The sequence below is a fragment of the Lutibacter sp. A64 genome (assembly GCF_022429565.1).
Classification (GTDB): Bacteria; Bacteroidota; Bacteroidia; order Flavobacteriales; family Flavobacteriaceae; genus Lutibacter.
Map to the genome: position 1 here is coordinate 57,672 of NZ_CP092487.1, position 57,671 is coordinate 115,342.

The following is a 57,671-nucleotide window of genomic DNA, read 5'->3' on the forward strand; positions in this document are numbered from 1 at the left end:
AGAAGAATTTCATAGGATACCTGCGTATAAAACTGAGAATGTTTCTAAAATTGGTTCAGGAGATGTCTTTACTACGTCATTCGCGTATTATTGGTTTAAAAAAAATGATTTGAGTCTTAAAGAATGTGCTAAAATGGCTTCAAAAGCTACATCAATTTTTTGTAATACTGAATCATTAAAAACTTTTACCTCGGAAACTAATCCTTCTAAATTTGATGAGTTTAAATCAGAAGCTTTAGATAGTAAACAAGTATATCTTGCCGCACCAATTTTTTCACTTTCAGATGTTATACTAATTGATAAAATTAGGAGTTCATTTTTGGGTTTTGGGCTTAAAGTTTTTTCCCCCTATCATGATGTGGGTTATGGAGATGAGCAAACAATAGCTGAAAAGGATATTAAAGGTCTTGATGATTCTGATATTGTTTTTTCTGTTTTGGATGGTTTGGATTCAGGAACTTTAGTTGAATTAGGCTATGCTATGTCAAAAGGTAAAAAAATTATTGGTTATCACAGAACGGTAAATATAGATTCACTTCTTATGTTGAAATTAGCGAATATTAAATATTATAATGATTTAACAACATCTATATATCAGACAGTATGGAGTCTATAAAAAAAAGTATTCTATTATCTGGAGGAATAGACTCAATATGTTTAGCATATCACTTAAAACCAGAAGTAGCATATACAATTGATTATGGTCAAAATTCGGCAGAAAGAGAAATTTACGTTTCGAAATTGATATGTCATATTTTGAAAATCAGACATGAAGTTATTAGAGTAAATTGTAAATCTTTAGGTTCTGGAAATTTAATAAATGAAAATTCGATTGAAGAATCTCCCTCTGAAGAGTGGTGGCCATATAGAAATCAGTTACTGATAACGTTATGTTTAATGAAAGCTATAAATGATAAGGTTGGAGAAATTCATTTGGCTTCTGTAAAAAGTGACTCATTTCACAAGGACGGAACTGAGGAATTCTACAAAATGTGCAATGATTTGTCTATGTATCAGGAAGGTGGAATAAAAATAATTTCCAATACAGTAAAATATTTTAGTCATGAGTTAGCAGTACAATATAACGTTCCTAAAGAATTAATTCTATTAGCTCATTCATGTCATATGTCAAATATTGCCTGTGGTAAATGTTCTGGATGCCTGAAACAAATGAGAGTAAGGCAAGAATTAAATATTGAATAATTACTTGAAAATAATAAAAAATCTAAAGCATCTATTTTTTAGTCTAACAATTTACATTAGTTTTAATTTAAAGCTCAAACAGTTTGTATAACCAAAACAGGATAAAAATATCACACAACAAGTTGTAGATATTTGAAATATTCAAAAAAAGAAATTACATTAGAAAAAGCAAAATTATTAAAATACCAAACTTGTTCTGTTTGTACGCCTACTTCCTCAAAAATTAATTCCTTAACTAAAACCACCAAATCAACAAATACAAGAAAAAATACTACAACTTCAAAGAGAGCTGTTGCTGTGCTGTATTCTGGTAAAACAAAATTAGGAGCGAGAAGTAAAAGAAATCGAAATAACAAGTGGTAGATACTATCAGCATTAAATAATAATTGTATTTTTTAATGAAGGCTGTTTTTAAATAATTTTTAGGAGTAAAAATCTATTTATACCTTTTCACGACTTTCAATAAATAAATCACAATAATCATGAACTAACAAACCAATATGAACTGTGTTAGGTTTTTGCCCTTGCTCGTTTTTAAATTCAGCTAAGTAATTATTAATTTCCTCAGACAGTTTGTAAATATCTTTTTTCATTTTGTGAGTTTTAGTTAGTTAAAGTTAAAACAGTTTTTGGAGATAAAATTACGGTTTTACCGTACTTACAATGTCTTTATTTTTAGCATTATTTTATTTGTACTCAATTACATAAAACTTTAATTTTATTGTAGTAAGAGCATTAAAAAAAGCACTTACTATTTGCCTTTGTTCTTTCTGAAATTCGTTAACTATACTAACAACAACCAACATAGCAAGTAGCTTAATGTTTGGTCACAGTTAACAATTATGGAGAGTTTTCCCTCGATATAAAGTTACTCATTACAAGTACTTACTATCATAAAAAATTCTCTATATAAGCGTGATTGCTAAACTAAGGGGGGAAAAGCAAGAGGGTAACACGCTGCGCGATGTTACTTATTTATAGTTCTATGATTTTCAGTAAATTAAACTGTTTTTAAATTTGATTAATTCCTGAATTTGCACTAAATTTAACATTAAGGTCAGTAAAATCAAGGTTTCATTGTAACAATATCATAAAATATGGATAGTTTTAATACAATTCGGTTAAAGAAAAAAACTATAAAAAAATTCAAGGAATATTCTAAAAAATTAAGTTCAAGTTATTCGGAAACATTGGACTTTATGATTGCTTTTTTTGAAGATAATAATATATCACCTTATGATACTTTAAAGATGAGTAATGAAGCTTTTTTAAATCAAATTAATAAACGTATGGATGCCGTAGTTTCGATATTTAGAAATATTGAAGAGGCACAGCTCAAGCCAACGAAAAAAATATTGGAATCTCTATTTGAAGAAATTGAAGAAAAAAAACCTTTGTTAGTTGAAAAAACAAAGTTTATAGAACCTGTTTTAACAACCGAAAATGAGGAATTGACCTATTACAGAAATGAATACTATAAAAAGCAAACTGAAGTCAATGACCTTAAGTATAAACTCAAAGAGACTTTTGGGGAATTTAAACTTGTTAAGAATACTTTTAGTGCTAATCATTATTTATTAAAATTAACTAAAGATGAGCATACGTTATTAAAGGATATATTAGAGAGTAGTTCATAATGGGGAATCTTTTCAAACTACCGCACTCGCTTTTGGCGAGTTTGGTTCATTTTTAAACTTTTGGATTCTCATCCGCAAATACCAGCCTCTAAATCCAAAAGTTTAAAAACGGATAATTTTGAGTGATTTAGTTGATTGTTTATTTTCAAATAAGGATGCCAAAAATCAATGCTATATCCCTTTATTTATAAGGGTAGTTTCTAATAATTTTGTTCTCTTACTTATTCTTTCTTCTTTTTCTCTTCCTTTTCTCCTCCTCTTTTACCTCCAAGAATTCAAAAATTTCATTTTTTTCTTTACTCAAAACTCTTTTAAAGAAATCTATAGTTGATATCTCAAAATAATCACAGAGGTATAGTAGCTTCGTCATATGAAAGTTAGGCTTAGACTCCATTCGTCCCATATTAATTGAGACTTCGTATTTCTGAGCAAATTCTATATTCACGTCAGATTGAGACAAACCACTAATTTTTCCTTGATTCATACCTTTCTCTTTCCTTAATTCTTTGAGAACCATCTCAATGGAAGTAGTATAATATAATATATCTTTTTCATCAATCATATATCCAAATGACGGTAATAAAATAAGATTTTTCAACGACATTTGTGTCGTTGAAAAAAATATCTATATTTGATTAATCTTTCTTTTAGAAGGGTTAATTTTGCGATACTTCTTTAAATAAAATATTAGAAGCATTCGCTTTGAATCTCGCATTAGAAAACTGGTAATTTTTATGTGTACGAGAGAATAAGCAAGGATGTTCACGACCCGGGGCGTGGACTCTCTTATTTGTACACAGGGTATACCAGTACCTCTAATGCAGTAAGTTGAGTATCCACGCCTTTTTGTTTGTAGAAAAAGGGAATTCTTCTCAACCTTTTTCAAAGCTAGCTTTTCTTTATAAACTGTAAGAACTCGTATCATCAATTTAAACGCGATTTCTTATGTTACAAAGTAATTTTGAATTATTAAAAAAAGGAGACCCTTCTGCTTTGGTACACATTCATGCCAGGTATAGCAGAAGTATCTTTTGGGTGGGTAAGCAACTAATTAATGATCATTTTGTAATAGAATCCTTGGTTCAAGATACTTTTTTAAAATTATGGGTTCATAAGGACAGAATAGAATCACCTAGGCATATTTTCTATTTCTTAAGATTTGTAATGAAAAGAGAATGTATTTCATATTATAGCAAACCTAAAAATAAGTTTTCTAGGAATATACATTCGTTAGAAAATTACGACAATTACCAAGACTATATGGTGGGGTACGACCCCGTAAATGCATCTGAAAATCTGAAAGACCAGGAATCACAGCAAAAAGCCTTCAACCGAATCAAAAGTGTATTACCCCTGTTGAGTGTTGAAAGAAGGCATTTGATTGAGCTCTGTTTGAAATACGGTTTTCAATATAAAGCTATTGCCAAGGTTATGGGAAAGGGTATTACCGAAACCAGTAATGAAGTGAGACGAGCTATTGACGATGTTAAAACGATTATTAATCAAGGAAGAGCGCTTGAAACTGAACAAAAGCCCGCTGTCGAAATTAAGGTTCAAGGTATTATGACTAAGGAACAATCAGAAGTATTAAAACTCCGATGTGAAAAGAAATATTCCTTTGCTTTGATTGCCCAAACACTTAACATATCCCAAAAGGAAGTCCACAATGAGTTTATGATAGCGTATAAACTCATGCAGCAGAAACATGAGCAGCAATTAGAATCCGCTTGATATGGAAGAGTCAACACTCAAACTCACACGAAAGGTTCAACTATTAGTCGACCTCCCTACCCAAGAAGAAAGAAAGGAGGCATTGGATACCCTTTATAGGTGGCAAAACCGATGTTTTAGAGCTGCTAATCTAATTGTTTCCCATTTGTATGTACAGGAAAATATCAAGGAATTCTTTTACCTGTCAGAGGGCATAAAATATAAATTGGCTGATGAAAAAAAAGATGAATACGGAATCTTGCAACGCTCACGAATGAATACAACTTACCGCGTGGTATCAGATCGTTTTAAAGGTGAAATCCCTACAAACATATTATCTAATCTGAACAACACTTTAATCACTTCTTTTAATAAAAATCGACCTGAATACTGGAAAGGCGAACGCTCCCTTAAAAACTTTAGGAGGGATATGGCTTTTCCATTTGGTTTGGAGGGCATCAGCAGATTATCTTATAATGACGAGAAAAGAGCTTTTTGCTTCCGTTTATTTCAAATACCCTTTAAGACCTACTTAGGAAAGGATTATACCGACAAAAGAGTACTATTGGAACGCGTACTAAAAGGAGAAACCAAGCTTTGTACTTCTCACATTAAATTAAAAGATGGTAAAATTTTCTGGCTAGCGGTTTTTGAAATTAAAAAAGAAAAGCAATCCTTAAGACCAGAAGTGATAGCAGAGGCATCCTTGTCTCTTGAATATCCCATTGTAGTGAAAACCGTTAATACCCGACTTACCATTGGCACTAGGGAAGAGTTTCTATATAGAAGGTTAGCAATACAAGCAGCCGTTAAAAGGGCACAGATAGGGGCTACTTACTCTAAATCAGGCAAAGGAGTTAAAAGAAAATTAAAAGCAATGGACAGGCTTCGTAAAACGGAAAGTAATTATGTATCCCATCGTATTCACCTATACAGCAGAAAGCTAATCGATTTTTGTATAAAACAACAAGCAGGAACATTAATTCTATTAAATCAAAAAGACAAGATGGGGATTGTTAAGCAAGAGGAGTTTGTATTAAGAAACTGGAGCTATTATGAGTTAATGACCAAAATAAAATACAAGGCTGAGAAAGCAGGCATTGAAATTATTATAGATTAACCGATTCGGTTATGAGGGTGCTTGTACACCCGCAAGGTGAGGTGGATATTCACACTCACTAAATGTGAACAGCATATACAACGCGTGGGCTCTCTTATTTTTGTCGCTGAAAAAATACCAAAGTCTTCATTTATGGCAATTCCCTTTCAATACACTTCCGTAACTTTTTGAGAAGCATATTGAAAGGAAATTCTTTTTTTAAGGCTAAAAACAATTTGTTTTATGCACTCTTACTTTTTTCTTTTTGTTTAAAGCGTTCTAATAGATTACTTATATCCTCACTAATTTTTGTTTCTACAACCCTAGCATATATTTGAGTTGTGGATAATTTAGTATGTCCTAATAGTTTAGATACTGTTTCTATGGGTACACCATTAGATAACATAACTGTTGTTGCAAAAGTGTGTCTAGCTACGTGAAATGAAATATTTTTATGAATACCACAATCTTTTATAATTTCCTTCAAATAAGCATTGGTCTTTTGATTGGAACTTATGGGTAACAAATTTGTTTTAACATCCAGTTCCTCCTTAGCTTTATACTTTTCTAATATAGCCCAAGCTTTTGGGAGTATGGGTATTTTTACTTGTTCGTCTGTTTTTTCTCGTTTGGTGTAAATCCAATTAGTATTATCTAACCCTTTTACAATATTATTTTCTGTGAGTTCTTTTACGTCTATATATGAAAGTCCAGTATAACAAGAGAACACAAAACAATCTTTTATTTTTTGTAAGCGGTTACTTGTAAATTCTGTAGTTTCTAACAGCTTTAATTCTCTTTCATTCAAATATGCTCTATCATATTTATCATATTTTAGTTGAAATTGACTAAATGGGTTTTTGTTCATCCATTCTAGTTTTATAGCTAGGTTTATCATTTTTTTGAAACGCTCCAAATGTTTCATAACTCCATTATTGGATAGCATCAATTGTTTTTTTGAATCTTTATAGGTTCTTAGGAAGTGTTCAAAGTCTGTAATGAATCTAAAATTCAATTGTTTTAAATAGATGTCCTTTACTCTTTTTTTCTTCCATAAAAATTTCTGTAAGTACCTTTCTGTGGTATAATAATTTTTCATTGTTCCTGCTTTCAGAACGTGAATCATATTGCCATTGTGGTACGCAATTAATTCTTTTAAGGTTTTACTTTCATCGTCTTCTCCCAAGTATCGAGACTTAATGGCATCGGATGTGACTACTTTGTCCTTTTCAATGAGTTCTTTGTGACACTGGAGTAGTTTGTTATATACTTGGGCTAAATAAGCGTTTAAAACCCGTATGTTTTCTGAATTGCCTCGACCTCTGTTTTTTGAAGAATCCCACCCATTTTGGGAAACACTTCTTTTTACACTCATTTCTGAACGCCTACCGTTTACTGTAATACGTACATAAATGGATAATTGATTAGGATTGCTTCTTGATTTTCTTGTGAAGAAAATAACCGTGAATGTGCTTTTTGTTTTCATTTTAAATGACTTTAGTTAAACATTAATTTGTAAAGACGAAAGTCAAATTATGTCTTAAAGTTCTTTAAAGTTAGCACATTTTCAGTAAACAATTGCACACCGATTTGCACACCTTTTTAATGAGTTTAGTTACCTTTATTTGGCATCAAATAAAATGTGTAAAAACAAAAAACACTGATAATCATACGATTAACAGTGTTTTGATTTGACCTATTACTAGGTTCGTCGGGGTGGCAGGATTCGAACCTGCGGCCTCCACGTCCCAAACGTGGCGCGATAACCGGGCTACGCTACACCCCGAATAAAAAACTATATATTTTAAGTTTTTTTAAATCTAAACTTTTTAGTTTGTAATTAAAATTTTCTGTTTTTATTACGTCCTAATCAATTTCGACTGCAAATATAAAACTAAAAATATATATTACAAGTTTTTATTCAAAAATAAGTTGATAAGGTCTCTTAATTGCATCTTCTAATTCAAAAATACTTATATTTCTACTTCTTCTTATAGTTTCTTTCCCTTCAAAAAAAACTAAGATAGTTGGTTCTACAAAGGCACTAAATTTTGCAGCAATTTTAGCATTGTTATTTAAGTCAATAGAAATAAATTTAATTTTAGGAAATGTAGAAGTAATTAAATTTTGAACTTTTGGTTCTAATGCTTCTCCAACACTACATGAGTTAGTTGAAAAATATAGGAGTACTGCATTATTAGCTTCTAAAAATGTTGAAAGTTTTTCATTTGAATTATTAAGGTTATTAGTTATCATATTTTGTAAGAATATAATTTTTACAAATATAGGGCTTAATTTAATTTAAAAAGTGATGCATGATACACTGGTTTTTATTAATTTTTGGATTAAATTTAATGACTAAATTTAAAATTTAAATAAACTATTAATTATAATTATGTTTTCATTATTAAAAATTATAAACAAAGGTGTTTATTTTGATAATAATGCTATAAATTTGTTTTTATAAAATAATAAAAATATAAAGATGTCTGATACAATTGAAAGAATAAAATGCTTAATTATAGGATCTGGTCCTGCGGGGTATACTGCTGCAATTTATGCAGCTCGTGCAGATTTAAAGCCAGTTATGTACACAGGAATGCAAATGGGAGGACAGTTAACTACAACTACAGAGGTAGATAACTTTCCTGGATATCCAAACGGAACTGATGGTACAGTTTTAATGGAAGATTTAAAAAAACAAGCTGAACGTTTTGGAACCGAAGTTCGTTTTGGAATGGTTACAAAAGTAGATCTTAGTAAGGAAGAAGGAGGTATTCATAAGGTTACTATTGATGATTCTGTAGTAATTGAAGCAAATTCTGTTATAATTTCTACTGGAGCAACTGCAAAATACTTAGGATTAGAAAGTGAACAACGTTTAATAGGTGGTGGTGTTTCTGCGTGTGCAACTTGTGATGGTTTCTTTTATAAAGGACAAGATGTTATTGTTGTTGGAGCTGGAGATACTGCAGCAGAAGAAGCTACTTATTTAGCTAATATTTGTAATAAAGTTACAATTTTAGTAAGAAAAGATTATATGAGAGCCTCTAAAGCAATGCAACATAGAGTTGATAAAACACCTAATATTGAAGTTAAATTTAATACGGAAATTGATGAAGTTTTAGGAAGTAACGTTGTTGAAGGTGTAAGAGCTGTAAATAATAAAACTGGTGAAAAAGAAGTAATTGATGTTACAGGTGTGTTTATTGCTATTGGTCATAAACCGAATACTGATATATTTAAAGGAGTTTTAGATATGGATGAAACAGGTTATTTAATAACTAAAGGAAAATCTACTAAAACAAATTTACCAGGAGTTTTTGCTGCCGGAGATGTACAAGATAAAGAATATAGACAAGCAGTTACTGCTGCTGGTACTGGTTGTATGGCGGCATTAGATACTGAACGTTATTTAGGTTCTTTAGAGTAAATACTTAATTTATAAAACACTAAGGAGGTTGTCTTAAAATTAGATTTTAGGTCAACCTCTTTTTTATTAAATTGTATCTTGTTATATGCAATCGTTTTCGTTAATTAATTTCCAGAATATCTGTATTACTTGTAATAAGTAATTAATTTTGTACAATAAAATTAAATGTAATGGGATTATTTTCGAACAGTTATTTTGTATTATTTTTGATTATAGTAATTGGGTTTATTATAGGTCGAATTAAAGTTAAGGGGATTTCATTAGATGTATCCGCTGTTATTTTTGTAGCATTGGTATTTGGCCATTATGGTATGCAAATTCCTAAAGATTTTCAATATTTAGGTTTGGTACTTTTTATATTTACTATTGGAATACAAGCAGGACCAAGTTTTTTTGAATCTTTTAAAAAGAACGGGCGCGAACTAGCATTATTATCTGCTATTCTTATAGGAAGCTCTGGTTTAATAGCATTTATAGTCTTTTATTTTTTAGGTATTGATAAAAACTTAGTTATTGGTTTGTTAAATGGAGCTTTAACAAGTACACCCGGATTAGCAGCTGCTATTGATACAACTGGATCGCCATTAGCCTCTATTGGTTATGGTATTGGTTATCCTTTTGGGGTTATAGGTGTTATTCTTTTTGTAAGCTTTTTACCTCGTATTTTAAGAGTTAATCTAAAAGAAGAAGAGGAAAAATATAATAGAGAATTATCAGCTGGTTTTCCAGAAATTAATAGAAAACATTTTATTGTTGAAAACGATAATGTAATAGGTAAAACATATGGTGAGTTAAATATTAGATTTATGACCAAAGCTGTTATATCTAGAATAGTGCACAATAATGTTGTAATTGCACCAGAACCTGAAATTGTTTTTCATAGAGGTGATGTTGTAAAAGCTGTTGGAACTGCTGAAGCCTTAGAACGTGTTAAACTTTTAATTGGTTCTGAAACACAACAAGAAATACCACCTTTGGATACTAATTTTGATATCCGGTCTATTTTGGTAACAAATAAAGACGTTGTTAAAAAAACATTAGGACAATTAAACTTATTGGAAACCTACCATGCAACAGTTACTCGTATTAGAAGGTCAGGTATTAATATTTCTCCTAGCCCTTCTACTAAATTACAATTTGGAGATAAACTTATTGTGGTTTGCCATAAAACAAATATGAGACATGTAAGTCGTATTTTTGGAGATGATACTTCAAAACTATCAAATACAGATTTTTTACCAATAGGAGTAGGTATTATTTTAGGTATTTTAGTTGGTAAGTTAAGTATAAATTTTAATTCATTCTCTTTCAGTTTAGGTTTAACTGGTGGGATTTTACTAGTTGCACTTATATTAGGTAGAACAGGTAAAACTGGACCAGTAATGTGGACTATGACAGGAGCAGCAAATCAATTATTACGGCAGTTTGGATTGCTATTCTTTTTAGCAGCCGTTGGTACAAGCGCAGGTTCAAGTATGGTAGCTACGTTTCAAGAATTTGGTTTAGAGTTGTTTGCATATGGTATATTAATAACATTAGTACCTATGATTATTACAACTGTTATTGCTACAACATTTTTTAAATTAAATATGCTTACTTTATTAGGTACATTAACAGGAAGTATGACAAGTACACCTGGGTTGGCTGCGGTAGATAATTTAGTAGATACAGACGCACCTTCAGTAGCTTATGCAACAGTATATCCTATTGCAATGGTATTACTAATTATAGTTGTTCAAATATTAAGTTTACTGTAGTTTAGAATAATTTGTAAACTTTAAATTAAAAGCCCACTCAATAAATTTTTATTGAGTGGGCTTTTGCTTTTTAATAAACTTAAGTTTTATAGTACTTATTTTTTATGAAGAGAAGCTTTGTCAAAAAACTCAGTTAATGTAATTTTAGGATTTGAATATAGATAAACTTCTGCAGAATTTTTTGCACGTATATCTATGTCTTTTTTAGCATTAACATAAGTTTTAGATGCATTTGTAGCATTTACTAAAATGGCATCAGCTTTAAAATCTTTTCCTTTAAAAGAAGTGTTTCCTAAAGTTTCAATTTCAAAAGTACTAGCAGAACCTTCAATATCCATAGAAGCTTTGTCTAGTAAAGTGAAAAATGCTTCTGTTGACGCAAAATTACCTTTTATATCAGACGATTCTAGCGCATTAACCATAATAGATTTACTTGAAATCTCAAGATTTAAATCGCTCGATTTGCTACTGTTTAAACGTACTATGTTTGAGCTAAGTTTTAAATCAACATTAGAGTTGTCAAAAGTATTTACAGTTAAAGTGTCAATAGCTAAAGAAGTTTTAGATGTAATTTTAGATTTATTATAACTGTTAATCTCTTTTAATTGTTTATTTACATGGATATGAACTGCTAATTCTTTTTTTCTAACAATCTTATCGTTTAATTTAATGCTAAGTAAACCGTTAGAAACTTGAGTTAAAACAGCATCTTGTAAATTAGAGTCTGTTTCTACTTTTACAGATTGTACATCGTTGTAAGTAAGATAAACATCGAGATTGTCAATAACTTCAATTCTATTAAAGTCAGAGATATCTCTGTTTTGTGTTATAACATCTTTATTTCCTTTTAATTTTTCTTGTGAATTAACTGTTAATGTTAATAGACATAATAATAGTGCAATTTTCTTTGATAACTTCATATTGTTTTTGTTACAAAATTAATAAAATATTTTTTATAGAATTGTTTGCTTATTTAAAAATGAATGCTAAATTTGTGCCATAAATGAAACAAAATACATTAAATAACAATTGGTGGTGGAACTCTCTTAGTAATTAAGCGAGAAGCACTCTATTATATTTAATTAACAATATATAACAAAAAGGACTTATCTCGCGATAAGTCCTTTTTTATTTTAAAAATATGCAAGAATTAAAGTTTACAACAATTTCAAAAAAACAGTTAGCAGATACAGTAACACCTGTTGGTTTATACTCAAAAATTAGAGATAAATATGCTAATAGTTTATTATTAGAAGGTTCAGATTATCATACCAAAGAAGATAGTTACACATTTATCTGCGCCGAACCAATAATTACTTTAAAAGCAGATAAAAATAATTTTACGTACAATTATAAAAATGAAGAGACGGTTGTTAAAGAAATTAATCGCGATTTTTATTCAATTTTTGAAACTTATAAAAGTACCGTAAATGTTGATTGTAATGAAAATGTAAAGTCTTTCAATGGTTTTTACGGGTATATGTCTTATAATTCAATTCAATATTTTGAAACTATAAAATTAAATGCCAAAAAAGCAGCTTCAGAAATTCCAGATTTACAATTCAGTTTTTTTCGTTTTATTATAGCAATTAATCATTTTAAAGATGAGTTAACATTAATAGAAAATGTTGAAGATGGTGAAGAATCTAGAATGCACGAAATTGAAACTTTAATAAATGCACGTACTTTTGGGCTATATAACTTTAAAGTTGAAGGAAAAGAGTCATCAAACTGTACAGATGAATATTTTAAAAATAATGTAGCCAAGGCAAAAGAACATTGTAAACGTGGAGATGTTTTTCAATTGGTACTATCTCGTCAATTTCAACAATCTTTTTCGGGTGATGAATTTAATGTTTATAGGGCATTACGTTCTATTAATCCTTCACCATATTTATTTTATTTCGATTATGGAAGTTTTAAATTAATGGGGTCTTCTCCAGAAGCACAAATTAAAATAGATAATGGAAGTGCTGTTATCAATCCAATTGCCGGTACTTTTAGAAGAACTGGAGATATGAAAAAAGATGTTTTATTAGGCGAAAAATTATCTAAAGATAAAAAAGAGACTGCAGAACACGTAATGTTAGTAGATTTGGCACGAAACGATTTAAGTAAACATGCCAGTAATGTTTTTGTTGATGTTTTTAAAGAAGTACAATATTTTAGTCACGTTATCCATTTAGTTTCTAGAGTTGAAGGAAAACCAAAAGGAAAAGCCATTAAAATTGTTGGAGATACTTTTCCTGCAGGAACTTTAAGTGGAGCTCCAAAATATAAAGCGATGGAATTGATAGATACTTATGAAAATCAAACCCGAGGTTTTTATGGTGGAGCAGTTGGTTTTATCGGGTTAGATGATACTGTAAATCTAGCCATAGCAATCCGCTCTTTTGTTAGTAAAAATAATACGTTATTTTATCAAGCAGGTGCTGGAATTGTAATGAAATCTACAGAAGAAGGTGAATTACAAGAAGTAAATAACAAATTAGCAGCTTTAAAAAAGGCATTAATTTTAGCAGAAAATATATAACATTAAAAGATTGAAAACTTAAAGATTTAATAATTTTTAAATCGTTCAATCATTCAATTTTTAAATAAAATATGAAAATATTAATAATAGATAATTACGATTCATTCACCTATAATTTGGTGCATATGGTTCAAGATATTACAGGTACATATCCAGCTGTTTTTAGAAACGATAAAATTTCAATTGAAGCTATAAACGAGTACGATTTAATTTTTTTATCGCCAGGGCCAGGTATTCCAGACGAAGCAGGAATTTTAAAAGAAGCAATAAAAACATATGCTGGGAAAAAACCAATTTTTGGTGTATGTCTAGGGTTACAAGCAATAACAGAAGTTTTTGGAGGGAGTTTAGAAAATTTAGATTCTGTTTTTCATGGAGTAGCAACTACAATGAAAGTGACAGATGCAAATGCACAGATTTATAAAGATGTTCCTACTGAATTTGAAGCTGCAAGATACCATTCGTGGATTGCTTCAAAAACCGATTTTCCAGAAGAATTAAAAATTACATCTGTAGATGAATTTGGTGATATTATGAGTATTCAACACAAAGAATATGCTATAAGTGCAGTTCAATTTCACCCAGAATCTATTTTAACATCAATTGGAGAACAATTAGTAAGAAATTTTATTGATGCTAATAAATAATGAAAATGGTCACTGAATATGGAAGTAAACTAAATTGAAATAGCATTTAGTTTAAATTTCAAATTCATAAAAAATATAAAATGAAAAAAATACTAAATAAATTATTTGAGCAACAACAATTAACTAAAGCTGAAGCTAAAGAAGTACTTATTCAAATGGCAAATGAGCAGTACAATGCGTCTCAAATGGCATCTTTTTTAACAGTCTATTTAATGCGTCCAATTTCAGTAAAAGAATTGGCAGGTTTTAGAGAAGCTTTATTAGAATTGGCTATAAAAATAGATTTATCAGAATTTAATACCATAGATTTATGTGGAACAGGTGGAGATGGTAAAAACACATTTAATATTTCAACATTAACCTCTTTTATTGTTGCAGGAACTGGAAATAAAGTCGCAAAACACGGTAATTATGGCGTTTCTTCGGTAAGTGGTTCTTCTAATATGTTAGAATATTTAGGCTATAAATTTACTAATAATGAAGATGAATTAAAAAGACAAATAGATAAGGCCAATATTTGTTTTTTACACGCTCCGTTATTTCACCCAGCAATGAAAGCTGTTGGACCAATTAGAAGAGAATTAGGTGTGAAAACATTTTTTAATATGCTGGGACCATTGGTAAATCCTAGTAGACCACAAAATCAATTAGTAGGAGTTTTTAATTTAGAAGTAGCTAGAATTTATAATTATTTATTGCAAGAAACTTCTCAAAATTATGGAATTGTATTTAGTTTAGATGGTTATGATGAAGTTTCATTAACTAGTAATTTTAAACTTTTAACAAAAGGAAATGAGCAGTTAATTGCTCCACAAGATCTAGGCTTAAAGCGTTTAGAGCAGTCAGAAATTTTTGGAGGAGATTCTGTTGAAGAAGCTGCAAAAATATTTATTTCAATTCTAGATGGAAAAGGTACAGAAGCTCAAAATAATGTTGTTTTAGCAAATGCAGCTTACGCCTTAAAAACGTTTGATGCTAGTAAATCTTTTGAAACAGCTTTTGAAGAAGCTAAAGATTCTTTATTAGGATTAAAGGCAAAAGAAAGCTTGACTAAATTAATTAGGGGTTAATAATTAGTATTTTACAAGTCATGCTGAACTGGTTTCAGCATCACATTAAAATGAGAAATAAAATTAAGCAATGTTTACATTCTAACAAATAAATATAGAGCAACATTTTATATAGCTCTAACAGTAATTTAAATAAAATAATTATTGAGTATTTCGAAGGGAAAGGATCAAAGTTTACTTCTAAATATAATATTAAAGATTTAATTTATATTGAAGAGTATTCAGATATAAATGAAGCAATAAAAAGAGAAAAACAATTATAAAACTGGCATAACGATTGGAAGGTGAATATAATTAAGGAGAAAAATCCAAACTTAAAAACCTTAGAATTGTGATGCGACCCTAAAACAAGTTCAGGGTGACGAAATAAAATTATTAAGAGTAAAATGACAATACTAGATAAAATAATAGCACATAAAAAGCAAGAAGTAGCTTTATTAAGAAAAGAAGTTCAAATAGAGAAATTAGTAAAAAGTCCTAATTTTCAGCGTACACCATTGTCTTTAAAAAAGAGTTTATTAAGCGTTGGTTCAACAGGTATAATTGCAGAGTTTAAACGTCAATCTCCTTCAAAAGGTATTATTAACGATAAGGCCACAATTGAAGAAGTAACCAACGGATATTTAGATGCTAAAGTAGCGGCGCAATCAATTTTAACCGATACAGAATTTTTTGGTGGTAATATTTTAGATCTTATAAAAGCACGTTCTATACAAGAAACAACTCCAATTTTAAGAAAAGATTTTATTGTTGATGGTTTTCAAATTGTTGAAGCAAAAGCAATAGGAGCAGATGTAATTTTGTTAATTGCAGCTTATTTAACTAAAGAAGAACTTAAAAATTATGGGAAACTAGCCGAAGATTTAGGCTTAGATGTTTTGTATGAAGTGCATAGTCAAGAAGATTTAGATAAGATTGATTTAGACAATAAAATTATAGGTGTCAACAACAGAAACCTTAAAACTTTTGAGGTAGATTTGGAACATTCTATCAAGTTGGCAAGTCAAATACCAGACACTTGTATAAAAGTTTCTGAAAGTGGGTTGAACGATCCAAGAGTTATAACAGGATTAAAAGAATATGGGTTTCAAGGATTTTTAATTGGTGAAAATTTTATGAAAACTGAAAATCCAGGCGAATCTTGTAAAGAGTTTATTGATCAAATAGGATAGAGATGAAAATTAAAGTATGTGGAATGCGAGATGCCGAAAATATTTCGGAATTGATACAATTAAAACCAGATTATTTGGGTTTTATATTTTATGGTAAATCGAAGCGTTTTGTAACTAATTTTCCGAAGCTAGAAATTCCTTCAACTATAAAAAAAGTAGGTGTTTTTGTAAATGAAACTGTTGACAATATTATAGAAATAGTTGAAGAAAATAAACTGGATGCTGTTCAATTACACGGAAATGAAAGTCCAGAATATATTGAAGAACTTAAAGTTTTATTGATTAAAAAAGTTGAAATTTTCAAAGCTTTTTCAGTAGATGATAATTTTGATTTCTCTAAAACTGAACCTTATCAAAAAGTATGTGATTATTTACTTTTTGATACAAAAGGAAAAGATTACGGAGGAAATGGAGTAAAATTTAATTGGCAAGTTTTAGACAATTACAAAGGAAATTTACCTTATTTATTAAGTGGTGGAATTTCTAAAAAAGATGCACAAGCATTATTGTTATTTCTTAGTAAACAGGAAGCTGAAAAATGTATAGGAGTTGATATAAATAGTGGTTTTGAAATTGAACCAGCATTAAAAAATATAAATGACATTAAAGAATTTAAACAAAATTTAAAATGAATTATTTTGTAGATGAAAATGGGTATTACGGACAGTTTGGTGGAGCATACATTCCAGAGATGTTATATCCAAATGTAGAAGAATTACGTCAGAATTACTTAAAAATAATGCAAGAAGCTTCTTTTAAAAAAGAGTTTGATGCATTATTGAAAGAATATGTTGGACGACCAACTCCCTTGTATTTTGCCAAAAGATTATCAGAAAAATATAAAACAAAAATATATTTAAAACGTGAAGATTTATGCCATACAGGAGCTCATAAAGTAAATAATACTATTGGGCAAATTTTAATGGCAAAACGTTTAGGTAAAAACCGAATTATTGCCGAAACAGGGGCAGGGCAACATGGAGTTGCAACAGCAACAGTTTGTGCACTAATGGGCTTAGAATGTATTGTGTATATGGGAGAAATAGACATTGCACGTCAGGCTCCAAATGTAGCACGTATGAAAATGTTAGGTGCAACAGTTGTACCAGCATTATCGGGTAGTAGAACTTTAAAAGATGCAACAAACGAGGCTATTAGAGATTGGATTAATAACCCGGTAGATACACATTATATTATTGGTTCTGTAGTTGGTCCACATCCTTATCCAGATATGGTAGCGCGTTTTCAATCTGTTATTTCTGAAGAAATGAAATGGCAATTAAAAGAAAAAGAAGGAAAAGAAAATCCGGATTATGTTATTGCTTGTGTTGGTGGTGGAAGTAATGCTGCAGGAGCTTTTTATTATTATTTAGATGAAGAACAAGTAAAATTAATAGCTGTTGAAGCAGCTGGTTTAGGAGTTGATTCTGGAGAAAGTGCTGCAACTAGTGTTTTAGGAAATGAAGGTGTTATTCACGGAAGTAAAACATTATTAATGCAAACGGAAGATGGTCAAATTACTGAGCCTTATTCAATTTCAGCAGGGTTAGATTATCCTGGAGTTGGACCCTTACACGCACATTTATGTGAAAGTAAAAGAGCAGAGTTTGTTTCAATTACAGACGATGAAGCAATGCAAGCTGGTTTAGAATTATGCGAATTAGAAGGAATTATTCCTGCAATTGAAAGTTCACATGCATTGGCTGTTTTTGCCCAAAAAGAGTTTAAAAAAGACGATGTTGTAATATTGAATTTATCGGGTAGAGGAGATAAGGATTTAGATACCTATATTAAATATTTTAAGTTTTAAAATTAGATGTGAGAATCTAGATTTTAGTATTGAGAATTGAACAATTATTGAAAATCTCATTACTTAATACTCACTACTTAATACTAAATAAAATGAACAGAATTAATAAAAAAATACAAGAAGATAAAAAATTATTATCTATATACTTTACAGCAGGTTATCCTAAATTAAATGATACAGTTGAAGTTATTGAGAGCTTAGAAAAAAGTGGTGTAGATTTTATTGAAATTGGTTTACCTTTTAGTGATCCTTTGGCAGATGGACCAACCATACAAGCCAGTTCTACAAAGGCTTTAGAAAATGGAATGACTACAAAAGTATTGTTTAATCAGTTAAAAGATATTAGAAAAACAGTTTCAATTCCTTTACTTATTATGGGTTATTTTAATCCTATAATGCAGTATGGAGTTGAAGCATTTTGTAAAAAATGTGCAGAAATTGGTATTGATGGATTAATAATTCCAGATTTGCCAGTACACGATTACAATAAAAATTATAAAGCTATTTTTGAAACATATGGTTTAATTAATGTGTTTTTAATTACACCTCAAACTTCAGATGAGCGTATTAAATTTATTGATAATATTTCCAGTGGATTTATTTATATGGTAAGTTCAGCGGGTGTAACTGGAGCTAAAAATAGTTTTGGAAATACACAGCAAACATATTTTGAAAGAATAGCAGCAATGAATTTAAAAGCACCACAAGTAATAGGATTTGGAATTTCTAACGCTGAAACGTTTAAAATGGCAACTTCAAAAGCTAAAGGGGCAATTATTGGATCTGCATTTGTAAATTATATTACTAAAAATGGAGTAGCAGAAATACCAAAATTTATTGCTGAAATACGATAAAAAAAAGAGCTTGAAATTTAAAATTTCAAGCTCTTTTTTATTTTTATAAGTACAAAATTAAAGAATTTCAAACTCAAAGATTACAATAGCATTTCTTGGAATTGTTCCATCATAAGAACCGTTTTCACCATATGCTAAACTTGGAGGTATAATAAGTGTACCTTTACCACCTTCTTTAAAAAGTGAAATTCCTTCAGAAAAACCTGGAATTGTATTTTGAAGGTAAAAATAACTACCAGAATCACTACTTTGATCAAATATAGTTCCGTTTGTTAAAGTTCCTGTATATTTAATTGTTACTGCAGAGTTTTCTGTAATACTATTTCCATCACCTAAGGTTTCAACAATATAATATAAACCAGAATCTGTGCGTTCAGCTTCTAAATCATTTTCTAAAAGATATTCTAATATATCATCTTCATTTTGGGCATTTATTACAGAAGCTATTTCAATATTAAAAATTAATACTGCACCACCTGGAATTATATCTGAAGCTCCTGAATCTCCAAAAGCTAAGCTTGGTGGAATTAAAATGGTACCTTTAGAACCTTCATTAAAATAAGTAAGTCCTTCTGAAAATCCTGGAATAGTGTATAAAAGATCTAAAGAAACTTCTTCATCATTCGTAGATTCAAATTGGGTTCCATCTAAAAGGTAACCTTCATATTTTAAGGTAACATAAGAATCTGTATTTGGTTTATCTCCAGTACCTTCTTCATCTATAATATAGTATACACCTGAAGTTGTTTTTTGTGCGTTTAAGTTATTGCTGTCTAGATATCGAATAATATCTGCATCTGTTTGATTAAGATTAATTGTAGAAGAATCATCATCATTACAAGAAATAAATGATACTAATACTAATAGTGTAATAAAATACTTCATAATTATTTTTTTAATTTTTAGTCTGCAAATATAGTACTAATTGGAAGAATTTAAAGTTAATTCTTATGATGTTTTTTTATTTTAACCACGTTATATAAAAAACTCTTTATATTGTAAAACTCGGAAGTCAAATGTATTGAAACTAGGATTTTTCTTTTTTAAGAGTTTATATGTTGGATTACTTCCAACAGCTCTATTTGCTGCTCCAGATGGAGCTGTAAGTGAAACACTTTTAATGATTCTTTTTTTTAATTGAAATTGATGAATTCTTGGCGTTTCAAAATTAATAGGAGTTAATTCAATATTTAAATTTTTTAGTAATTTGCGTAAATGATATTCTGGACCGTTTTTACTATTGCCACCAGTTAAAAGTAATGTGTCTATTTTTGGTGATTTTTGTAAATAAAAAATTAAGTTTCTTAATTTGACTTGTTGCATACCTATATCAGACGCTTCTATTTTTTTACGTATACAGGATTCAACAATATCACAAATACCAATATTATTTGCTTCCAAAAAACTTTTTCGTTGTTGAATGGCAAATTCAGTAGTTTCAAATTTTAAATTTAAGTTAAAAATTTTATTTAAAATTTTCCATAGTTGTCCATCAATACTTCCATAACAAAAATCAACATCTCCTTTTTTTAAAATTCCATTAGAAAATCTTGGAGGCGGTAAGGTGCCAACAATTAATTTTGTGGCATTTTTAGGTATAAAAGGTTGGTATGGATGTTTGTGTATAAAGTTCAAAAAAGTGAAATTATATTTTTTTCTTTAATGTGATTAAAATAACACCATTGGAGCCTCGTACACCATAAATAGCCGTTTCAGGTCCTTTTAAAACAGAAATTTTATCAACAAATTGAGGAGAAATATTATCAATACTTGAAACAGGAGTTCCATTAACAACAAATAAAGGAGCCGTACTTCCATTAAAAGATGTGGTTCCTCTAATAAGAATTGTATTATCAGATTGAACTCTTACACCTGGTACTTTTGCTCGTATCATTTCAAAAACATCTTTGTATTCAAAAGTATCACTATCTCTTTTTTCAACAACTTTTGGAGTTGCAGAAGGACTGTAATTATTGTAAATAAAATCAATTTTTTTTTGCCCTTTATAATCAATTTCAATAATTCCTCTTGAATATGAAAAAGCCTTAATTTTTTTAGTATCAGAATTGACTTTTAATTTATAAGATCCATAATTATTAATGGTTGCTTTAGTTTTAACTTCATCTGTAAAAAAGACCGCATCTTTAATTATATTTCCATTTGAATCTTTAATATAACCTGATATTTTAGTTTTCTTTACTTTAGTTTGACTAAAAATAGGAGTAGAGTATATTGCAAAAACTAACAGAATTGTTATTATTTTTAAAGGGTTTTTCATAATTTTTTAATTAATGATTTTAGCATAATAATACACAGTAAATTTAATAAATTATATCAAATATGGTACCAATAATAAATTATAATCTGTTTCAGTTTTAAGTGAGAATTGCTATATAATAATAAAATTCACTATAAAATCTACAAATAAATAAATACTACTTAAATTTGTTTACTAATTTATGGAAATGTTAGGTAAAATAAATAGATTTATTAAAAGTTTTAGTTTTTTAAAAGCATTTGTATTAGCTTTTTCAATGCTTATTCCAATACTAATCTCAAATGCAGTTTTAGGTGATATTACAGTTGGGTTTAGTATAGCTTTAGGTGTTTTGTTTTGCTCTCCAACCGATGTTCCTGGAAGTTTAAGACATAAGTTTTATGGGATTTTAATAGCTGTATTTTTATCGTTTTGCTTTACTTTTTTATTTGGTTTAATTGGTCAAACTAACTGGATAATAATTCCAGTTTTAGGAATTGCTGTTTTCTTAGTATCCTATCTTTCAGTTTTTGGTTTTAGAGCTTCACTTATATCATTTTCAGGTTTAATGTCAATTATATTAAGTTTTGCTTATGATGGAACTAAAATTTCTTTAATTAATCACGCTTTATTAGTTGCATCGGGTGGTATTTGGTATTTAATTTTATCAATGTCGGCTTCATTGCTGCTTCCAAAAATACAAACAGATCAATTATTTGTAAGTTTAATTGAAAAAACAGCTGCTTTTTTAAAAGTTAGAGGATCATTGTTAGTATGTAAAACAAATAGAGATGAATTGTATCACAAACTATTTAAATTACAGACTGAAATAAATGAAGATCACGAATCTATAAGAGAAATTATTTTAAGTAAACGAACTAATTCTGGATTTTCACATAGAACAAGAAGACAGCAATTATTATTTTCAGAATTAATGGATATTTTAGAATTAGCAGTTTCTAATCCTGTTAATTATGAAGAATTTGATAAGGTTTTTAAAAAACATACAGAAAAAATAGAAACTTTTAAAGAGCTTACTTTTGAACTTGCAGATCAGTTAGAACACATTTCAAAGGTAATTAGAAAAGAAGAAAAATTAAAACCGAATACGAAAATCCCAGAAATTTTAAAAGATATTCAAAGAAATATAGATTATTATACTATTTTAGTTGGGTTGCCAAAAGCTAGAGTAGGGAGTTTAATGTTGATAAATCTTAAACACTATCAAGAAAAGCAAATACAAAGCCTTATTGGTATAGAGCGTATATTAGGAAATTATATTTCTAATAATAAAATTATAGATATTAAAGATGCTAATAGATTTATAACACCTCAAGATTACGACTTTAAAAAGCTTATAGAAAATTTTAGTTTTAAATCTCCAATTTTTAAACATTCTTTACGCCTTTCAATAATTGTTATTATTGGTTTTTTAGTAGGAAGTTTTTTTTCAATGCAAAACCCATATTGGATTTTAATTACAATTGTGGTAATTATGCGCCCAAGTTATGGGTTAACAAGAGAGCGTTCTATACAGCGGGTTATTGGTACTTTAATTGGCGCAGCAATAGCAACCGCTATAATTTTTATCACTCAAAATACGGTAGTTTACAGCGTAATAGCAATATCGTCTTTGCTATTGGCATTTTCAATAATTCAATCTAATTATAGAAATGCAGCAATTTTTATTACACTAGAGGTTGTTTTTGTATATGCAATTATAGATCCGAATGTTTTATCGGTTATAAAGTTTAGAATTATAGATACGTTAATTGGTGCTACTTTGGCATTTTTAGCAAATTATTTTTTATTACCTGCTTGGCAATTTCAAAGTATTCAAGAGTCTTTTAAAGAAGCTATTGAGGCAAATTGTGCTTTTTTAAAACAAATTGATATTTTTTATCATAAAAAAGGAGAGGTTCCAACGGTTTATAAATTGTCTAGAAAAGAGGCTTTTTTAGCCATTGGAAATTTAAATGCAGCTTTTCAACGCATGAGTCAAGATCCTAAATCTAAGCAAAAGGAATATGCGGTTATTTATAAATTAATTACTTTAAATAATACATTTTTATCTTCGTTAACAGCTTTGGGTATGTTTATTAGAAATAATAAAACTACTATAGTTCCTGTTCACTTTGAAGTAATTGTAAGTCATATTATAACCAGGTTAAAACTTGCAGTAGCCCTTTTAGATGATAAAGAAAGACTTATAGATATAGAACGTTCTGAAGTTGAAATTGCTCAAAAAAAGTATGAAGCTTATTTTAAGAATTTATCTAAGCAAAGTGATAAAGAGCTAGAAGAAGGGTTAGAGATCTCTAAAGAAATGCGTGCTCAATTAAAAGAAACTCAGTTAGTTTCTGAACAGATAAATTGGTTATTTAACTTGTCAGAAAAATTAATTAGTTCTATTAAAAAAATTAAAGCTAATAGAGAAAATAAGGTGTAAAAAAATTAAAAAACTATTTTACACGTTCTCCTCCAATAAAAGTTTCTTCAACTTGTATGTACGGAATTTTTTCAGCTGTAACAGTCATAATATCTTTGTTTAGAATGATGAAATCTGCCATTTTACCTATTTCAATACTTCCTTTTTCCATTTCTTCAAAATTAGAATAAGCTGCCCAAATTGTCATTCCTTTTAATGTTTCTTCACGCGTTAAAGCATTTTCCATTTGAAAACCATTTTCTGGGTAATTGTTTAAATCTTTTCGTGCAACAGCAGCATAAAAAGTTAAAAAAGGGCTCACTTTTTCAACAGGAAAATCGGTTCCTAGAGCTACTTTTCCGTAGGTGTTCAATAAATCTTTAAACGCATAAGCTCCTTTAATTCTATCAGCTCCAATTCTGTCTTCTGCCCAATACATATCAGATGTTGCGTGTGTTGGTTGTACAGATGGTAAAATATTATTAAAGTAGCTAAAGTCTGATTTATCAATAATTTGTGCATGTTCAATTCTCCAACGTCTATCTTTTTTACCTTTTAAAACTTTTTTATAGGTTTTTAACATTACAAAATTTGCAGAATCGCCAATTGCATGTGTATTCATTTGAAAATCTGATGCAGCAATTTTTTCAGCGTAACGTCCTAAATCTTCTAAAGGAGTAACTAATGCTCCAAAATGATTGTGTTTATCGCTATAAGATTGTTTCATAGCCGCGCCGCGAGAACCCAAAGCACCATCAGCATATACTTTAAATGAACGCACATTTAAACGGTCTGTTTTTAATATGCCTTTTTTTGTAAAATAATCTATATTAGCATTACTAGCAGACACCATTGCATAGATTCTCATTTTAAGTTCTCCAGTTTGTTGTAAACTATCAATTATTTCAATAGTTTCTTTCGACAGTCCGGCATCGTCTACAGTTGTTAATCCTAAATCAATACAGATTTTTTCAGCATCTTTTAATGCTTTTACAATTTCTTTTTTTGAAGGTTTTGGAATTATGGCTTCAATTAATTCCATTGGACCATCAATAAAGACACCCGTTAATTTTCCATTTTCTTTTAGAATATAACCACCTTCAGCTTTTGTATTTACAGTAACACCTGCTAGATCTATTGCAGCCTGATTTGCCAATAATGCATGACCATCAATTCTTGATATAGCAACTGGTGTTTTTGGAAATAATTCATCTAATTTTTCTTTTGTTGGAAATTCTTTAGTTTCCCAATCATTTTGATCCCAACCGCGACCAGTTATAAAAGAAACGTTATTTTTCTTTTGAAATTGGGAAATTTTAGATAAAACTTCTTCAAAATTTTTTGTTCCAGATACATCAACTTTTTGTTGTTGTAAGCCTAGACCTAAAAAATGGCAATGAGCATCTATAAAACCAGGTAAAATGGTTTTTCCTTTTACATCATTTATAAAGGTTGGCGCATATTTAACTTGTATTTCAAGTGTTGATCCAACGTCTACAATTTTGCCCTTATTTATGGCAAAAGCTTCAGCTTTATCAAAATTTTGATTAACTGTATAAATGTTTGCATTAATAATAATGCTATCTATTGCTTCTTTTTTTTCACAAGAAGAAATTAGAATACTTAAAATTAAAATGGCCAGCTTTTTCATAATGTAGGTTTTATAGTTGTTAAAACTACATAAAAAAGCTAGAACAATAGATAATTTATTTTACAAATCAAATTTGTAGGTGATACCTGCTAAAATTTGTAACGGTTGTACTTGGTAATTTACAAAAGGTTCGTATTTTTCACCAAGAGCATTGTTTAGTTTTGCAAAAGCTGTTAGTCTGTCAGAGAAAATATAACCACCATTTATGTTTAAATCCATATACGATTTATTTTTTACAACAGTTCCTTCCTCAGGAATTTGACCGTATGAGATTACAAAGTCTTTTGTTGCTCCGCTATAAAATAATTTTGCACCTGCAAACCATTTATTTTTTTGAAAATCGGCAGAAATAGTTGCAGTAATTTCTGGTAAATTCCAAGCTTCTGCTTCATTTTCTGTAGAATAATTATTGTAATTAATAGTACTTCCAAAATTAAATTCTTTTGAAGCATCGATGGTTAATTCTCCAAAAAAGCCAAGAGTTTTAACATTGTCGTAAATTACATTAAAAGAATTTCCTGCTTCATAAGCGTTTGTAACTTCAAATGTACCATCTGTTTTGGATGCATTTTGAAGAAACAACGGTTTATTTTGTTCGTTTGTATGGCTCACATTAAAATTATAAGCAATATTTGAAGCGAGTTTTCCTTTTGCTCCTGCGAAAGCTTTGTATTGTTTATCGGTTTGTTGAATGTCTAAAGTTGGTGAAACATATGGATTTAAGAGTGTATAATCTTGATAAGTATTTTGCACTAAATCTCCTGTAGCACCAGCAACCAAAATAAAAATTTCATCAATTAACTTTAAAGAAGCTGTTACATTTGGGTATGCATAAAATTCATTTGTTTTATTGTCTAGGTCGCTAGAATAGTAAATTTTAGCACCTAAGTTAATGGTTAAATTATCTCTTAATACTTCAAAATTAGGACTTACTCCTAAGTTTAAATAGCTATATTTAAGATCATCTGTTGTAAGGTAATTTTGTTTAAACTTTCCTTTTACTAAGTCAACTAAAAACTCAGCATTTATTAATTCTGTAGAAATTGGAAATTCTAATTTAGGAGCTATTTTAAATCTAAACTCGTTACTTTTATAGTTATCTGAAAAATTCATTAATTCTGCAGTGGCTCCTTTAAAAAAGGAATCATTAAATTCAATGTTTCCACCTACATAAATATTTTTATATATTTGTTTTTCATCAATAGTATTTAAAATTGTTTCATCAAAATTTACAGCCGTTCCATAATAATTATAGAGCTTACGTTGTACGCCAGCATTAATTTGCCAGTTATAATATTTGTCGAAAAATTTATAAAAACCATCTATACGCGTATCAGCAAAATTATCATCTAATTGTAAATCTTTAATTCCACCTTCAGAAGAATGATGGTTAATAAATACACCTAAATCGTTATATCTTGGATCTCCAGTGTGTATATATGCTTCAAAAAGCGGACTGGTAAAGTTTCCAAAACCAGCAGAAATGTAATTTTCGAATAAACGTTCTTTTGGCGCTCTTTGTACACTTTTAGCTTTACCTTTTGAAGGTGTAAAAGTAGATGCTACTGGAATAGAAAAAATACTATAGGTTACCTTTTCTTTTTCTATTGTGGTTGTGGTGTCTATATTTGGATTTGACTTTACCTTAAAAGCGTCAGAAATTTTTGGAGTGTAGGGTTTTACTACTAAAATTTCTTCAGTACTTAAAGTATCTTTTTTAGTTTCTTGAGAAAAAGCACTATTAATTGTAAAAATAGCTAGTGTTATTATAAATAGCTTTCGCATAGGTTTTATTTTAAATGTTGAAAGTTTATAAAGTTTGTGAGTTGTATTGAATAAACTTGCCATTATTTTAATTTTTTACAGATTCGTTAGTTTTTGCGGCTTCAGTTTTAATTTTAGCTAAAGCTGTTTCGGCTTCTTCAACTACATCGTCGAATTGGGCAAAGTTTTTTATGACACTTTCTAATATATATGTTGCTTGGTAAGCGTCTTTTAATTCGTAATAATTCTTTGCCATTGTTATTAAGCCTTTTGCAGCCCAATATTTATATGCTGAATAATCTGAAGCAATTTTTTGAATAATCTGATTTGAAACACGGTAACTTCCATCTTTATTTTCAAAATATGCGCTGTAATATAATGCTTCAGCTTTTAGTTCTCCAGTAGCAATTGTTTCTACTTGAGCATATGCATTTCTTGCTTTAGTTTCATTGTTGGTTTTAATAGCTGAACGCGCAATTATTATATGCGCATCAGATTTTACACGGTTTTCTAATTTAGAATTTTTTAGTACTGTTTCAGCATATGCAACAGCATTGTTATAATCTTTGTTTTCGTAATAACCTTTCATTAAGTTAGATTGTGCAAACGTAATATTTTGAGGTAATTCGGCTTCTTTTTCTAAGCGTTCTAAAACAGGTGTTGCCTTTTGCCAATTGTTATTTTCTAAATATACCAGTGCTAATCTCGATAGAGCATTTTCGGTAAATTCATTTTGTTGTTGCTCTATTACATACGTGTAATGTGGAATAGTTTCTTGATGTTTATCTTCAGAAAATAATGACTGTGCTAAATAAAAATGTGATTGTAAGGCGTGTAATCCTTTAGGGAAATTTAATAAGTATTTTTTAAAACTTGAAATTGCTTTGCTGTGGTTGTTTTGTAAATATTGTTTTTCGGCAGACTCAAACATGTCATTATCTAAATCGGCATCAGATACTTCAACAAAATCAACTGTTTGTATCCATCTAGCATATTCGTCTACATTTCCTAAATCTACATAAATTTGACGAGCATCTTTTACGGCTTGTCTAGCTTCAGCAGTATTTGGAAAATTTGTTACAACAGATTTATACGTTGTTAATGCTTCTTCGTTTTTATCGGTATTGTAATAAATTAATCCTTTTTTTAATAGCGCTTTAGAAACTAACGGACTTCTTTTATAATCCTTAATTAAATTATTAAAACTAGTAATTGCTTGTTGATTTTGTCCTTTTTTAATGTACGAATTTCCTAAAACATAAAAAGCATCATCTCTATAAGTTGATCTAGCATGTGAGTTTAAAAACGAATTTAAAGTTTCAATTTTAGCGTTTTCGTTTCCTGTTAAACCGTAACAAATGGCCTTTTGAAATTGTGCATAATCTCTATCTATTCCATTAATTTCAATAGCTTTATTGTAATAGTTAATAGCATTTGTATAGTCGCTATTTACAAAGTAACCATCAGCAATTCTTAAGTAACTATCATTTGTTCTAATTTTATCTCCGGTATTATTAGAAATGTATTTTTTAAATGTTTTAATAGCATTTGTATAGTCTTTTTGCTTAAAATAAGCATAGGCAATATTGTAATCTATATGTTCAAATTCTGGAGTATTATAAGCTTTAGAATTTGCTTTAAACATATTAAAATCGGTTAAAGCATCTTTAAAATTGTTTAACCTATGGTTGGTTTCACCTTTCCAAAAAGTAGCTTTTGCGGTAATAGTTTCATCTAAAGCTACCGTTAAAGAATTTTCAAAATTTTCTTTAGCTTGGTTGTATGCTCCTTCAGAAAAAAGTTCTGAACCTCTGTAAAATGCAACTTTTTGAAATAAGGCTTGTTCTTTAGTTCCTTTTTTGTTTTTCAAAAATTCTAAAGCTCCTTTATAATCTTTTGATGTAATATAGGCGCTAATTATTAGGTTATCAATTTCTTCTTTGTGAACAGATTTTGGATACAATTCTATATATTCTTGTAAAACTTCAGGTACACTTTTATAAGGATTCCCTATTTGGTAACTAAGTTTTGCATAATTTAACCAAGCATCTTTTTGAATTTCTGGCTCATATTTCATTTGTGCTGCATTTCTAAATGCATTTAAAGCCTCATTTTTTTGATCTAGTTTTAGATAACATTCGGCTAAATGATAGAAAGCATTTTGAGCTACACCATTATTTCCATCAATTATTTTATTGAAATTGTTGATGGCATTTTCATAATCGTTTTGTTTGTAGTACGAATATCCCAATAAATAATAATCGGTATTATTCCATTTTCCGCGTTTACCTTTGTAATTTTTTAAATGCGGAATAGCCTCATCATATTTTTGGAGGTTAAAATAACTTTCACCTACAATTTTAGAAATTTCAGAATGTTCTAATCCTCTAGCTCTTTCTAATAATGGTTCACCTTTTTCAATGGCAATTTCAAATTTTCCTAATTTAAAATTCATATCAGCCAAATAGTAAGAAACATCTTTTTTAAACGAGGTATCTTCTTCAACTTCACCTAAATACTTACCAGCGGTATCATAATCGTCTTGATTGTAAGCGATAAAACCGTAGTAATATTTAGCTTGCGCTCCATATTCTTGCGAGTCTAATAAATTTAAGAAGTAATTTTTAGCTTTGCTATAATTTTTAGTTGCAAACAAAGAATACGCATATTTAAAATTATAGGTTTCTTCTTGTTTTATAGATAGATTTGTAGTGTTAACTTTTTTATACCATTTTGCAGCATAAGAATATTTACCAACTTTATAGTAATAATCTGCCACATCTATAAAAGCGCCATTTCTTTTGTTACTTGTTGGATATTTATCAACAAATTCTTGCATTAAATCGTCCGAATTTCGTTGGCCTAATACAATGGCACAATTTGCAGCGTAATATTCGCAATTAGCTTTAAGCTCTGAAGTGGTGTCGAATTCACTTTTTAGCGCATTAAATTTGTGCTGCGCGGCAACATAAGCTTTGTTTTGATATAATTCAACTGCGTGGTTATATTCTTTAAGTGGATTTGTGTAAATGGCTGATTTTTGTGCAGAAACAGCTCCGAAGATAAAAAATATAATGAAAGGTAATACACTATTTTTATAATTCATTCTAATAAAAATTGAAAGTTTAAAACTATAATCTAATAACGCAATTTTTTTTCAAAATTGCATATACTATTCGTTTTTTTATCAAAATATTATAACAAAAACTATACCTTATATTTAAAATTGAATTGTAGAATTTTAAATTAATTAATTATTAGTTGTTTAGATGTTGAAAATTTATAATTAAATATTTAGATTTGTTAAAAATCATTATTAGATGTCAGAAGCAATACTTTCTTTACAAAATGCTGAAATTTTTCAACGCGAAAATTTAGTCTTATCCAATGTAAACCTTACAATTAATACAGGAGAATTTGTGTATTTAATTGGTAAAACAGGAAGTGGAAAAAGTAGTTTAATGAAAACATTATACGGCGATTTAAACTTACAGAAAGGTACAGGCAGTATTGTGGGTTTTAATTTAAATACCTTAAAAGAGAAGGAAATTCCATTTTTAAGAAGAAAACTAGGGATTGTTTTTCAAGATTTTAAATTGTTGAACGATAGAAATGTATTTGAAAATTTAAAATTTGTTTTAAAAGCAACTGGTTGGAAAGATGCTTCTAAAATTGAATCTAAAATTAATGAGGTTTTAGGTAAAGTAGGTATGGAAACCAAAGGATTTAAAATGGCTTTTCAGTTATCTGGAGGAGAACAACAACGTGTTGCAATTGCCAGAGCTTTATTAAATGATCCCGACTTAATTTTAGCAGATGAACCAACTGGAAATTTAGACCCAGCGACTTCTGTAGGTGTTATGAATGTTTTAAATGAAATACACAATGCCGGAAAAACTATTTTAATGGCAACACACGATTATGCACTTATTTTAAAATATCCACATAAAACTATTAAATGTGAAGGTGGTGAGTTATTTGAAGTTGTGCAGCAGCAGGGAGCTTCTTAAGAATGATTTCTATATTAATTCCAATATTTAACTACAATACAACACCTCTTGTTGAAATTATTCATAAACAATTAGAATTATTACATATTAATTATGAAATTATTTGTGTTTGTGATGCTTCAACTGAATTTAGAGAAAAAAATAAGGCGATTAATAGTTATTCAAATACTCAATTAATTTTATTAAAAACGAATATTGGAAGAAGTAAGATAAGAAACTTATTGGTTGAAAAATCTAACTATAATTGGTTGTTGTTTTTAGATGCAGACGTACTTCCTCAAAGCGATTTTTTTATTAAAATATATCTCGATTTAATTAAGAATTCAAGTGATAAAGTATTTTGTGGAGGTTTAGTTTATAAAAATGAATATCCTGAAAAAGAAAAATGTTTACGGTGGATTTATGGTAAAAAACGCGAACAAATTTCTGTTGAAAGAAGAAAACAAAATCCGTATCAATTTGTTACTGGAGCTAATATTTTAATTCATAAATCAATTTTTAATACAATAAAATTTAATGAAGCAATAGTTAATTATGGTTATGAAGACGTGCTGTTTATTGAAGATTTAAAATTAAAAGAAATTGCTATTTTACATGCTCAAAACCCTGTTTTTCACCTTGGAATAGAACGTAGTTTGGTTTTTTTAAATAAGACTAAAGAAGCTTTAGAAAATTTACATAACTTAAATTCAAAAGGAGTTTTAATAGGAAGCAATTTAAAAATAATAAAGTTTTTTAAACTATTGAGCAATTTAAAATTGATTTGGTTTGTATCTATGTTGTTTAAGATTTTTAAAAGAGTATTAGAATGTAATTTATTAAGTAAAATGCCTTCTTTATTTTTATTTGATATCTATAAAATTGGATATTATTGCTCTGTTGATTTGGTAAAAAGAGGAAAGTAGGGTATTAAGTGTTTTTTGGTAATTTTACTAATTATCATTTTAAATTAGTATAAAATTTTTTTAAATGTTCACTTTCATTTTCCCAAGTAAGTGTTTTTTTAGCTGTTTCTAAATTAGAATTATAAAATTCTTTTCCTTTTTGTAGCATTGTTGAAATTTGAATTGCTAATTTTTCTGGATTTCTATCTTGTATAATTTCTCCAACAGAAAATTGCTGAATAATTTTTTTCATTTCAGGTAAATCTGAAACTAAAACAGGAACTTTGGCTTGTATATAATCAAATAGTTTATTGGGTAAGGCAAATTTATAACTTAGGCCAAAGTCTTCTTCAAAACTAATACCTAGATCTGCTAAAGGTGTTATTTTTTGAAGTTCATTTGGTGACTGTTTTGGAATTAGTTTTACTTTTTCTTTTAAATTTAAAACTTTTATTTGTTGAAGTAACTCTTTTTCAATATCTCCATTACCAATAATTACAAAAATAGAATTTTCAATAAATTGCATTGTTGTAATCATTAACTCCAATCCACGTGCTTTATTGATGGCGCCTTGGTATAAAATAATTTTATTATTTTTTATATCAAAAGGGAGTTCATCTTTTAGAATTTTATTAGTTGCAATGGGTAAATTTCTAATTGTTATAAAATTGGTTTTATATTTTAAGTTATAATAATTAGCAATTGAGTTGCTTACCGTATAACAATTTTTAATTTTTGGAAGTATATTTTTTTCAATAGTTAACCAAAATTTTTGAACAAATAGTCTGTTAATTAATTCTGGAACTTCGGTAAAAAGTTCGTGACTATCATAAACCAATTTTAATTTAAAAATTTTACTGATTAAAAAGTTGGGAAGTAATGTGTCTAAATCGTTACTTAATAAAATATCTTTTTTTAAAAAAAGTAATTTAAAGAATAAACGCAAATTATATTCGGCATAAAATAAAAAGCCTTTTTTAAATAAAAGTTTAAATCGAAATGTTTTATAGTTTCTATTTAGATTTTGACTGTTTTTAAGTTTTCTACCAATTACTAAAACATCAAATCCCATTTGAGTTAACGTAATACATACTTTATGAACTCGTTGGTCTGTTGTTAAATCGTTGGTTACAGAAACTAATATACGTTTCAATAGAGTATTTTTAAATGTTTTCTTTTACAGTTTGTTTTCTTTTTATGGTTAAATAATAAATATTAGCCATTAAAATAAAAGTATTAGTTATAATTATTGGCCAAGAAATTGCAAGCATAAAGCCATAAATTACAAATAGTATTGCGCCAATTGAATTAATAATTCTTAATGTTGAAAGGTTTTTCATTAAAAATGAAATAATTAGAGCAACAGAAGCTAAATAGCCAATCCATTCAGTATAAGTAATGTTAAATATCATATTTTTTTATTTATTGCAAAGGTATAAGAAAAAAGGGAAGGTCTCTAAAAAAAGAAACCTCACTCAAAAATGAGTGAGGAAAATTGCTATGAAAAAGATTGATAAGTCTTTCAACTTATCGATACAAATATACGAATTAATTTAAATAAAATCAGAGTATTTTGTTAAAAAAATCACAAAATAATTTTAATATTAAAAGTATGTCTATTCTTCTTTTATTGCTTCGTATATTAAGTTGTGAATATTTGATCTAATGTCTTTTTCTCCAAGTTTATTATTAGTCATTGTAGGATAGACTCTATTAGATAAAAATACATATAAAATACCATTGTCCGGATCGGCCCATGCAAATGTTCCTGTAAAACCACTATGTCCAAAACTGTTATCAGAAGCATATTTACTACTAGCTTTAATTTCAGGGTCTAAGCTAGGTTTATCAAAAGCAAGTCCTCTTCTAATACTATCTTTTTCGTAATATCTATGATTGAATTTATCAATTGTTTTACTTTCAAAATACCTTTTGCCTCCATAAGTCCCTTTTTGTAAATACATTTGCATAATCTTAGCAATATCATTGGAGTTTGAAAATAAACCTGCATTTCCGCTTACGCCGTTCATCATTCCTGCTCCCATATCGTGTACATAACCTCTTATTGTTTGGTGCCTAAAATAATCATCTATTTCGGTAGGTGCAATTTCAGAAGCATCGAACTTTTCTAAAGGATTGTATGTTAATGTGTTTGAACCTAAAGGTTTATAGAAATATTCAGTATTTAATTCATCCATTTCTTTATGAAAGGTATCTTTAATGTATTTTTTAAATAAATAAAATAAAAGACCACTATATTTATAACCTTTAGTTTTTCTTTGTGGAACTTCTGCAATCTTTTTATAAATAGAATCTGTATATGAATTTGCTAAAAATAAGTTTTCGGCTACTTTAATAGAAAAGTCTTTACTTTTAGAAGTTCTGTATAAATTATCAAATGGTTTTTTTGTTATACTGTCAACTGTTTCTAAGTAATAAGGAATCCAAGGAGCTATTTTTCCAACATGAGATAAAGCTTCTTTCATAGTTATGGTATCTTTATTAGAACCTTTTAGATATGGTAAAAACTCACCAAGTGTGGTTTCTAAGTCAAACAATCCCATTTCTTCACTTTTCATAATCATAGGAAGTCCTCCCAAAATTTTTGTAACTGAAGCTAAATCGTATAAATCGGTGATTTTTACTTTTTGTTTTTTATCGTACGTATGATAACCGAAACTTTTATGATATACAACTTTTCCATAGCGCGCTACTAAAACTTGTCCGCCAGGCGCCATTGCAGAATCTACCACCATTGTTGTTAAAGAATCAATTTTAGAAAGTAATTTACTATCCATATCAACTTCTTCTGGAATGGTATAAGACAATCTCATTAAGTTTGGAGTTGTTAGTCCTGTTCCTTCAGGAAAAAATTTATGAATTGAAACAGGTAATTTTCCTTTAGCACTTAATGCGCCAAAAACTATTTGTGCTGAAATTTCTTGAGATTCTTTACTGTTTTGATAAGAAACTAAAACAGCTTCTATATTGCTGAAATCTTTTATATCTAAAAGAGCGTAAGGACTAGCAAAAACGTTAAAAATTACATTGTTGTTTTTAGAAATGCTTTGCAGCCAACTAAGTTCTTGTTCACTCATTTTAAAACTTTTCCAAGGGTTTTCGTTAGATTTATGATAACCAACAATAACAGTGTTGTACGGTTTTAGTTTTGTAAGCAATTCATTTAGGTTATCTGCCGAAATTATATCAACTTGTGTGTATTTTTTTAGAGTATTTGTATAATCAAAGTTGTCTGAATCTCCCAATTTAACATACGCAATTTTATTATTTACTAAATCTTCAATTGGTAAAATAGCTTTTTTATTTTGAACAAGTGTTATAGCTTCTTTCATTAAAGAATTGTATAAAACTTTGTCTTTTGGAGTAATAATATCTTCTTGAATTCCTGTTTCTTTAATAGGTTGAAAGTTGTGTAAACCCGCCCAATATTTAGCTTTTAGTATTTTTTTAACCGATTCGTTTAATCGTTCTTCGGTAAAAAGGTTGTTTTTAAGCGCAGCTTTTATCTTTTTAACAGCAGCTTTTACATCTTCAGGAATTAAAAGCATATCATTTCCAGCTAAAAAAGCTGCTAAATCTATATCTCCTGGTTTAGCATAATTTGCAGCACCTTTCATATTTAAGGCATCTGTAAAAATTAAACCATTATAACCCATTTTTTCTTTTAAAAGTTCTGTTATTACTTTATAAGATATAGATGTTGGTACACCTGGTTTTGTTTCTAAAGCAGGAACATTTAAATGCGCCACCATTACACTGGCTAATTTTGTTTTAAATAATTCTTTGTACGGAAATAATTCAAGAGACTCTAAACGTTCTAAAGTAAAATCTAAAAAAGGAAGTGTTTTATGAGAGTCTGTTGAGGTGTCTCCATGACCTGGAAAATGTTTGGCATTAGCTAAAACTCCAGCGCGTTGCATACCATTGGTAAAAGCAATAGCTTTTTCGCTAACATTGTGTTTGTTTTCTCCAAAAGAACGATTTCCAATAATAGGGTTTTCTGGGTTTGTATTAATGTCTACTACTGGTGCAAAATTTATATGAATTCCAATTCTTTTACAGTGTTCACCTAATTGTTCTCCAAATTGTTCAATTAATTTATTGTTTTGAACTGCACCTAGGGTCATGTTCCAAGGGTAACGAAACGAATTTTTTAAACGCATATTTAATCCCCATTCTCCGTCAAAACCAATTAGTAAAGGGATTTTAGAGGTTTCTTGAAATAGGTTTGTTAATTCTGCTTGTTTTTCAGGAGTTCCTTGCATAAATATAAGACCACCAACATGGTATTTTTTAATCATTTTGTTGATGTATGCTTTGTGTTTTCTGTCTTTATTAGAATATGCTTGAATCATAAAAAGTTGACCAATTTTTTCGTCTAAAGTTAGCTCACTCATTATGTTTTCAACCCATTTTTCTTGGTTCTCTATGTCAGGTGTTACTAAAGGATCAATTTGTTGTCCATAACTTTTAATTAATAATAAGAAAAGACTTACAGCTATTATTTTTTTCATTTTTAATTGGGTTTTATTCGTTTAGCAGAACACCAGTTCCGTTTAATTTAGAAAATTCAATATTTCCATTTTTTAAAGTTACACCTTTGGCAATATCATCTTTTAACAATAAAGCGCCATCCATATCTACATAATCTAATAGAGGGGTTAAATGTGCTATTGCTGAAATTCCTACGGAAGATTCTGTCATACAGCCAACCATAGTTTTTAAACCTAAAGATTTTGCTTTGGCTAACATTCTTTTTGCAGGGGTTAAGCCACCACATTTCATTAGCTTTATATTTACACCATGAAAGTGTTTGTAACATTTTTGTATATCACTTTCAACAATACAACTTTCATCTGCAATTATAGGTAAATGTGAATTTTCATAAACAATTCTTGAGCCACTCCAGTCGTCTGCAGGAATTGGTTGTTCTATAAATTCGACACCTAATTTTTTTAATTCTATTGAGTTTTTAATGGTTTCTGTTGCATTCCATCCGCAATTGGCATCAATTCTAAATATTGAATTAGAATGTTTTCTTAACTCAGTAACTATTTTAATATCTTCTTGTGTTCCTAACTTAATTTTATAGATAGGCCAAGGCGTTTCTTTCATTTTTGAAACCATTTTTTCTACAGTATCTATGCCAATTGTATAATTTGACTGAGGAAGGTTTTCAAGGTTTAAATTCCAATATTGATATAGTTTTAATTCTTTTAAACGCGCATATAAATCTGTGTAGGCTTCATCAATAGCACACAATAAAAACATATTATTTGCAAAGTGAGGTTGTAAATAATTCCAATATTCTTCGGGTGTTTTATCAGAAAAAATTTCAATAATATTTCTTTTTTCTATAAGCTCAGCATTAAACTGTTCTGTTGTTGTATGGTAGTATGGATTGGCAGTTGCTTCTCCAAAACCAGAAACTCCATTGTGTTTTAATTCTACAATTATTGAAGGAATTTGGGTTCTGGTTCCTCTAGATAATGTAAATGGATGTTTTAATTTTAAATTATATGTACGAATAATTAATTTCATTATAATAGTGCTTCTCTTAAAATTGATATTGGATGTTTTGATAGTACTTGAGTTCCATCTTTTATCTGATGTCTGCAACTTGTTCCAGCAGCAGCAATAATTGTTTCACTATCATTATTTCTAATTTTTGGAAATAAAGTGTCTTCACCAACTTGCATACTTATTTTGTAATGTTCTTTTTCATAACCAAAAGAGCCAGCCATACCACAACAGCCTGTGTTTAAAATAGTGACTTTATAATTTTGAGGAATAGAGAGCATTTTAAATGTTGGCTCTGTACTACTCAACGATTTTTGCTGACAATGGCCGTGAATTTTTAAGGTTGCCTCTTTGTTTGTAAAACTGCTGGATTTAATATTGTTTTTTTCGAATTCTTGTTTTATAAATTCTTCAATAGTAAATGTGTGTTTAGCAATTTTTTTAGCAGCTTCTTTGTCATCAGCAAGCCTTAAATATTCATCTCTAAAAGATAAAATTGCAGATGGCTCAATACCTACTAAAGGTGTTTCTTTTGAAATGCTATTTTTGAAAAATTTCACGTTAAAATCAGCTATTTTTTTAGCTTTATCTAAAACTCCTTTTGAAATAAAACTCCTACCACTTTCTAGGTGTTTTGTTATATTTACTTTGTAACCTAGTTTTGTTAATAGTTCTATAGTATCAATACCAATATTGGCATCGTAAAGGTTGGTGAACTCATCAACAAATAAATATAATTCACCAAATTTTGTAGGTTGTGCTAATAATCGGGCTTTATTTTTTTTGTACCAGCTATAAACAGTTCTTTTGGCTAAATTAGGAATGCTTCTTTTTGGGGCAATACCCATTATTTTTTTGGTAATTGTTGTGTTTAAAATAAAGTTAGTAAGTGTAGGAGTGAGGCTACCTAAAGTATTCCATTTTACGTTTTCTGCAAACATTTTGGTTCTAAAAGGAATACCATTTTCTTTATAATATTGGTGAAGAAATTCAGCTTTTAAAGCGGCTATATCTACATTACTAGGGCATTCGCTAGCACAAGCTTTACAGCTTAGGCATAAATCGAAAACATCGTATAATTCTTTATGATTGAATTTATTTTTTTTGTCAGAATTTGTCAAAAATTCACGAAGCGTATTGGCTCTAGCACGTGTTGTGTCTTTTTCGTTTCTAGTAGCTCTGTAGCTTGGGCACATTGTTCCGCCTGCTTCTGGTAGTTTTCTACAATCTCCAGAACCATTACATTTTTCGGTAGCTCTTAAAATACCTAAACTATCGGTAAAATCTTGAATTGTATTAATTTCAGGTTCTTTTCTATCTGCAGAATAACGTAAGCTTTTATCCATTGGAAATGGATTAACTATTTTTCCTTTATTAAATACATTGTTAGGATCGAATGTATTTTTTATACGTTTTAAAAGTTCATAATTTTTAGCGCCAATCATTTGAGGAATAAATTCAGCTCTCACAATTCCATCTCCGTGTTCTCCACTAAAGGAACCTCCATATTTTTTTACTAATTGTGCTGTTTTTGTAGTAATTTCTCTAAATAAAACTATGTCTTCTTGCTTTTTTAAATTTAAAATAGGTCTTAAATGTAATTCACCGGCACCAGCGTGTGCATAATACACTGCTTCTTGATCGAAATCTTTCATCATTTTGGTGAATTCAGCAATATAATTTGGTAGGTCTGTAACTTCTACGGCGGTGTCTTCAATACAAGCTACAGCTTTATTATCTCCAACAATATTTCCTAATAGTCCCAATCCTGCTTTTCGAAGGTTTACGGCTTTATCAATATCGCTATTTACTAATTTAGGATATGCATATCCGAATTTTTTCGATTGTAAATCTTCGATTAAAGCATCGGCTAATTTGTTAGATTCATCGTTAGAATCTGTACAAATTTCAAGCATTAATATTGCTTTTGGATCGCCTTCAACAAAAAATCTATTTTTTAATTGCTCTCTATTGTTTTTTGTACAATCTAAAATGGTTTTATCCATTAGTTCGCAGGTATACAAATTGTGTTTCATTGCAATTACAACAGCTTCCATGCTTTCTTGTATACTGTTAAAATGCGCTGCCACCATTATGTTTTTTGTTGGAGGAAGTGTATCTAATTGTAATGTGATTTCGGTTGTAAAAGCTAATGTACCTTCACTTCCAGTTAATAATGTAGCTAAATTTAATTGTTGATTTGTACCTCCAAAACCTTCATAATTTAAAAGTTTATCTATGGCATATCCGTTATTTCTTCTGTGGATACTATTTTTAGGAAATTCTTTTTTTATTTCTTGTTGGATTTCTTCATTTGTTAATTCATTAAAAATTTTAGTGTAAATTTTGCTTTCTAATGAATTTTCTTTCATTTTATTTGAAAACTGTTCAGTGTTTAAACTGTTGAAAACAGCTTCGGTACCATCACTTAAAATGGCGTTTAATTCAAGTACTTTATCTCTAGTTACTCCATACTTTATTGATGTTGTACCGGAAGAGTTGTTGCCAACCATACCACCAATAGTACATCTATTACTTGTTGAGGTATTTGGACCAAAAAACAATCCATAAGGTTTTAAAAAATCGTTTAGTTGGTCTCTAACAACACCCGGCTGAACAGTTACAGTTTTATTATGTTTGTTAAAATCTATAATCTTAGTAAAATGCTTAGATATATCTACAACTAAACCATCACCAACACATTGGCCTGCAAGTGAAGTTCCTGCGGCTCTAGGAATTAGTGTAATATTATTTTGGGTAGCAAAATTAATGAGTTTTTTTATGTCCTCGTTATTTTTAGGATAGGCAACAGCTAATGGTATTTTTTTATATACAGACGCATCTGTTGCATAGATACTTTTATGTAAATTATCAAAAAAAACTTCTCCAGTTAATAAATTAGATAAGTTGTTTAAATCTATTTTTTTGGAAGACATAATTTAATGATTTAAGCATTGTATATAATTCCGCTACTGTGATTTTTACTTGCTCCAGTAACACTTTTTAAACAGTTATTTTTTTCTTCATTTTTTAAATAGCCCAATAATGCAAATACCAAAGCTTCTTTGTAATTAATAATTTCATCAGTTGGTATTATTAATTGTGTTTTGGTATAAGATTGTAATCTATCTATAAGAAAACCGTTGTAAGCGCCACCTCCAGCAATAAGCATTTTTTTAGAAGGGTTAGAGTCAATTTTTTTAGCTATTTGTATAGCAATATGTTCTACAAATGTTCTTAAAATATCTTTTGTTTCAAGGTTGTATTTGTTAATTATAGGGAAAATAGTTTCAACAATAAATTCATACCCTAAAGATTTAGGTTTAATAGCGTTATAAAAAGGTAGTTCGTTTAATTCTTTTAATAAGTTTGTTTCAATGCTTCCAGTTGATGCAATTTCGCCATTATTGTCATATTCAAGGTTTAAAGAATTTACATAATGATTTAATACAATATTAACAGGGCAAATGTCATAAGCAATACGTAATTTGTTTTCTCTCATAGAAATGTTAGAAAAGCCACCTAAGTTTAAGCAATAATCATATTCAGAAAATAATAATGCATCACCAATAGGAACTAATGGAGCACCTTGCCCACCAAGAGCAACATCTTGTACTCTAAAATTACAAATAGTTTTAACACCTGTAATTGTATTTATATAAGGTCCATTTCCAATTTGAAGCGTGTAATGTTCGCTAGGGTTGTGGTAAATTGTATGTCCGTGAGAAGCTATAAAATCTAATTTTTCAATATTATTCTCAGCAATAAAATTTTTTAATATAGTTCCTAAGAAAATACCATAATCCGCATCGAGTTTAGTTAATGCTTCACCAGATAAATGAAATCCATTTTTTAATGCCTTTTTCCAATCTGGGTGGTATGGAATTGTAACTGCTTTAATAATTTTAAATTGAAATGAAGCTTCAGAAGTAAGTTTAATATAAGCGATATCTATACCGTCTAGAGAAGTACCACTCATAACTCCAATACAGTATTTTGTTTTATGTTCCATTTAAATAATTTTTAACAACCCAATGGTTTTTAGCGAATTGAGTTTGGCTTTAATAAAGTTTTATTGAATGAGCTTATTTTTATAAGCATCTAAAGCATTTTTAACACTTTTATGTTCTTTAAGTAATTCAGAGGCTAATTCTTGGTTTATATGTAATTCATCCATTAGCATTAAAATACCACGGTTTACTAATTTAGCATTAGATAATTGCATATGAACCATTTTATTGTCTTTAACACGACCAAGTTTTATCATAACAGAAGTTGTTATCATATTTAAAGCTAACTTTTGGGCTGTTCCAGATTTCATACGGGTGCTTCCGGTTACAAATTCAGGTCCAACAACTATTTCTACAGGTAAATCTGCCGCTTTAGCAACGGGGCTATCGGTATTACAAACAATACAGCCTGTACTAATACCATGTAATTTAGCAGTCTTAAGTCCGCCAATTACATAAGGGGTTGTTCCTGAAGCCGCAATTCCAACTAAAACATCTTTGTCTGTTATATTATATTTTTGTAGGTCATGCCAAGCTAATTCAGTGTCATCTTCGGCATTTTCAACAGCTTTTCTAAGTGCAAAATCGCCACCTGCAATTAACCCTATTACCCAATTATCTGGAACACCAAAAGTTGGAGGGCATTCAGAAGCATCTAAAACACCTAATCTTCCGCTTGTTCCGGCTCCAATATAAAAAAGGCGACCACCTTCTTTCATTTTAGAATGAATTAAATTTACTAATTTTTCAATTGAAGGGAGGGCCTTTTCAATTGCGTTTGGTACTGTTTTATCTTCATTATTTATATTTGAGAGTAATTCTAAAGTACTCATTTTTTCAAGATTATTATAATTTGAAGATTGTTCTGTGGTTGGTTTATTTTTCATTTTTAGTTGATACAATAATTAAACATAATATTGTTAAAAGTGCGTTTACTAGTATATTCATAAATCCTAAATCAAAAGAGAATTTAGTAATAAATAGATAGTTTAAGTAATAGGTGAGAAGCGGCATAAGAACGCATATATACGGAACTGCAGCATCTTTTATTTTTATTTTTGTAAAAATACCAAGTAGATAAAGTCCTAATAAAGGACCGTACGTATAACCTGCTACTTTAAATATTGTAGAAATTACATCTCCTTTACTTTCAGAGAATAGCATTATAATAGTAAATATTACAATAGAAAAACCTAATAAAACTTTGTTTTTTAATTGTTTCTTTTCTTTAGAGTTTTTATGTTGGATGTCTAGAAAATCATGTGTAAAAGAAGTAGTTAAAGCTGTTAAAGAAGAATCTACGCTTGAAAATGAAGCGGCTGTAATACCTAAAATAAAACTAACACTAGCTATAATTCCAAAATGATTTAAAGATAACATCGGAAATAAATCATCGGTATTAATAAATTTTCCGTTTAAAGTATCTAGTTGAATTCCGAAGTTTTCAGCATATAAATACAACATTACACCTAGACCTAAAAACAAAAATTGAGCTACAGCTAAAAATAAACTAAAGGTTAGAATATTGCTTTGAGCTTCTTTTTTATTTTTACAAGTAAGCGTTTTTTGCATCATATTCTGATCTAACCCAACCATTGCAATTGCAATTAAAAAACCTGAAATAAATTGTTTAAAGAAATTTGAACCAGAATTAAAATCCCAATCAAAAACTTTAAAGTATTTATGGTTTGTTACAGATGTAATAGTTTCTGAAATATCAAGATTTAAAGAGCTTTTTACTACATATATTGATACAACTGCGGCTAAAAGTAAAAAGAATGTTTGCAGTGTATCTGTCCAAACAATAGTTTTAATACCAGATTTATGGGTGTAAAACCAAATAAGTACAAGTATAATAATTACTGTAACATAAAAAGGAATGTTAAAAGAATCAAATACCGCAAATTGTAAAATTTTTGCAGCAAGCAATAAACGAAGTGCAGCTCCAAAAGATTGTGAAATTAAAAAAAACAGCGATCCTGTTTTGTATGTTTTAGTTCCAAATCTAGTTTCTAGGTAAGTATATATTGAAACTAGTTTTAAATCATAATAAATAGGTAAAAGAATATAAGTAATAAATACATAACCTACTACGTTTCCAAAAACAAATTGTAGGTAATAAAAATAATTTGTTCCAACCATACCAGGAATAGAAACAAATGTTACCCCAGACATTACAGCTCCAATCATACCAAAAGCAACAACTTGCCAAGGAGATTTTCTGTCACCTGTATAAAAAGAAGCGTCGCTAGAATTTTTTGAAGTAAAATAAGAGATTAACATTAGTATTCCGAAGTAGGAAGCAATGATGATTAAAATTAGTGTTGCACTCATTCGTGTAATTTATGGGTTTAGTATATAAGGTTCGTTTTTTTAGGTCCTAACATTTAAATTTCAAGTTCAATAATCAGTTAAATTTTAGAGTATATTAAATTTTTTAAAATTTGAATAAGTACCAAATTTAGATTTTTTATTCTAAAAGTACTAATAATAGATTGTAAAAATGCAAAATTTAATAGTAAAAACCGCAAAAAACCGCAAAAAACATTTATAAAATTGTAATTCCTTGATCTTTAAAATCGTTAAATATAGTATCGTTGGGGTCTATATCGGTAACTATTGTATGTATTTTTTGAATAGGAACAGCAGTGTATCTTTTTATTTCGTTTATTTTATTTTTAGTACAGAGAGCAATAACTTTGTTGCTAACAGAGATCATACACTTTTTAATATGAGATACTTCCCAATCGGGTTCGGTCATTCCATTAGAAACATTAATTCCACCTGTTCCCATAAAACATAGGTCGGCTCTTAATTCTGATATAGATGAAACTACATCAAGACCAACAGTTACTTGTGCGGCTTTATGAAGTTTTCCACCAATAAAAATGATTTCAATTGAGGGGTGTTCCGTTAATTGCAAGGCAATAGGAAGGCTATATGTGTAAATAGTTGCATTTATGTTTGATGGAATTATTTTTGCTAATTGTAAGTTGGTAGTACTACCGCTCATTATAATAACTTGACCTTCTTTAATTAATTTAACTGCTTTTTTTGCAATAATATTTTTTTCTTCTAGATTGTGATTGCTTCTTTCTTCATATGAAGGTGCTTTAGGATCTATTGGAAGTGCTCCACCATGTACTTTTTTTATTAAGCCATTTATAGATAGTTCATTAAGGTCTCTTCTTATTGTGTCTTCAGAAACTTTTAACTCTTGGCTAAGGTTAGAAGATAGTACTTTTCTATTTAATTTTATTTGATCTAGTATATAGTTTTGTCTTTCTTCTTTGAGCATGGCGTTTTTTTTGGTTTAGTTATAATTACAAATATGCAATTTTTTATTAATATGAATTTCGTAATTCAATATTAGTAAATCTTAAACAATTTAAGGGGTTTTTTGCTTTTATTTTCTAATTTTTATTATTTTTTTGAATTTATTTGCGTTTTTTAAGCGTGTTTATGCATTTTTATTCAAAAAATTAAATATATTTGTTATTAAATTGATTTTAAATTAACTCATTATGAAAAAAAACTATTATCATTTTTTAACTATTCTAGCATTATTTTTTGTTCAAATTTCTTTTGCGCAAACTATAACTGTAACAGGTGTAGTTAAATCTAACGCTGACAATCTTCCCTTACCAGGAGTTAGTGTATTAATCAAAGGTACAAACATGGGAGGTACAACTGATTTCGATGGGAAATACGAAATAAAAGCTTCTGAAGGAGCTGTTTTGGTGTTCTCATATGTTGGTTTTGCAACTCAAGAAATTGAGGTGACGTCAAGTACTATTAATGTTTCATTAAACGCAGGTGAAAGTTTAGATGAAATTGTTATTACTGCATTGGGTATTAAAAAAGAGCGAAAATCTCTTGGGTATGCTGTGCAAGCAGTACAAGCTGAAGCCCTTTTAGAAGGGAATCAAACAAGTATGGTTAATGGATTACAAGGGAAAGTTTCAGGGGTTACCGTAGTGAACTCTGGTGGAGCGCCTGGTGCATCAGCTATTATTATGATTAGAGGTGGATCTTCTATTACAGGAAACAATCAACCTTTATTTATTGTAGATGGACTTCCAATTGACAATTCTACAAGTTCTAGTTTAGAAGTTGCAAGTGCAAATAGAGCTTCTGATATTAACCCAGAAGATATTGAAAGTATATCTGTTTTAAAAGGACCAGCAGCAGCTGCACTTTATGGTATTCAGGCTGCAGAAGGTGCAGTTATTATTACAACGAAAAAAGGAAAAGATGGTGCTAGTGTAATTTCGTATTCTGGTTCACTTTCTGTTGATAATATTATTGGAACACCAAATGTACAAACACAATATGGTCAAGGAGAACAAATTGTAGAAGCAACTGGTACAACTATTAATACTGATTCTCCACTTTCTTGGGGAAATAGTACTGCTGGATCTCCAGTTTTTAATAATATAGATGATTTTTACGATACAGCTATTACATCAAACCATACTTTAAGTTATTCAGGTGGTAATGCAAAAAGTAATATTTATTTTTCTATTGGAGATGTTTCTCAAGAAGGTGTAATTGAAAGTACAAGTTATGATAAAACATCTTTTAGAATTAATACTTCTTCAAATATTAATGATAATTTAACTTTAGGTGTTTCAGCAAATTATATAACTACAAAAACCAATAGTACAAAGCAAGGTAATGCTACTGGAAGTAGTTTTTTAAGTTTATTAAAATATCCTGCTAATGTTAATGCTTCGGATTATTTAAATACTGATAACTCTCAGAAAAGTTTCTTTTTAGATCAACAATTTGATAATCCTTATTGGAGTATTGATAATAGTCCTAATACAGATGAGGTTAATCGTTTAATTGGAGCTATAAGTTTAAATTATAGCTTTTTAGAAAATTTTAATGTATCGTATAAATTAGGTATTGATAATTTTACACAATTTAATAAAAAAATTACTGGAGACGGTTCTTTAGTAGATAACAGAGAAGATGGTTATATAAGTCAGTACGATAGAGAAAATAAGCGTTTAAATTCAAATTTATTAGTAACTTTTGAAAAAAATATTACAGAAGATTTTTCTATAAATGCTTTATTAGGTAATTCTGTTGATGAATTAGATATTAGAACAACTTATACAAGTGGAGATGGTTTTCAAGCTCCAGGAATATATAGTGTTGGTAATGTATTGGTTGAAGATCAATATATTAGTGAGGGTATTTCTAGAAAGCGTATGGTTGGTGTTTTTGGTGAATTAAAATTAGGTTGGCAAAATGCATTATTTTTAACAGCTACAGGAAGAAATGACTGGTCTTCTACGTTACCAAAAGATAAAAGATCTTTCTTTTACCCTTCAGTTGGTGCTTCAGCAGTAATTACAGATTTATTTAAAAATGCAGGTAACGATATTACATCTTCAAACGGATTGAGTTACTTACAATTGAGATCTACTTGGGCTAAAGTTGGTAAAGATGCGCCAATTGGAGCATTAGAAAGCTCACTTTCAACTAATATAAATTCATTAGCAAGCTCCGGATATACTTGGAACGGTGTTGATGTTGGTAATCCAAACCTTGAACCAGAATTTACAAATAGTTTTGAAATAGGTGTAGATATGCGTTTGTTTGAAAGTAGAATAGGGTTAGACTTTACCTATTACACTAGTAAATCAGACAATCAAATATTAAGAGATATAAGGGTTCCTCCAACAACAGGTACATTTTATGCAACACTTAATGGAGGATCTATTACAAATAGTGGTCTAGAAGCGTTACTTTCAATTAAAGTATTGCCTTATACATCAGAATTTAAATGGAATGTTGACTTAAACTTTGGAATGAACGAAAGTAAGGTTAATGAACTTCCTGGTTTCCTAAACGAAGTTTATTTATCGGATTCTTGGACGTTTAATTCAACAGCAGCAGGTGCAGCGATATTAGATGGTTCATTATTTGGTTTAAGAGGTTATAGACCTCAAAAAAATGATAATGGTGATGTAGTTATTAATTCAAATGGTTTACCAACGTTAGTTCAAGAAACATATGATGATGTAACTCGTATGCCAGATTGGACTTTAGGTTTTTCAAGTACAATGAATTACAAAAATTTCCAACTATCATTTTTATTAGATTTAGTTCAAGGTGTTGATGTATATAATGCAACAGAATCTGCTTTAGTTTATTATGGTTTAAGCGAGCAAACACTTAATAGAAATGAAACAATAGTTTTACCAGGTGTTGATGCTAATGGAGCAGTAAATACAGTTCCAGTAGCTATGGATCAAGCATTTTATACAGATTATTACTATAAAAATTCAGAAAATTTTATTGAAGATGGTTCGTTTGCAAGGCTTAGATATGTTACATTAAGTTATAAACTACCAAGTAAACTACTAGATAAAATAGCGTTATCTTCTGTAGAGTTTTTTGCTACAGGAAGAAATCTATTTACAATAACAGACTATAGTGGAGTTGATCCAGAGGTTAATACTTTTGGAGCAGGAGTTTCTGGAGCAGGATCCATGTCTATAGATAATTTAGGAACACCTAACATGAAAGGGTTTGATTTAGGTTTAAAAGTTAAATTCTAAAAATAAAAGAAAATTATGAAATTATATAAATATTTAATAGTGTTTTTAGCAGTCATAGCCACTTCATGTGATGATGACTATTTTGATGTAAATGGTTCTGAAACAAAGCCAACAACATCTTCATTGCCTCCTCAATTTAGAATTCAAGGAGCAATAGAGAATACAACAGCTCAAGCTCAGTATAGAGGGAGTAGAGAGGTTCTTGGAATTACGCAATATGGTGCGCAAAATGCGACAAATTATTATTCTGAAACTTGGAGTTCTTCTTTAACTACTGGTCGTTACTTTTTATGGCAAAATGCTTATGTGTATTCATTGCCAAATACAGCAGATTTAATTGTTTTAGGTGAAAGATATGCTTCTCCTAATTTTGTAGCAGTAGGTAAAATTTTACGAGCTTATGTTTTAGGAATGACTACAGATCAATATGGAGATATTGTGTTAGACGAAACCTATGATGGTGTGTCTTCAATGAATATTACACCAAAATTTAGTACTCAAGAAGAAGTTTATGAAACTATTTTAAGTTATTTAGATGAAGCAATAGTTGCTTTAGACGAACCAAGTGCTATAGATTTAAATGAAGAAGGTGGAGATGTTCTTTATGGAGGAGATCATGAAAAATGGAAAAAATTTGCGTATGCTATTAAGGCACGTTATTTAAACCATTTAGCTAAAAAATCTTCTTATGATGCAGATGCTGTAATAGCTGCTTGTCAGTTAGCAATAAATTCAAATGAATTAAACGCTCAGAAACTTTATGGTGGTGGACCAGTTTCAAATGATATTCAACCTTTTTCAACAGATGGTTATGGTTCTTCAAGAATGGATTATTTTTCTGACTTTTTTGTGAACTTATTAAAGAACCCATTAAATTTAGATGATGCAGAATGGGATCCTAGATTAACTATTATTGTTCCTGAAGCTGTTAATGGTGGTTATGAAGGTGTTGTAATAGGTAGAGGATTAAATGGGGAAGATGGAGATAATTTTTCATTAGGTAATGGAGGATTTTATACGAGTCTTAACTCTGCAACTGACATGATTACTTTTAGTGAAGTAAAGTTTATTGAAGCTGAAGCTAGGTTAAGAAAAGGAGATAAATCAGGTGCTTATACAGCTTTTAAAATTGGTGTTCAAGCAGATTTTGAAAAATTAGGAGTTGATGCCGCTGCTACAAGCGCTTATTTAAGTTTATTAGATACTGAGATTGGTGAAAGTAATATAGAATTATCGCACATTATGGTTCAAAAATATATTGCAAATGTTCTAAACCCTGAAACTTGGGTAGATATGAGAAGAATGGATTATAGCTCAGATATTTATCATGGGTTACAACGTCCTGAAAATGTAAATTTAGATATTTTTCCAAATGAGAATGATTGGATTCAAGCAATGATGTATGAGTACAATGAAGAAGATAGAAATTACGTTAATATGCCAACGAACGATCCTTACGTTAGATTAACCACTCCATTATGGTGGAATACAGCAGATTAATTTGAATTAATACTTGTAAACTAAAAAACCGTCTAAAATATTATTTTAGACGGTTTTTTAGTTTAATATTTAATTTAACGTAATAAAGTAATGTTTGTATTCTTTTAGTTAAGTATACTAGAAATCAATTATTTTTTGTGTAAGAAATTTGATGTGATTTTTTACTTAAACGTTAAATTTATTCATATTTTAAATATGTAGCAACTTCAATTTTTACTTCACTCCAAGTTTTAGAAATACCATCGCTACCAGTATGTAATTCTTTACAAACTTCATTTAAAGAATCAATAGCACTTTGTGCTTGCCAATTGTCTAAATCCATTACGGCTTCTAAAGTAATCATTTGATCACTAACAATAAATGTTATTGGTAAAGCTTGTGTTATACCATTCATAAGAATATCAACTGTACCAGATGTTTCGTTATTAATGTGTATAGTTCCAGAGATTAACGTTGTGTTTTTTAATGCACCAAAAAAGAATTTTTTTAATTTGTTATCTCTAATTGTATCATTGGTAAATAAACTGCTTACTGGAATGCTAAATTTTAAATTATCAAGTGCTTCTAAAGCTGTTTTAGATTTAGAAGAGTTTTCTAAATTTAGTTCTGTAAATTGTCCTTTTACAGGGATTTTATCGTTAGTTTTATAAGCTATCCAATTAACTGTAGTGGTTTTTTGATCTACAGTATATCCTTTTTCTTCTGTACTTATTTGTTCTTTTTTAGGTGTGTTTTTACATGACACAACTAACGTAAGTGTCAAAACAAATAGTAGTTTTAAATAATTATTTTTCATCATTTTAAAAATTTATTTACAAGTTTAATATATTCTTTTTTAGCTTCTTTTTCTGTAAGATGACTTAGTTGAAACCAGGCATTTAACTTAAAAGCGTTTCTTAATTGCACATCTCCAGATGGATTTTCATAGTTATTACCTTTAGTTGCCTGTTTATAATATGCATAGAATTGCAGCATAATATCGGGAGGTAATTTAATAGTTGTAGTTGATGCTTTATGGTATGCAGCTTCAAACTCTTTATTTAAATCGTCTTCCATGTTTTAAAATTAAAGTACTATAATTCAGCAATTGTTTGTATTCCTCCTTTAACTTTATCGTTTAGTTTTACCTTAATTTTAGTGTTTAAAGGTAAAAAAACATCAACTCTAGAGCCAAATTTAATAAAACCAGCATCTTCTCCTTGTATTACTTGCATAGCAGGTTTAGCGTAATTTACAATACGTTTTGCTACGGCCCCTGCAATTTGTCTATATAATACATCTCCAAATGCTTTATTTTCTACTACAATTGTAGTTCTTTCATTTTCTTCAGAAGATTTAGGGTGCCAAGCAACTAAAAATTTTCCTGGATGGTATTTGCTATATTTTACAACTCCACTTAAAGGATATCTAGTTATATGTACGTTTAAAGGCGACATAAATATAGATATTTGCATGCGTTTATCTTTAAAATATTCTTTTTCAAATACTTCTTCTATAACAACTACTTTACCATCAACAGGAGCAATAATAGCTTGCTCATTTAATGGTGTTTCTCTTTTCGGATTTCTAAAAAACTGTAGAATTAGTACATAAAAAATTAATAGTAATATGGCTAAAAGTTTATTTAACCAAACTAAACTTACTAAATTTTCAATAAGTATTATTCCAACTCCCATTATAAAAGTTGCAGCTAATATTATTTTATAACCTTCTTTATGAAACATAATTTAATGAACTAATTGTAAATAAATAAAAATAAATGGAGCCGCAAAAATTGCACTATCAAATCTGTCTAAAAAACCTCCATGACCAGGTATAAAATTACTACTATCTTTAACTGCAGCTTGTCTTTTAAACATGGATTCAATTAAATCTCCTAATACTCCAAAGATACTAACAATTCCGGCAATAACAGCCCATTGTATTTGGGTAAGACTTGGAAATTGTTCTGTTGCTACAAATAAAATGCTAGCAATAAAGGTAAAAATCATTCCGCCTATAAAACCTTCAATAGTTTTATTAGGTGAAATTCGTTCTAAAAGTTTATGTTTTCCTAATGCATTTCCAACTAAATAAGCAAAAGTATCATTTACCCAAATTAAAATAAAAACGCCTAAAATAGTAGTGTTAACATAGTTAAATGATGCATTTAAAAATGGAATTTGAACCATTAAAGTAAATGGAACTACAATATAAATTATGGATAAAAATATTTTTCCAAGATGACTTATAACTTCTTCTTTATTTGCAAATAGTATAGAGGCAAAAGTTATAAATATTGTTAGAAATAATGCTACACCTACATATTCAAAAATTATTCTTGAAGGAATGTCTTCAACATTTAAAATATTTCCAAAAACAAAAAAAAGGCATCCTATTGTATAAGGAAATACGCTTTTTAATGCAATCATTCTTTTAAATTCATATAAACATAACATCATTAGAGTAAAAAATAAACATATAAATGTAATTTTACTGTATAATATTGAAAATATTAATACACCAGCAAAAACAAATCCTGATAGTGCACGTTTTAAAAATTTTCCCATAAATTATAAATCTTCAAAAAGCAGTAAATATAAGTTTTTTGAATTGGTATTCCCATAATTCAAAAAGTCTTCATCTTTACTGTTTAGAGTGTAATTTTTAATAGCACTAATGTTACTAGGTATGTTACCTTGGTAACGTGTTTTTATTCCGGTTAAACTTTCACCTTTAGTTTTTACTAGTTGGCTGGTGGTTGCATAAACAATGAAATGTTCTGATAATTCGGAAATTTTATGCTCTTTTAACTGGTTTGAAGAGAATAAAATACTTCCGTTTTCGGCAATTAAATGCTCGCAACTTAAAAAAGTTGGAAATTTGTTCGATAGTTTATTGGTAGTTTTAATAGCTAACGACTTCATTAATTTTAATAAATCATTATCGTTACAATTAATTATTTCCCAAGAATTTTCTTGAATAATATTGTTTAAATTTAAAACTACTTCTTGTAATGTAGTACAATACAAAAACTTACCATTATTCTTGATGAAATTTTCTACAAAAATTTGATCAAGTGGTAAGTTGTGTAATTCTGAAGATGGTTCTTCAGATACTTTTTCTTTTGGCGTACTAAATAATTTTTTGAATAAATTCATTTCTTGCTTTGAATAAATTCAAAATTATGAAAAAGTTATTAAATTATTCTGATGTTTCAGATGAATTTTCAACATTTGATGCTTCTGAAGAATTATTTTCCTCAATTGCTTCATCTTTATCAAAAGGTCTACTACCAAAAATTACTTCTAAGTCCTTTTTAAAGATGACTTCTTTTTCAAGTAAAAGTTCTGCAAGTGTTACCAATTTATCTTTATTTTCAGTTAATATAGTTATTGCTCGTTGGTATTGTTCTTCAATAATTAAAGAAATTTCTTTATCAATTGTTTGAGCTGTTTCTTCACTATAAGGTTTTGTAAAATTATAATCAGACTGTCCGCTAGAGTCGTAATAAGTAATGTTACCAATCTTGTCATTTAAACCATATACAGTAACCATTGCCTTGGCTTGTCTAGTAACTTTTTCTAAATCGTTTAATGCACCAGTTGAAATTTTATTAAACATTATTTTTTCTGCAGCTCTACCGGCTAAAGTAGCACACATTTCGTCTAACATTTGTTCTGCTTGAACTATTTGACGTTCTTCAGGTAAATACCAAGCAGCACCTAAAGATTGTCCTCTAGGTACAATAGTTACTTTTACAAGTGGTGCAGCGTGTTCTAACATCCAACTAGCTGTTGCGTGTCCTGCTTCATGAAAAGCAATTGTTTTCTTTTCTTTAGGTGAAATTAATTTGTTTTTCTTTTCTAAACCTCCAACAATTCTATCAACAGCATCTAAAAAATCTTGATGATGAACAGATTTTTTACCTTTTCTGGCAGCAATTAAAGCAGCTTCATTACATAAGTTTGCAATGTCTGCACCTGAAAAACCAGGTGTTTGTTGCGATAAAAATTCTACATCTGCATCTTTGTCGGTTTTAATAGGCTTAAGGTGTACTTTAAATATAGCTTCACGTTCTTTTAAATCTGGTAAATCTACATAAATTTGACGGTCGAATCTACCTGCTCTTAAAAGTGCTTTATCTAAAACATCGGCTCTATTTGTAGCAGCAATTACAATTACATTTGTATCTGTTCCAAAACCATCCATTTCAGTTAATAACTGATTTAAGGTATTTTCTCTTTCGTCATTTCCACCGGTCATATTACTTTTTCCTCTTGCTCTACCAACGGCATCAATTTCATCAATAAAAATAATTGAAGGTGCTTTTTGTTGTGCTTGTTTAAATAAATCTCTTACACGAGAAGCTCCTACACCCACAAACATTTCAACAAAATCTGAACCTGATAAAGAGAAAAATGGCACACCTGCTTCTCCAGCAACTGCTTTAGCTAATAATGTTTTACCTGTTCCTGGAGGGCCTACAAGTAAGGCTCCTTTTGGTATTTTACCTCCAAGAGAAGTGTATCTATCTGGGTTTTTTAAGAAATCTACAATTTCTTGTACTTCTTCTTTTGCACCTAATAAACCAGCAACATCTTTAAAAGAAGTTTTAACTTTTTGGTCTTGATCAAATAATTTAGCTTTAGATTTTCCAATGCTAAATATTTGGCCACCGCCACCACCTGAGCCACCGCCCGACATTCTACGCATAAAATAAATCCATAAACCAATTAAAAATATAAAAGGTAAATACATAAATAATGTATCTATGAAATCTGTTTTAGCTTCAAATTTAACGTCAAACGATAAATCATATTCTTCTTTTGTTGTTTCTAAATTTTCTTGAAATTTATTTAAATCACCAAATTTGTAATAATACATTGGTGAATTAGCAGAATAAAGAGAGCCTTTATTCTTTTTATGTTGTTCTTTGTCTGAAGCTTCATTTTTAATAAAAACATTAGCAACGCTATTATTAATAATTAAAATGCGCTCAATATCATTTTCTTTAAGAATGTTTTCAAATTCATTCTGACTTAAATTTTTAGTAGATAAGCTATCGCTGTTAAAGATTTGATATCCTATAAAAAGTGCAAAAACAATTCCATAAATCCAATAAAAATTGAATTTAGGCGGTTTTATATTTTTATTTTTTGATGTATTTTTTTTCTCTTGACTCATTTAGTTTTTTTCAAAAAGGTGAAGTATTTATTTAGTTAGATGTAGGTATTGATGTAATTTTTGCATCACCCCACAAACTTTCAATGTCATAATATTCGCGTACATTTTTTTGGAAAACATGTACAACTACGTTCGTGTAATCTAGTAAAACCCACTCGGCGTTAGCTTCTCCTTCAACATGCCAAGGTTTTTCTTTACATAATTTACCAACTTGTTTTTGAACAATTCCAGAAATGGCATTTACGTGTGTATTTGAATTACCTGTAGCTATTATAAAATAATCGCAAACAGTATTTTCTATATTTCTTAAATCTAAAATTTGAATATCAAGACCTTTAATTTCATCTATTGCCTTTATAATCACCGCAATTAATTCGTCTGCGCTTACATTTTTTCTTGTCATTAATTTTTTTTTAATTGGTTGCAAAGTTATTATTTTTTTATCATAAATTGTCAATTAAATAACTTTGTTGAAATTATAAACTATAAATGAATATTATCAAACTTAATGCCATTGATTCTACCAATTCTTACTTAAAGGAACTAGCACAAAAAAGTGCAGTAGAAACATTTACTGTAATTGTGGCAAACCATCAAAATTTAGGAAGAGGTCAATTAGGTACTACTTGGGTTTCTGATGATGGTAAAAATCTGACTTTTAGTGTTTTAATTAATTTGTGTAATTTTAAAATTCAAGATCAATTTTATTTAAGTATGGCTGTTTCTTTAGGTTTAATTTCAGCTTTAAGGCGTTTTATTAGTGTGTCATTGAAAATTAAATGGCCAAACGACATATTGGCAGAGAAAGATAAAATAGCCGGAATTTTAATCGAAAATATTTTAAGAGGTGCATCTATTAATTATTCAATTGTTGGAATTGGTTTAAATGTGAATCAAGAAATTTTTCCGAGTGATATTGAAAATGTAAGTTCTTTAAAAAGCATATCAGGTGTAGTTTTTAATAAAGATGAATTATTACTTGAAATTCTTAATTCTATTAAAAAGTATGTTAGATTTATTGAAAATGGAGCTTTTGAAGATCTGAAAAAAATGTATTTAGCAGAGCTTTATAAAATAAATATACCTACAATGTTTGAAGATAATAAAGGTGTAATTTTTTTAGGTAAAATAATTACTGTAGATGTGAATGGGCGACTTGTAGTTGAGTTAGAAAATGAAACGACTCGCAAATTTGATTTAAAAGAAATTAAATTTGCGAGTCGTTAAAATATTATTTTTTGTATAATTTATAGATTAGCAGCGTTCTCTGTTAAAGTATTAATGAATTTTTGAAGAGGTCCTTTTACCATCATAGCCATCATAGGATTAAAGTCACCTTCAAACAATAATTGTGTTTCACAAGAATTTTCAGAAACTTTATCAATAGTTACAGTAAGTGAAAAATCTAATTTACTACTTGCAGCACCTAAAACAATTTTATCGAATTCTTGTTTTTCTTTTACAACCAATCTAATTTCTGGCATTCCTTTTAACCCAAAAACAAACGATTCACCCTCAACTTCAAATTTGGTATTATTTTCAGGCATTAAATGCTCAAAATTATTTAGATCTGTTAAATACTCAAAAAAATCTTTTTGAGATTTATTAATAATCGTTTTTTTAGTTTCTAAATTCATAAATATGTTTTTATTGATTCCACTCACTTGGGTTTTCTCTCCAAAGTGAAAGTGTTTCTAAATCTTTTGTTGAAATATAACTGTTATCTAAAGATAGTTCTAATAAATGATGATAATCACTTAATGTGGTTAGTTTTACATCCGCTTCTTTAAAGTTTTCTTCAGCAACTTTAAAACCATAATTAAAAATAGCAACCATACCTTTAACATTAGCACCTTCTTCTTTTAATGCTTTAACTGCGTTTAAGCTACTTTTTCCGGTACTTATTAAATCTTCAACAACTACTACATTTTTATTTTTCTCTAAAAAGCCTTCAACTTGGTTTTTTCTTCCGTGGCTTTTAGGTTCAGGTCTAACATACACAAATGGTACATTTAAATGCTGGGCAACTAAAACTCCAATAGCTATTGCACCAGTTGCAACACCTGCTATAACATCGGGTTTTCCGTATTCTTGTTCAATTATGTTAGCTAAGTTTTCTCTTAAGTAATTTCTTATTTTAGGAAAAGAAAGCGTTGTTCTATTATCACAATAAATAGGAGATTTCCAACCAGAAGCCCATAAAAAAGGTTCATTTGGTTGTAACTTTATAGCTTTTATTTGTAATAAAAGCTCAGCTGTTTTTTTTGCTGTATCTTTGTTCATAATCATAATGCAAATGTATAAAGTTTTTGTGAATGACTGTCCAATTATTTTGACAGAAAATAAGAAAATATCAACAAAATATAAAAAAGTAAGCTTTAATAGTTCTAAAATTAATTCGGTGTTAACTGATTTATTTGAGAAAAAACTACTTGGAATATGTTTTGTAAGTAATGATATAGAGGCTGACTGGCAGCAGTTTATGTCTTTTTTTAAAATTGAAAAAGCTGCTGGAGGTAAAGTTTTTAATAAAAAAAATGAAGTTTTATTTATTTATAGGTTAGATAAATGGGACTTGCCAAAAGGAAAATTAGAAAAAGGAGAATGTATTAAAAATTGTGCGGTTAGAGAAGTTGAAGAAGAATGTGGTATTGAAAACCTTACAATAAAAAATTTTATAACAGATACTTATCATGTTTTTGAAAAAAAGGGAAAACTTATATTAAAAATTACGTCATGGTTTTTAATGTATACCGATTTTGAAGGAGAACTAACACCACAAACGGAAGAAGATATTGAAAAAGCGATTTTTAAAACCGAAGATGAAATTAAAGTTGCCTTAGAAAATACGTATGGAAATATAAAATTATTGTTTTAAACGATGGCTTTGATTGAGACTGAGGTTGATACTAAAATTATCCTAAAAAATATTTACTTATCTTTGCCGCTTTTTTAAAACA

The 57,671-nt window shown here is 29.1% G+C and carries 52 protein-coding genes and 1 tRNA gene (1 of these 53 only partly in view); 23 read left to right on the forward strand and 30 right to left on the reverse strand.

The features are described 5' to 3' along the window. From MKD41_RS00285 to MKD41_RS00295, 3 genes are all read left to right on the forward strand, one after another. Positions 1-616: the 3' portion of a PfkB family carbohydrate kinase gene (locus tag MKD41_RS00285; protein WP_240243455.1), read on the forward strand. Its footprint begins 587 nt before the window's first position; 616 of the gene's 1,203 nt are visible here — the last part of the coding sequence; its start codon lies beyond the left edge, outside the window; it ends in the stop codon at positions 614-616. Next, positions 604-1,203, forward strand: a complete 600-nt coding sequence (locus tag MKD41_RS00290) for a 7-cyano-7-deazaguanine synthase (RefSeq protein ID WP_240243456.1) — start codon at positions 604-606, stop codon at positions 1,201-1,203. The genes MKD41_RS00285 and MKD41_RS00290 overlap by 13 nt, the downstream gene beginning before the upstream one ends. Before the next feature lie 132 nt (positions 1,204-1,335). Beyond that, the gene (locus tag MKD41_RS00295) at positions 1,336-1,566 is read left to right on the forward strand and encodes a hypothetical protein (RefSeq protein WP_240243457.1); all 231 of its coding nucleotides are present in this window, start codon (positions 1,336-1,338) and stop codon (positions 1,564-1,566) included. Positions 1,567-1,643: 77 nt separating this feature from the next. On the opposite strand, the gene MKD41_RS00300 is transcribed toward MKD41_RS00295, so the two are convergent. Continuing rightward, the gene (locus tag MKD41_RS00300) at positions 1,644-1,796 is read right to left on the reverse strand and encodes a hypothetical protein (protein WP_240243458.1); all 153 of its coding nucleotides are present in this window, start codon (positions 1,794-1,796) and stop codon (positions 1,644-1,646) included. 504 nt (positions 1,797-2,300) lie between these two features. On the opposite strand from MKD41_RS00300, the gene MKD41_RS00305 reads away from it, so the two are divergent. Beyond that, on the forward strand, positions 2,301-2,840 hold the full coding sequence (locus tag MKD41_RS00305) for a BfmA/BtgA family mobilization protein (RefSeq protein WP_240243459.1): 540 nt from the start codon (positions 2,301-2,303) through the stop codon (positions 2,838-2,840). Positions 2,841-3,057: 217 nt separating this feature from the next. Here MKD41_RS00305 and MKD41_RS00310 read toward each other — a convergent pair whose 3' ends face one another. Further along, positions 3,058-3,444 (reverse strand): hypothetical protein, encoded by a 387-nt coding sequence (locus MKD41_RS00310; protein ID WP_240243460.1) that lies wholly within the window; start codon positions 3,442-3,444, stop codon positions 3,058-3,060. Positions 3,445-3,785: 341 nt separating this feature from the next. On the opposite strand from MKD41_RS00310, the gene MKD41_RS00315 reads away from it, so the two are divergent. Both MKD41_RS00315 and MKD41_RS00320 read left to right on the forward strand, forming a co-directional pair. Continuing rightward, positions 3,786-4,571 (forward strand): RNA polymerase sigma factor, encoded by a 786-nt coding sequence (locus MKD41_RS00315; protein ID WP_240243461.1) that lies wholly within the window; start codon positions 3,786-3,788, stop codon positions 4,569-4,571. Position 4,572: 1 nt separating this feature from the next. Then, on the forward strand, positions 4,573-5,670 hold the full coding sequence (locus tag MKD41_RS00320; protein WP_240243462.1) for a hypothetical protein: 1,098 nt from the start codon (positions 4,573-4,575) through the stop codon (positions 5,668-5,670). Between the two features lie 220 nt (positions 5,671-5,890). Here the strand turns inward: MKD41_RS00320 and MKD41_RS00325 are convergent, their stop codons facing one another. From MKD41_RS00325 to MKD41_RS00335, 3 genes are all read right to left on the reverse strand, one after another. Next, a complete protein-coding gene (locus MKD41_RS00325; protein ID WP_240243463.1) occupies positions 5,891-7,135 on the reverse strand; it encodes a site-specific integrase in 1,245 nt (414 codons plus the stop codon). A 225-nt stretch (positions 7,136-7,360) separates the two neighbouring features. Beyond that, positions 7,361-7,435, reverse strand: a tRNA-Pro gene (locus MKD41_RS00330). A 131-nt stretch (positions 7,436-7,566) separates the two neighbouring features. Then, positions 7,567-7,905 carry a thioredoxin family protein gene (locus MKD41_RS00335; protein ID WP_240243464.1) on the reverse strand — a complete coding sequence of 113 codons (339 nt, stop codon included), beginning with the start codon at positions 7,903-7,905 and terminating at the stop codon, positions 7,567-7,569. A gap of 229 nt (positions 7,906-8,134) precedes the next feature. On the opposite strand from MKD41_RS00335, the gene trxB reads away from it, so the two are divergent. Both trxB and MKD41_RS00345 read left to right on the forward strand, forming a co-directional pair. Beyond that, a complete protein-coding gene (gene trxB, locus MKD41_RS00340; RefSeq protein WP_240243465.1) occupies positions 8,135-9,082 on the forward strand; it encodes a thioredoxin-disulfide reductase in 948 nt (315 codons plus the stop codon). Between the two features lie 170 nt (positions 9,083-9,252). Then, complete coding sequence (locus MKD41_RS00345; protein WP_240243466.1) at positions 9,253-10,839, forward strand: aspartate:alanine exchanger family transporter; 1,587 nt, start codon at positions 9,253-9,255, stop codon at positions 10,837-10,839. Positions 10,840-10,934: 95 nt separating this feature from the next. Here MKD41_RS00345 and MKD41_RS00350 read toward each other — a convergent pair whose 3' ends face one another. After that, positions 10,935-11,759 (reverse strand): GIN domain-containing protein, encoded by an 825-nt coding sequence (locus MKD41_RS00350; RefSeq protein WP_240243467.1) that lies wholly within the window; start codon positions 11,757-11,759, stop codon positions 10,935-10,937. Positions 11,760-11,980: 221 nt separating this feature from the next. Between MKD41_RS00350 and MKD41_RS00355 the strand changes: the two genes are divergently transcribed. From MKD41_RS00355 to trpA, 8 genes are all read left to right on the forward strand, one after another. Next, positions 11,981-13,372, forward strand: a complete 1,392-nt coding sequence (locus tag MKD41_RS00355) for an anthranilate synthase component I family protein (RefSeq protein ID WP_240243468.1) — start codon at positions 11,981-11,983, stop codon at positions 13,370-13,372. A gap of 71 nt (positions 13,373-13,443) precedes the next feature. After that, positions 13,444-14,019, forward strand: coding sequence for an anthranilate synthase component II (locus tag MKD41_RS00360; RefSeq protein WP_240243469.1), 576 nt, complete (start codon positions 13,444-13,446; stop codon positions 14,017-14,019). 80 nt (positions 14,020-14,099) lie between these two features. Continuing rightward, positions 14,100-15,089 carry an anthranilate phosphoribosyltransferase gene (trpD, locus tag MKD41_RS00365; RefSeq protein ID WP_240243470.1) on the forward strand — a complete coding sequence of 330 codons (990 nt, stop codon included), beginning with the start codon at positions 14,100-14,102 and terminating at the stop codon, positions 15,087-15,089. Between the two features lie 143 nt (positions 15,090-15,232). Then, positions 15,233-15,352, forward strand: a complete 120-nt coding sequence (locus MKD41_RS16415) for a hypothetical protein (protein ID WP_371824300.1) — start codon at positions 15,233-15,235, stop codon at positions 15,350-15,352. Positions 15,353-15,475: 123 nt separating this feature from the next. Beyond that, positions 15,476-16,261 carry an indole-3-glycerol phosphate synthase TrpC gene (trpC, locus tag MKD41_RS00370; protein ID WP_240243471.1) on the forward strand — a complete coding sequence of 262 codons (786 nt, stop codon included), beginning with the start codon at positions 15,476-15,478 and terminating at the stop codon, positions 16,259-16,261. 2 nt (positions 16,262-16,263) lie between these two features. Then, on the forward strand, positions 16,264-16,893 hold the full coding sequence (locus MKD41_RS00375; RefSeq protein WP_240243472.1) for a phosphoribosylanthranilate isomerase: 630 nt from the start codon (positions 16,264-16,266) through the stop codon (positions 16,891-16,893). Then, positions 16,890-18,071, forward strand: coding sequence for a tryptophan synthase subunit beta (gene trpB / locus MKD41_RS00380; RefSeq protein ID WP_240243473.1), 1,182 nt, complete (start codon positions 16,890-16,892; stop codon positions 18,069-18,071). The genes MKD41_RS00375 and trpB overlap by 4 nt, the downstream gene beginning before the upstream one ends. 92 nt (positions 18,072-18,163) lie before the next feature. Continuing rightward, positions 18,164-18,925 carry a tryptophan synthase subunit alpha gene (gene trpA, locus MKD41_RS00385; protein ID WP_240243474.1) on the forward strand — a complete coding sequence of 254 codons (762 nt, stop codon included), beginning with the start codon at positions 18,164-18,166 and terminating at the stop codon, positions 18,923-18,925. A gap of 57 nt (positions 18,926-18,982) precedes the next feature. Here trpA and MKD41_RS00390 read toward each other — a convergent pair whose 3' ends face one another. The 3 genes from MKD41_RS00390 to MKD41_RS00400 all read right to left on the reverse strand — a co-directional run bounded on the left by MKD41_RS00390 (position 18,983) and on the right by MKD41_RS00400 (position 21,203). After that, positions 18,983-19,810: an FKBP-type peptidyl-prolyl cis-trans isomerase gene (locus tag MKD41_RS00390; protein ID WP_240243475.1), complete on the reverse strand. Its 828-nt coding sequence runs from the start codon at positions 19,808-19,810 to the stop codon at positions 18,983-18,985. A 90-nt stretch (positions 19,811-19,900) separates the two neighbouring features. After that, the gene (locus tag MKD41_RS00395; protein ID WP_240243476.1) at positions 19,901-20,560 is read right to left on the reverse strand and encodes a uracil-DNA glycosylase family protein; all 660 of its coding nucleotides are present in this window, start codon (positions 20,558-20,560) and stop codon (positions 19,901-19,903) included. A 10-nt stretch (positions 20,561-20,570) separates the two neighbouring features. Then, positions 20,571-21,203, reverse strand: coding sequence for a TonB-dependent receptor plug domain-containing protein (locus tag MKD41_RS00400; RefSeq protein ID WP_240243477.1), 633 nt, complete (start codon positions 21,201-21,203; stop codon positions 20,571-20,573). 181 nt (positions 21,204-21,384) lie between these two features. Between MKD41_RS00400 and MKD41_RS00405 the strand changes: the two genes are divergently transcribed. Beyond that, complete coding sequence (locus MKD41_RS00405; RefSeq protein ID WP_240243478.1) at positions 21,385-23,631, forward strand: FUSC family protein; 2,247 nt, start codon at positions 21,385-21,387, stop codon at positions 23,629-23,631. Between the two features lie 13 nt (positions 23,632-23,644). Here the strand turns inward: MKD41_RS00405 and MKD41_RS00410 are convergent, their stop codons facing one another. The 3 genes from MKD41_RS00410 to MKD41_RS00420 all read right to left on the reverse strand — a co-directional run bounded on the left by MKD41_RS00410 (position 23,645) and on the right by MKD41_RS00420 (position 30,131). Continuing rightward, entirely contained in the window at positions 23,645-25,261 is a 1,617-nt protein-coding gene (locus MKD41_RS00410; protein ID WP_240243479.1) for an amidohydrolase, read from the reverse strand. Between the two features lie 60 nt (positions 25,262-25,321). Then, on the reverse strand, positions 25,322-27,046 hold the full coding sequence (locus tag MKD41_RS00415) for a TonB-dependent receptor (protein ID WP_240243480.1): 1,725 nt from the start codon (positions 27,044-27,046) through the stop codon (positions 25,322-25,324). Between the two features lie 67 nt (positions 27,047-27,113). After that, positions 27,114-30,131 (reverse strand): tetratricopeptide repeat protein, encoded by a 3,018-nt coding sequence (locus MKD41_RS00420; RefSeq protein ID WP_240243481.1) that lies wholly within the window; start codon positions 30,129-30,131, stop codon positions 27,114-27,116. Between the two features lie 214 nt (positions 30,132-30,345). On the opposite strand from MKD41_RS00420, the gene MKD41_RS00425 reads away from it, so the two are divergent. Both MKD41_RS00425 and MKD41_RS00430 read left to right on the forward strand, forming a co-directional pair. Continuing rightward, positions 30,346-31,035: a cell division ATP-binding protein FtsE gene (locus tag MKD41_RS00425; RefSeq protein WP_240243482.1), complete on the forward strand. Its 690-nt coding sequence runs from the start codon at positions 30,346-30,348 to the stop codon at positions 31,033-31,035. A gap of 2 nt (positions 31,036-31,037) precedes the next feature. Next, the gene (locus MKD41_RS00430; RefSeq protein WP_240243483.1) at positions 31,038-31,940 is read left to right on the forward strand and encodes a glycosyltransferase family 2 protein; all 903 of its coding nucleotides are present in this window, start codon (positions 31,038-31,040) and stop codon (positions 31,938-31,940) included. 34 nt (positions 31,941-31,974) lie between these two features. Here the strand turns inward: MKD41_RS00430 and MKD41_RS00435 are convergent, their stop codons facing one another. The 9 genes from MKD41_RS00435 to MKD41_RS00475 all read right to left on the reverse strand — a co-directional run bounded on the left by MKD41_RS00435 (position 31,975) and on the right by MKD41_RS00475 (position 44,768). Next, positions 31,975-33,072, reverse strand: coding sequence for a glycosyltransferase (locus MKD41_RS00435; protein ID WP_240243484.1), 1,098 nt, complete (start codon positions 33,070-33,072; stop codon positions 31,975-31,977). A 10-nt stretch (positions 33,073-33,082) separates the two neighbouring features. Then, a complete protein-coding gene (locus MKD41_RS00440; protein ID WP_240243485.1) occupies positions 33,083-33,331 on the reverse strand; it encodes a uroporphyrinogen decarboxylase in 249 nt (82 codons plus the stop codon). 204 nt (positions 33,332-33,535) lie between these two features. After that, positions 33,536-36,454, reverse strand: a complete 2,919-nt coding sequence (locus tag MKD41_RS00445) for a glycoside hydrolase family 3 N-terminal domain-containing protein (protein ID WP_240243486.1) — start codon at positions 36,452-36,454, stop codon at positions 33,536-33,538. Positions 36,455-36,467: 13 nt separating this feature from the next. Next, positions 36,468-37,481 (reverse strand): dipeptide epimerase, encoded by a 1,014-nt coding sequence (locus MKD41_RS00450; protein ID WP_240243487.1) that lies wholly within the window; start codon positions 37,479-37,481, stop codon positions 36,468-36,470. Beyond that, positions 37,481-40,396 (reverse strand): FAD-binding and (Fe-S)-binding domain-containing protein, encoded by a 2,916-nt coding sequence (locus MKD41_RS00455; RefSeq protein ID WP_240243488.1) that lies wholly within the window; start codon positions 40,394-40,396, stop codon positions 37,481-37,483. The genes MKD41_RS00450 and MKD41_RS00455 overlap by 1 nt, the downstream gene beginning before the upstream one ends. An 11-nt stretch (positions 40,397-40,407) precedes the next feature. Further along, a complete protein-coding gene (locus MKD41_RS00460; protein ID WP_240243489.1) occupies positions 40,408-41,472 on the reverse strand; it encodes an anhydro-N-acetylmuramic acid kinase in 1,065 nt (354 codons plus the stop codon). Positions 41,473-41,532: 60 nt separating this feature from the next. Beyond that, a complete protein-coding gene (murQ, locus tag MKD41_RS00465) occupies positions 41,533-42,357 on the reverse strand; it encodes an N-acetylmuramic acid 6-phosphate etherase (protein ID WP_240243490.1) in 825 nt (274 codons plus the stop codon). Continuing rightward, positions 42,347-43,804 (reverse strand): sodium:solute symporter, encoded by a 1,458-nt coding sequence (locus MKD41_RS00470; RefSeq protein ID WP_240243491.1) that lies wholly within the window; start codon positions 43,802-43,804, stop codon positions 42,347-42,349. Before MKD41_RS00470 ends, murQ begins: the two co-directional genes overlap by 11 nt. 214 nt (positions 43,805-44,018) lie before the next feature. Then, positions 44,019-44,768, reverse strand: a complete 750-nt coding sequence (locus MKD41_RS00475; protein WP_240243492.1) for a DeoR/GlpR family DNA-binding transcription regulator — start codon at positions 44,766-44,768, stop codon at positions 44,019-44,021. Between the two features lie 226 nt (positions 44,769-44,994). On the opposite strand from MKD41_RS00475, the gene MKD41_RS00480 reads away from it, so the two are divergent. Together MKD41_RS00480 and MKD41_RS00485 are read left to right on the forward strand one after the other, a co-directional pair. Next, complete coding sequence (locus tag MKD41_RS00480) at positions 44,995-48,045, forward strand: SusC/RagA family TonB-linked outer membrane protein (protein ID WP_240243493.1); 3,051 nt, start codon at positions 44,995-44,997, stop codon at positions 48,043-48,045. A 15-nt stretch (positions 48,046-48,060) separates the two neighbouring features. After that, the gene (locus MKD41_RS00485; RefSeq protein ID WP_240243494.1) at positions 48,061-49,545 is read left to right on the forward strand and encodes a SusD/RagB family nutrient-binding outer membrane lipoprotein; all 1,485 of its coding nucleotides are present in this window, start codon (positions 48,061-48,063) and stop codon (positions 49,543-49,545) included. 178 nt (positions 49,546-49,723) lie between these two features. Here MKD41_RS00485 and MKD41_RS00490 read toward each other — a convergent pair whose 3' ends face one another. Genes MKD41_RS00490 through rsfS form a run of 7 tightly spaced genes read right to left on the reverse strand, consistent with a single transcriptional unit; the run spans position 49,724 to position 55,114 of the window. After that, entirely contained in the window at positions 49,724-50,341 is a 618-nt protein-coding gene (locus MKD41_RS00490) for a YceI family protein (RefSeq protein WP_240243495.1), read from the reverse strand. Further along, entirely contained in the window at positions 50,341-50,601 is a 261-nt protein-coding gene (locus tag MKD41_RS00495; RefSeq protein WP_240243496.1) for an acyl-CoA-binding protein, read from the reverse strand. Before MKD41_RS00495 ends, MKD41_RS00490 begins: the two co-directional genes overlap by 1 nt. 17 nt (positions 50,602-50,618) lie before the next feature. After that, complete coding sequence (locus MKD41_RS00500) at positions 50,619-51,269, reverse strand: phosphatidylserine decarboxylase family protein (RefSeq protein ID WP_240243497.1); 651 nt, start codon at positions 51,267-51,269, stop codon at positions 50,619-50,621. A 3-nt stretch (positions 51,270-51,272) separates the two neighbouring features. After that, positions 51,273-52,094: a phosphatidate cytidylyltransferase gene (locus tag MKD41_RS00505; protein ID WP_240243498.1), complete on the reverse strand. Its 822-nt coding sequence runs from the start codon at positions 52,092-52,094 to the stop codon at positions 51,273-51,275. A gap of 3 nt (positions 52,095-52,097) precedes the next feature. Further along, complete coding sequence (locus MKD41_RS00510; protein ID WP_240243499.1) at positions 52,098-52,685, reverse strand: LUD domain-containing protein; 588 nt, start codon at positions 52,683-52,685, stop codon at positions 52,098-52,100. Positions 52,686-52,728: 43 nt separating this feature from the next. Then, a complete protein-coding gene (gene ftsH / locus MKD41_RS00515; protein WP_240243500.1) occupies positions 52,729-54,711 on the reverse strand; it encodes an ATP-dependent zinc metalloprotease FtsH in 1,983 nt (660 codons plus the stop codon). 31 nt (positions 54,712-54,742) lie between these two features. Next, positions 54,743-55,114, reverse strand: a complete 372-nt coding sequence (rsfS, locus tag MKD41_RS00520; RefSeq protein WP_240243501.1) for a ribosome silencing factor — start codon at positions 55,112-55,114, stop codon at positions 54,743-54,745. A gap of 86 nt (positions 55,115-55,200) precedes the next feature. Between rsfS and MKD41_RS00525 the strand changes: the two genes are divergently transcribed. Continuing rightward, positions 55,201-55,938 (forward strand): biotin--[acetyl-CoA-carboxylase] ligase, encoded by a 738-nt coding sequence (locus MKD41_RS00525; RefSeq protein ID WP_240243502.1) that lies wholly within the window; start codon positions 55,201-55,203, stop codon positions 55,936-55,938. A 20-nt stretch (positions 55,939-55,958) separates the two neighbouring features. Here MKD41_RS00525 and MKD41_RS00530 read toward each other — a convergent pair whose 3' ends face one another. Both MKD41_RS00530 and pyrE read right to left on the reverse strand, forming a co-directional pair. Continuing rightward, positions 55,959-56,348: an SRPBCC family protein gene (locus tag MKD41_RS00530; RefSeq protein ID WP_240243503.1), complete on the reverse strand. Its 390-nt coding sequence runs from the start codon at positions 56,346-56,348 to the stop codon at positions 55,959-55,961. Positions 56,349-56,358: 10 nt separating this feature from the next. Beyond that, positions 56,359-57,000 (reverse strand): orotate phosphoribosyltransferase, encoded by a 642-nt coding sequence (pyrE, locus tag MKD41_RS00535; RefSeq protein WP_240243504.1) that lies wholly within the window; start codon positions 56,998-57,000, stop codon positions 56,359-56,361. Positions 57,001-57,007: 7 nt separating this feature from the next. Between pyrE and MKD41_RS00540 the strand changes: the two genes are divergently transcribed. Then, positions 57,008-57,589, forward strand: coding sequence for an NUDIX hydrolase (locus MKD41_RS00540; RefSeq protein WP_240243505.1), 582 nt, complete (start codon positions 57,008-57,010; stop codon positions 57,587-57,589). The last annotated feature ends 82 nt before the right edge of the window (positions 57,590-57,671 follow it).

Bases quoted from the DNA above. Each gene is read 5' to 3' on its own strand.
- MKD41_RS00290 (WP_240243456.1), top strand. From the start codon at position 604: ATGGAGTCTATAAAAAAAAGTATTCTATTATCTGGAGGAATAGACTCA.
- MKD41_RS00300 (WP_240243458.1), bottom strand. From the start codon at position 1,796: ATGAAAAAAGATATTTACAAACTGTCTGAGGAAATTAATAATTACTTA.
- MKD41_RS00305 (WP_240243459.1), top strand. From the start codon at position 2,301: ATGGATAGTTTTAATACAATTCGGTTAAAGAAAAAAACTATAAAAAAA.
- MKD41_RS00310 (WP_240243460.1), bottom strand. From the start codon at position 3,444: ATGTCGTTGAAAAATCTTATTTTATTACCGTCATTTGGATATATGATT.
- MKD41_RS00315 (WP_240243461.1), top strand. From the start codon at position 3,786: ATGTTACAAAGTAATTTTGAATTATTAAAAAAAGGAGACCCTTCTGCT.
- MKD41_RS00320 (WP_240243462.1), top strand. From the start codon at position 4,573: ATGGAAGAGTCAACACTCAAACTCACACGAAAGGTTCAACTATTAGTC.
- MKD41_RS00325 (WP_240243463.1), bottom strand. From the start codon at position 7,135: ATGAAAACAAAAAGCACATTCACGGTTATTTTCTTCACAAGAAAATCA.
- MKD41_RS00335 (WP_240243464.1), bottom strand. From the start codon at position 7,905: ATGATAACTAATAACCTTAATAATTCAAATGAAAAACTTTCAACATTT.
- trxB (WP_240243465.1), top strand. From the start codon at position 8,135: ATGTCTGATACAATTGAAAGAATAAAATGCTTAATTATAGGATCTGGT.
- MKD41_RS00345 (WP_240243466.1), top strand. From the start codon at position 9,253: ATGGGATTATTTTCGAACAGTTATTTTGTATTATTTTTGATTATAGTA.
- MKD41_RS00350 (WP_240243467.1), bottom strand. From the start codon at position 11,759: ATGAAGTTATCAAAGAAAATTGCACTATTATTATGTCTATTAACATTA.
- MKD41_RS00355 (WP_240243468.1), top strand. From the start codon at position 11,981: ATGCAAGAATTAAAGTTTACAACAATTTCAAAAAAACAGTTAGCAGAT.
- MKD41_RS00360 (WP_240243469.1), top strand. From the start codon at position 13,444: ATGAAAATATTAATAATAGATAATTACGATTCATTCACCTATAATTTG.
- trpD (WP_240243470.1), top strand. From the start codon at position 14,100: ATGAAAAAAATACTAAATAAATTATTTGAGCAACAACAATTAACTAAA.
- trpC (WP_240243471.1), top strand. From the start codon at position 15,476: ATGACAATACTAGATAAAATAATAGCACATAAAAAGCAAGAAGTAGCT.
- MKD41_RS00375 (WP_240243472.1), top strand. From the start codon at position 16,264: ATGAAAATTAAAGTATGTGGAATGCGAGATGCCGAAAATATTTCGGAA.
- trpB (WP_240243473.1), top strand. From the start codon at position 16,890: ATGAATTATTTTGTAGATGAAAATGGGTATTACGGACAGTTTGGTGGA.
- trpA (WP_240243474.1), top strand. From the start codon at position 18,164: ATGAACAGAATTAATAAAAAAATACAAGAAGATAAAAAATTATTATCT.
- MKD41_RS00390 (WP_240243475.1), bottom strand. From the start codon at position 19,810: ATGAAGTATTTTATTACACTATTAGTATTAGTATCATTTATTTCTTGT.
- MKD41_RS00400 (WP_240243477.1), bottom strand. From the start codon at position 21,203: ATGAAAAACCCTTTAAAAATAATAACAATTCTGTTAGTTTTTGCAATA.
- MKD41_RS00405 (WP_240243478.1), top strand. From the start codon at position 21,385: ATGGAAATGTTAGGTAAAATAAATAGATTTATTAAAAGTTTTAGTTTT.
- MKD41_RS00410 (WP_240243479.1), bottom strand. From the start codon at position 25,261: ATGAAAAAGCTGGCCATTTTAATTTTAAGTATTCTAATTTCTTCTTGT.
- MKD41_RS00415 (WP_240243480.1), bottom strand. From the start codon at position 27,046: ATGCGAAAGCTATTTATAATAACACTAGCTATTTTTACAATTAATAGT.
- MKD41_RS00420 (WP_240243481.1), bottom strand. From the start codon at position 30,131: ATGAATTATAAAAATAGTGTATTACCTTTCATTATATTTTTTATCTTC.
- MKD41_RS00425 (WP_240243482.1), top strand. From the start codon at position 30,346: ATGTCAGAAGCAATACTTTCTTTACAAAATGCTGAAATTTTTCAACGC.
- MKD41_RS00430 (WP_240243483.1), top strand. From the start codon at position 31,038: ATGATTTCTATATTAATTCCAATATTTAACTACAATACAACACCTCTT.
- MKD41_RS00440 (WP_240243485.1), bottom strand. From the start codon at position 33,331: ATGATATTTAACATTACTTATACTGAATGGATTGGCTATTTAGCTTCT.
- MKD41_RS00445 (WP_240243486.1), bottom strand. From the start codon at position 36,454: ATGAAAAAAATAATAGCTGTAAGTCTTTTCTTATTATTAATTAAAAGT.
- MKD41_RS00450 (WP_240243487.1), bottom strand. From the start codon at position 37,481: ATGAAATTAATTATTCGTACATATAATTTAAAATTAAAACATCCATTT.
- MKD41_RS00455 (WP_240243488.1), bottom strand. From the start codon at position 40,396: ATGTCTTCCAAAAAAATAGATTTAAACAACTTATCTAATTTATTAACT.
- MKD41_RS00460 (WP_240243489.1), bottom strand. From the start codon at position 41,472: ATGGAACATAAAACAAAATACTGTATTGGAGTTATGAGTGGTACTTCT.
- murQ (WP_240243490.1), bottom strand. From the start codon at position 42,357: ATGAAAAATAAACCAACCACAGAACAATCTTCAAATTATAATAATCTT.
- MKD41_RS00470 (WP_240243491.1), bottom strand. From the start codon at position 43,804: ATGAGTGCAACACTAATTTTAATCATCATTGCTTCCTACTTCGGAATA.
- MKD41_RS00475 (WP_240243492.1), bottom strand. From the start codon at position 44,768: ATGCTCAAAGAAGAAAGACAAAACTATATACTAGATCAAATAAAATTA.
- MKD41_RS00480 (WP_240243493.1), top strand. From the start codon at position 44,995: ATGAAAAAAAACTATTATCATTTTTTAACTATTCTAGCATTATTTTTT.
- MKD41_RS00485 (WP_240243494.1), top strand. From the start codon at position 48,061: ATGAAATTATATAAATATTTAATAGTGTTTTTAGCAGTCATAGCCACT.
- MKD41_RS00490 (WP_240243495.1), bottom strand. From the start codon at position 50,341: ATGAAAAATAATTATTTAAAACTACTATTTGTTTTGACACTTACGTTA.
- MKD41_RS00495 (WP_240243496.1), bottom strand. From the start codon at position 50,601: ATGGAAGACGATTTAAATAAAGAGTTTGAAGCTGCATACCATAAAGCA.
- MKD41_RS00500 (WP_240243497.1), bottom strand. From the start codon at position 51,269: ATGTTTCATAAAGAAGGTTATAAAATAATATTAGCTGCAACTTTTATA.
- MKD41_RS00505 (WP_240243498.1), bottom strand. From the start codon at position 52,094: ATGGGAAAATTTTTAAAACGTGCACTATCAGGATTTGTTTTTGCTGGT.
- MKD41_RS00510 (WP_240243499.1), bottom strand. From the start codon at position 52,685: ATGAATTTATTCAAAAAATTATTTAGTACGCCAAAAGAAAAAGTATCT.
- ftsH (WP_240243500.1), bottom strand. From the start codon at position 54,711: ATGAGTCAAGAGAAAAAAAATACATCAAAAAATAAAAATATAAAACCG.
- rsfS (WP_240243501.1), bottom strand. From the start codon at position 55,114: ATGACAAGAAAAAATGTAAGCGCAGACGAATTAATTGCGGTGATTATA.
- MKD41_RS00525 (WP_240243502.1), top strand. From the start codon at position 55,201: ATGAATATTATCAAACTTAATGCCATTGATTCTACCAATTCTTACTTA.
- MKD41_RS00530 (WP_240243503.1), bottom strand. From the start codon at position 56,348: ATGAATTTAGAAACTAAAAAAACGATTATTAATAAATCTCAAAAAGAT.
- pyrE (WP_240243504.1), bottom strand. From the start codon at position 57,000: ATGATTATGAACAAAGATACAGCAAAAAAAACAGCTGAGCTTTTATTA.
- MKD41_RS00540 (WP_240243505.1), top strand. From the start codon at position 57,008: ATGTATAAAGTTTTTGTGAATGACTGTCCAATTATTTTGACAGAAAAT.